The organism is Paenibacillus sp. DCT19 (genome assembly GCF_003268635.1).
Taxonomy (GTDB): Bacteria; Bacillota; Bacilli; order Paenibacillales; family Paenibacillaceae; genus Paenibacillus.
Genome location: NZ_CP029639.1, coordinates 817,501 through 875,171 on the forward strand (window position 1 = coordinate 817,501; position 57,671 = coordinate 875,171).

Annotated in this window: 37 protein-coding genes, 2 rRNA genes, 7 pseudogenes and 1 riboswitch (2 of these 47 only partly in view); of the genes and pseudogenes, 39 read left to right on the top strand and 7 right to left on the bottom strand. The window is 45.6% G+C overall.

The features are described 5' to 3' along the window. The 3 genes from DMB88_RS03750 to DMB88_RS03760 all read left to right on the top strand — a co-directional run. Positions 1–304: ribosomal RNA gene (locus DMB88_RS03750) — 23S ribosomal RNA — on the top strand (it extends 2,619 nt beyond the left edge of the window). A gap of 75 nt (positions 305–379) precedes the next feature. After that, positions 380–496: ribosomal RNA gene (gene rrf / locus DMB88_RS03755) — 5S ribosomal RNA — on the top strand. 361 nt (positions 497–857) lie between these two features. Next, positions 858–1,853, top strand: a complete 996-nt coding sequence (locus DMB88_RS03760; RefSeq protein ID WP_128100265.1) for a ketoacyl-ACP synthase III — start codon at positions 858–860, stop codon at positions 1,851–1,853. Between the two features lie 305 nt (positions 1,854–2,158). On the opposite strand, the gene DMB88_RS03765 is transcribed toward DMB88_RS03760, so the two are convergent. Beyond that, on the bottom strand, positions 2,159–4,096 hold the full coding sequence (locus DMB88_RS03765; RefSeq protein ID WP_128100266.1) for an amidase family protein: 1,938 nt from the start codon (positions 4,094–4,096) through the stop codon (positions 2,159–2,161). 441 nt (positions 4,097–4,537) lie between these two features. On the opposite strand from DMB88_RS03765, the pseudogene DMB88_RS03770 reads away from it, so the two are divergent. Beyond that, positions 4,538–6,665, top strand: a pseudogene (locus DMB88_RS03770) (DNA topoisomerase III). A 50-nt stretch (positions 6,666–6,715) separates the two neighbouring features. Here DMB88_RS03770 and DMB88_RS03775 read toward each other — a convergent pair. Further along, on the bottom strand, positions 6,716–7,915 hold the full coding sequence (locus DMB88_RS03775) for a helix-turn-helix domain-containing protein (RefSeq protein WP_164848603.1): 1,200 nt from the start codon (positions 7,913–7,915) through the stop codon (positions 6,716–6,718). 191 nt (positions 7,916–8,106) lie between these two features. Here DMB88_RS03775 and DMB88_RS03780 point away from each other — a divergent pair, with 191 nt between their 5' ends. From DMB88_RS03780 to DMB88_RS03875, 21 genes and pseudogenes are all read left to right on the top strand, one after another. Further along, entirely contained in the window at positions 8,107–9,024 is a 918-nt protein-coding gene (locus DMB88_RS03780; RefSeq protein ID WP_128100268.1) for an ROK family protein, read from the top strand. 61 nt (positions 9,025–9,085) lie between these two features. Beyond that, positions 9,086–9,223 carry a hypothetical protein gene (locus DMB88_RS30130; protein ID WP_164848604.1) on the top strand — a complete coding sequence of 46 codons (138 nt, stop codon included), beginning with the start codon at positions 9,086–9,088 and terminating at the stop codon, positions 9,221–9,223. A gap of 104 nt (positions 9,224–9,327) precedes the next feature. Continuing rightward, positions 9,328–9,591 (top strand): DUF1294 domain-containing protein, encoded by a 264-nt coding sequence (locus tag DMB88_RS03785; protein WP_056693006.1) that lies wholly within the window; start codon positions 9,328–9,330, stop codon positions 9,589–9,591. A gap of 239 nt (positions 9,592–9,830) precedes the next feature. Beyond that, entirely contained in the window at positions 9,831–10,265 is a 435-nt protein-coding gene (locus DMB88_RS03790; protein ID WP_128100269.1) for a universal stress protein, read from the top strand. Between the two features lie 293 nt (positions 10,266–10,558). Then, positions 10,559–10,660: riboswitch (purine riboswitch) on the top strand. A 205-nt stretch (positions 10,661–10,865) separates the two neighbouring features. Beyond that, positions 10,866–11,351: a 5-(carboxyamino)imidazole ribonucleotide mutase gene (gene purE / locus DMB88_RS03795; RefSeq protein WP_056693037.1), complete on the top strand. Its 486-nt coding sequence runs from the start codon at positions 10,866–10,868 to the stop codon at positions 11,349–11,351. 2 nt (positions 11,352–11,353) lie between these two features. Beyond that, positions 11,354–12,549 (top strand): annotated as a pseudogene (gene purK / locus DMB88_RS03800) (5-(carboxyamino)imidazole ribonucleotide synthase). After that, the gene (gene purB, locus DMB88_RS03805; protein WP_128100270.1) at positions 12,546–13,844 is read left to right on the top strand and encodes an adenylosuccinate lyase; all 1,299 of its coding nucleotides are present in this window, start codon (positions 12,546–12,548) and stop codon (positions 13,842–13,844) included. The pseudogene purK and the gene purB overlap by 4 nt, the downstream one beginning before the upstream one ends. Before the next feature lie 232 nt (positions 13,845–14,076). Continuing rightward, the gene (locus DMB88_RS03810) at positions 14,077–14,955 is read left to right on the top strand and encodes a phosphoribosylaminoimidazolesuccinocarboxamide synthase (protein WP_128100271.1); all 879 of its coding nucleotides are present in this window, start codon (positions 14,077–14,079) and stop codon (positions 14,953–14,955) included. Between the two features lie 743 nt (positions 14,956–15,698). Continuing rightward, the gene (gene purS, locus DMB88_RS03815) at positions 15,699–15,944 is read left to right on the top strand and encodes a phosphoribosylformylglycinamidine synthase subunit PurS (protein WP_090923368.1); all 246 of its coding nucleotides are present in this window, start codon (positions 15,699–15,701) and stop codon (positions 15,942–15,944) included. A 4-nt stretch (positions 15,945–15,948) separates the two neighbouring features. Then, positions 15,949–16,638: a phosphoribosylformylglycinamidine synthase subunit PurQ gene (gene purQ / locus DMB88_RS03820; RefSeq protein ID WP_128100272.1), complete on the top strand. Its 690-nt coding sequence runs from the start codon at positions 15,949–15,951 to the stop codon at positions 16,636–16,638. Next, positions 16,616–18,858 (top strand): annotated as a pseudogene (purL, locus tag DMB88_RS03825) (phosphoribosylformylglycinamidine synthase subunit PurL). Before purQ ends, purL begins: the two are co-directional and overlap by 23 nt. Then, a pseudogene (purF, locus tag DMB88_RS03830) lies at positions 18,843–20,320 on the top strand (amidophosphoribosyltransferase). Before purL ends, purF begins: the two co-directional pseudogenes overlap by 16 nt. A gap of 12 nt (positions 20,321–20,332) precedes the next feature. Continuing rightward, the gene (locus tag DMB88_RS03835; protein ID WP_128100273.1) at positions 20,333–20,770 is read left to right on the top strand and encodes an immunity 26/phosphotriesterase HocA family protein; all 438 of its coding nucleotides are present in this window, start codon (positions 20,333–20,335) and stop codon (positions 20,768–20,770) included. A gap of 243 nt (positions 20,771–21,013) precedes the next feature. Next, positions 21,014–22,054 carry a phosphoribosylformylglycinamidine cyclo-ligase gene (gene purM / locus DMB88_RS03840; RefSeq protein WP_128100274.1) on the top strand — a complete coding sequence of 347 codons (1,041 nt, stop codon included), beginning with the start codon at positions 21,014–21,016 and terminating at the stop codon, positions 22,052–22,054. Beyond that, complete coding sequence (purN, locus tag DMB88_RS03845) at positions 22,054–22,671, top strand: phosphoribosylglycinamide formyltransferase (protein ID WP_128100275.1); 618 nt, start codon at positions 22,054–22,056, stop codon at positions 22,669–22,671. Before purM ends, purN begins: the two co-directional genes overlap by 1 nt. Positions 22,672–23,006: 335 nt before the next feature. After that, positions 23,007–24,554 carry a bifunctional phosphoribosylaminoimidazolecarboxamide formyltransferase/IMP cyclohydrolase gene (gene purH / locus DMB88_RS03850; RefSeq protein ID WP_128100276.1) on the top strand — a complete coding sequence of 516 codons (1,548 nt, stop codon included), beginning with the start codon at positions 23,007–23,009 and terminating at the stop codon, positions 24,552–24,554. A 118-nt stretch (positions 24,555–24,672) separates the two neighbouring features. After that, positions 24,673–25,937 (top strand): annotated as a pseudogene (purD, locus tag DMB88_RS03855) (phosphoribosylamine--glycine ligase). Positions 25,938–26,647: 710 nt separating this feature from the next. Beyond that, positions 26,648–27,987 (top strand): annotated as a pseudogene (locus tag DMB88_RS03860) (hemolysin family protein). Between the two features lie 94 nt (positions 27,988–28,081). Next, positions 28,082–29,164: a hemolysin family protein gene (locus DMB88_RS03865; protein WP_128100277.1), complete on the top strand. Its 1,083-nt coding sequence runs from the start codon at positions 28,082–28,084 to the stop codon at positions 29,162–29,164. A gap of 316 nt (positions 29,165–29,480) precedes the next feature. Then, entirely contained in the window at positions 29,481–30,431 is a 951-nt protein-coding gene (locus DMB88_RS03870) for a ring-cleaving dioxygenase (protein ID WP_128100278.1), read from the top strand. Between the two features lie 8 nt (positions 30,432–30,439). Next, positions 30,440–31,045, top strand: a complete 606-nt coding sequence (locus DMB88_RS03875) for an alpha/beta hydrolase (RefSeq protein ID WP_128104296.1) — start codon at positions 30,440–30,442, stop codon at positions 31,043–31,045. Positions 31,046–31,175: 130 nt separating this feature from the next. On the opposite strand, the gene DMB88_RS03880 is transcribed toward DMB88_RS03875, so the two are convergent. Then, on the bottom strand, positions 31,176–31,859 hold the full coding sequence (locus DMB88_RS03880) for a stalk domain-containing protein (protein WP_128100279.1): 684 nt from the start codon (positions 31,857–31,859) through the stop codon (positions 31,176–31,178). A 244-nt stretch (positions 31,860–32,103) separates the two neighbouring features. Between DMB88_RS03880 and DMB88_RS03885 the strand changes: the two genes are divergently transcribed. From DMB88_RS03885 to DMB88_RS03900, 4 genes are all read left to right on the top strand, one after another. Then, the gene (locus DMB88_RS03885) at positions 32,104–34,395 is read left to right on the top strand and encodes a beta-glucosidase family protein (RefSeq protein WP_128100280.1); all 2,292 of its coding nucleotides are present in this window, start codon (positions 32,104–32,106) and stop codon (positions 34,393–34,395) included. A 234-nt stretch (positions 34,396–34,629) separates the two neighbouring features. After that, positions 34,630–35,478, top strand: coding sequence for an alpha/beta fold hydrolase (locus DMB88_RS03890; RefSeq protein WP_254438435.1), 849 nt, complete (start codon positions 34,630–34,632; stop codon positions 35,476–35,478). A 108-nt stretch (positions 35,479–35,586) separates the two neighbouring features. After that, on the top strand, positions 35,587–36,873 hold the full coding sequence (ilvA, locus tag DMB88_RS03895) for a threonine ammonia-lyase IlvA (RefSeq protein ID WP_174715267.1): 1,287 nt from the start codon (positions 35,587–35,589) through the stop codon (positions 36,871–36,873). Positions 36,874–36,917: 44 nt separating this feature from the next. After that, positions 36,918–37,472, top strand: a complete 555-nt coding sequence (locus DMB88_RS03900) for a GNAT family N-acetyltransferase (RefSeq protein ID WP_254438436.1) — start codon at positions 36,918–36,920, stop codon at positions 37,470–37,472. Positions 37,473–37,644: 172 nt separating this feature from the next. Here DMB88_RS03900 and DMB88_RS03905 read toward each other — a convergent pair whose 3' ends face one another. Further along, a complete protein-coding gene (locus DMB88_RS03905) occupies positions 37,645–38,613 on the bottom strand; it encodes a hypothetical protein (RefSeq protein ID WP_128100282.1) in 969 nt (322 codons plus the stop codon). 328 nt (positions 38,614–38,941) lie between these two features. Between DMB88_RS03905 and DMB88_RS03910 the strand changes: the two genes are divergently transcribed. Both DMB88_RS03910 and DMB88_RS03915 read left to right on the top strand, forming a co-directional pair. Then, entirely contained in the window at positions 38,942–42,118 is a 3,177-nt protein-coding gene (locus DMB88_RS03910) for a copper amine oxidase N-terminal domain-containing protein (RefSeq protein ID WP_164848605.1), read from the top strand. A gap of 258 nt (positions 42,119–42,376) precedes the next feature. Continuing rightward, positions 42,377–43,261, top strand: coding sequence for an AraC family transcriptional regulator (locus DMB88_RS03915; RefSeq protein WP_164848606.1), 885 nt, complete (start codon positions 42,377–42,379; stop codon positions 43,259–43,261). A 209-nt stretch (positions 43,262–43,470) separates the two neighbouring features. On the opposite strand, the gene DMB88_RS03920 is transcribed toward DMB88_RS03915, so the two are convergent. Then, entirely contained in the window at positions 43,471–44,223 is a 753-nt protein-coding gene (locus DMB88_RS03920) for a DUF1129 family protein (RefSeq protein WP_128100285.1), read from the bottom strand. Positions 44,224–44,649: 426 nt separating this feature from the next. Between DMB88_RS03920 and DMB88_RS03925 the strand changes: the two genes are divergently transcribed. From DMB88_RS03925 to DMB88_RS03935, 3 genes are all read left to right on the top strand, one after another. Then, on the top strand, positions 44,650–44,886 hold the full coding sequence (locus tag DMB88_RS03925) for a hypothetical protein (RefSeq protein WP_128100286.1): 237 nt from the start codon (positions 44,650–44,652) through the stop codon (positions 44,884–44,886). A gap of 392 nt (positions 44,887–45,278) precedes the next feature. Then, positions 45,279–46,109: an alpha/beta hydrolase gene (locus tag DMB88_RS03930; RefSeq protein ID WP_128100287.1), complete on the top strand. Its 831-nt coding sequence runs from the start codon at positions 45,279–45,281 to the stop codon at positions 46,107–46,109. 92 nt (positions 46,110–46,201) lie between these two features. Beyond that, entirely contained in the window at positions 46,202–46,987 is a 786-nt protein-coding gene (locus DMB88_RS03935) for a DODA-type extradiol aromatic ring-opening family dioxygenase (RefSeq protein ID WP_128100288.1), read from the top strand. Between the two features lie 159 nt (positions 46,988–47,146). Here the strand turns inward: DMB88_RS03935 and DMB88_RS03940 are convergent, their stop codons facing one another. Beyond that, positions 47,147–47,359 (bottom strand): hypothetical protein, encoded by a 213-nt coding sequence (locus tag DMB88_RS03940; protein ID WP_128100289.1) that lies wholly within the window; start codon positions 47,357–47,359, stop codon positions 47,147–47,149. Positions 47,360–47,793: 434 nt separating this feature from the next. Here DMB88_RS03940 and DMB88_RS30535 point away from each other — a divergent pair, with 434 nt between their 5' ends. Next, entirely contained in the window at positions 47,794–52,158 is a 4,365-nt protein-coding gene (locus tag DMB88_RS30535) for an InlB B-repeat-containing protein (protein ID WP_128100290.1), read from the top strand. A gap of 180 nt (positions 52,159–52,338) precedes the next feature. Here DMB88_RS30535 and DMB88_RS03950 read toward each other — a convergent pair whose 3' ends face one another. Beyond that, complete coding sequence (locus tag DMB88_RS03950; protein ID WP_128100291.1) at positions 52,339–52,872, bottom strand: DoxX family protein; 534 nt, start codon at positions 52,870–52,872, stop codon at positions 52,339–52,341. A gap of 339 nt (positions 52,873–53,211) precedes the next feature. Here DMB88_RS03950 and DMB88_RS03955 point away from each other — a divergent pair, with 339 nt between their 5' ends. From DMB88_RS03955 to corA, 4 genes and pseudogenes are all read left to right on the top strand, one after another. After that, positions 53,212–54,285 carry a DUF3048 domain-containing protein gene (locus DMB88_RS03955; RefSeq protein ID WP_128100292.1) on the top strand — a complete coding sequence of 358 codons (1,074 nt, stop codon included), beginning with the start codon at positions 53,212–53,214 and terminating at the stop codon, positions 54,283–54,285. A 370-nt stretch (positions 54,286–54,655) separates the two neighbouring features. Continuing rightward, complete coding sequence (locus tag DMB88_RS03960) at positions 54,656–55,273, top strand: DUF47 domain-containing protein (protein ID WP_056692927.1); 618 nt, start codon at positions 54,656–54,658, stop codon at positions 55,271–55,273. A gap of 14 nt (positions 55,274–55,287) precedes the next feature. Then, positions 55,288–56,276 (top strand): annotated as a pseudogene (locus DMB88_RS03965) (anion permease). Between the two features lie 542 nt (positions 56,277–56,818). Beyond that, positions 56,819–57,671 carry the 5' portion of a magnesium/cobalt transporter CorA gene (corA, locus tag DMB88_RS03970; protein WP_128100293.1) on the top strand. 107 nt of this gene lie beyond the right edge of the window, so 853 of the gene's 960 nt are visible here — the first part of the coding sequence; its start codon is at positions 56,819–56,821; its stop codon lies off the right edge, out of view.

Below are 57,671 nucleotides of genomic sequence, written 5' to 3' on the forward strand. Positions count from 1 at the left end.
AGAACGTCGTGAGACAGTTCGGTCCCTATCTGTCGTGGGCGTAGGAAATTTGAGAGGAGCTGTCCTTAGTACGAGAGGACCGGGATGGACGTACCGCTGGTGTACCAGTTGTTCCGCCAGGAGCACCGCTGGGTAGCTATGTACGGACGGGATAAGCGCTGAAAGCATCTAAGCGTGAAGCCCCCTCAAGATGAGATTTCCCAGTATGTAAGACCCCTTGAAGACGACGAGGTAGATAGGCTGGGGGTGGAAGTGCAGTAATGCATGGAGCTGACCAGTACTAATCGGTCGAGGGCTTATCCAATTGCAAGTTCTAATCGCAGACTTTCGTTTCGAATCTAGTTTTCAGAGAACAACACTCTGAAATGTAAGCTACGCGTTTGGTGGCGATGGCGGAGGGGTTCCACACGTACCCATCCCGAACACGACCGTTAAGCCCTCTAGCGCCGATGGTACTTGGACCGCAGGGTCCTGGGAGAGTAGGACGCCGCCAAGCAAAGAACCACTGCCGATGTTATTCGGTGGTGGTTTTTATTTATGTTTAGAAACAGCCTGATCTTGGATTGGGCTGTTTTTTTGTGTTTATATAGTTAACCATGTCGATTCAGAAGACTGTGTTTGTACCCGACACACAAGATTAAATTCAAATTCCCCCCAAACGGGTTATGAATGCTTAAGAGCTTTTTGAGAGATATTAACAAAATGATTGAATCACAGTTCACTATGATCGTTCTCATTTAAGATGAATAGCTCTTGTTATATTCCATTTTGGAATGGTTGCTGTAATTTATTATTTTTTAGTACCAGATACTAATAGTAGGTGCTATAATAATAAAAACACTAACGGAGGTACTAGTATGAATCAATCAAAAGCGATAATCACCGCATTCGGGACGTATGTGCCAGAGCGAATCCTAAGTAATGCTGATCTGGAGAAAATGGTTGATACAAGTGATGAATGGATTGTACAGCGTACTGGCATGAGAGAACGCCGGATCGCAGATGAAAATCAATATGTATCGGATTTGGCTACCAAAGCTGTAGAAGATATGATTGGTCGTTACGAGGTTAACGTAAACGATGTTGATATGATTCTTTTTGCAACGAGCACACCTGAGTATGCTTTCCCAAGTTCGGCTTCCAGAGTCCAGGCTAATCTTGGCATTCCACATACAGGTGTACTTGATCTAAATGCTGCTTGTGCAGGCTTCACATATGGTATGCAAATGGCAGATAGCTTGGTAACGAGTGGAATGTATCGCAAGGTATTGGTGATTGGGGCAGAGACTTTATCCAAAATTACGGATTATACGGACCGCACAACCTGTGTGCTATTTGGGGATGGAGCCGGTGCTTTTCTGGTGGAACGATCTGCTGAGGAAGGCGACTTTATGGCAGCAATCTCAGGAACGCACGGAGAAGGTGGGGTTCATTTATATAAGAGTGGTTTATCATCAGAGATGAATGGTTCACCTTTGAAGGTAGAGGGGAGCCTTGTTCAAAATGGTAGAGAAATCTACAAATGGGCTGTACGCATGATTCCTGAACAATTAAGCCATCTCATCGCAAAAGCAGAATTAGAGCCTGAACAGATTGACTGGTTTGTCCCACATAGTGCCAATATGAGAATGATCGAGGCAGTCTGTGAGCGTGGCCCGATTCCTCTGGAACGAACATTAACCAGTATGGAATACCGAGGGAATACGTCTGCGGCATCCATCCCGCTTGCGTTGCAGCTTGCAGTGGATGAAGGAAAGTTGAAACATGGCCAACGAGTAGCGTTGTTTGGCTTCGGAGGTGGCTTGACGTACTCGGGTCTCGTCCTTAAATGGGGCGTGCCAGATAAAGCCTAGTCTCAAGCAGTAACCATTACATTATAACGAAGAAGCTGGGGTATCACTCAATGTAGAGCGGTACCCCAGCTTTCTATTTTCCGTAATACTTTTTTCGTAATATCCTTTAACTTAACTTGAAAATAATGTGCTGTTGATCAGGCATAGAGATACATAGTGGGTTAATCGCGTGCTTTTATTATTATCTCTTCTTTACCATGAGCCATAATTCTAGATGTGAATTTTTAACATGATAAAGCCGGTCAGTCACATATGACTAAATATAATGATAGCAGTTTACGTGTGTGAGCCAACTCCCCAAATAATTACGGTGTCAGTTTAGGCGCTTGACGGTGGTGAGTACCTTGCTCGTAGCTATATGCTAGTTTGATCAGAGTACCTTCGTCGAACGCACGCCCCAGAAACTCGATGCCTACTGGCAAGCCGTCGGTTGTGAAACCTGCTGGAACAGTGATTGCTGGGAAACCAGAGAACGGACTGAGTCGGTTGTTACCACCGGAGGTTTGTCCTTCACCAATAATGCCAGCAGCCTGCGTGGATGTAGGATAGATAATGGCATCCAAATTATTGTCTGCCATGACTTTCAGCAGGGATTCACGTGTAACCTGGGTACGTTTCAGAACGATGTCCTTATATTCTGTTGTTTCTAACGTTTCACGGGCATCCCGTGCCTTCATGGATTGCTCCTGCGCTTTATCGAATTCTCCGGAAGCGATGATCTCAGACAGACTATGGTAAGGAGCCTCTTCGCCTAAAGAATCAAGGTAGTCATTCAACTGGAATTTGAATTCGTACCCACTGAGACTTGGGTATTTATTGATCTCTGTCAGATTCGGGATGGAGATCGGAACTGCCGTAGCACCGAGTGATTTAAGTTCTTCTACTGCATTATGGATGACGTCAGCGACAGCCTTTTCTTCTGCTTTGGTGCTTGGAATCAGTTCTGCAGCGACACCAATACGTGCACCTTTAAGCCCGTCAACATCCAGGAAATCTGTGTAACTGGAAGGGATTTTGCCTACAGCGTAAGCAGTAGCTACATCCTTTTTGTCATAGCCTACAGTAGCATCCAACATAATCGCGGCATCACTCACTGTACGAGCCATAGGGCCACCAACATCTTGTGTCAACGCCAGAGGAATAATACCTTCACGACTGGACAGTCCGATGGTTGGGCGAATGCCTACAAGACTATTGAAGCTGGACGGAATACGGATCGAGCCACCTGTATCTGTACCCAAGCCTGCAGCAGCGAAGTTTGCGGCAATGGATGCTCCAGTTCCGCCGCTAGAACCACCTGGATAGTGATCCAGTGCGTATGGGTTAAGTGTTTGTCCTCCCAGTGAGCTGGATGTCGTAATGCCAAACGCGAACTCGTGCAGGTTGGTTTTGCCCAAAATAATAGCACCTGCTGCCTTGAGTTTCTTCACTTGTTCAGCATCATGAGCTGGGATGGAGTCTTTCAGACAGATACAGCCGGCAGTGGTCGGCATATCATTGGTATCGAAGTTGTCCTTCACAAGGACTGGAATGCCATGCAGAGGACCGCGAGCACCCTGCGCTGCCCGTTCTTCGTCCAATTGCTCTGCGATTTTCAGTGCATCCGGGTTTATTGTCAGGACAGCATTAATGCTGACGCCCTGATCATCGTACTTTTCGATACGATCCAGGTATTGTTGTACGAGCTCTTTGGATGTCAGTTTTCCTTGTGTCATCGCCGCTTGGAGATCCATAATTGTGGCTTCCTCCAAAACGAACGGTTTTATGTAGTTAAATACGCGGTCTTTTAATACGGCGACATCATTCTCAGTAAGGATAGCGTTGGGTAGGAAGAGAGAATCAGTATAGCCCTTCATCAGTCCAGCAGCGTTCAAAGATGCTACAGCATCAGCATAATCAGCTTGCTCGGGTACATCCTTGAAGGAGATTGTGGCAGAGTCAAGTTTAAGCCATTGTTGTAAGGCTAAGGCAGCATCTTTGCGCTTAATGGTTGTGCCGGAGAGCTTGTCCATCGTAAAAGGCACGCCTGCAAGCGTAGCCGCTTCCTCCATGGCTCCTACGAATGTTGAAGCACTAGCCGGTGCTTTGGCTGGGGATATCGTGGCAGTAGAAGTTTTACTCGCTGGCGTTGCTGTTGCGGCAAATGCTGAAGGTACCGCAGCTCCTCCCCAAGTTGCAGCGACGACAACACTCGCCATTAACAATGCCCCACTTTTTCTAAATACAGATCCATGATAAGTCATGCATCCACGCTCCCTTCCTGTGTCTCAGATGATGTGTGTAAGTTATCTGTGTGAATATGCTTTTGCACATTCTATATGCATGTCAGGTAATCTTACAATGTTAATATTTATCCAAAAAAACGTATACATAATAAACTTTATTGAGTATTACTCTTTATTTCTCTTATTTTCTTGTGCTATTAAAACATATAAATCTATAATTTGTTGCAAAATATAACTTATATATAACATGAATATAACAGTAATATAAGGTAAGTAGTCGCGAACGATGTTATATGAAGCATATAATAGAAGAAGTATTGAGCAGAGTTGGAAGGGACAGCATACCTCCACCTTGAAATGATATAATAAAAAATAGAAGCAACCGAACGTTAAGTTCATGTTCAAAAGGTCAGTTTGAAACAACCCCTTAACGTTTTATCAGAAAGGAAGAGATATGAAGTGAAGACATTGGTACTCGCAGAAAAACCGTCTGTCGCACGCGAAATAGCCAGGGTCATGGGTGCGCGTGATAAACATAAAAGCTATATTGAAGGACCAAAATACATCGTGACCTGGGCACTTGGGCATCTAGTAGGTCTTGCAGAACCAGAGGATTACGACAAAAAGTATGCAACATGGAACCTGGAGGATCTACCGATTCTGCCGGAGCGTACGAAGCTTAAAGTGCTTCGGGAAACGAATCATCAATACAAAGCGGTACAGCAATTAATGAAACGTCAAGATGTCGGAGAACTGGTCATTGCTACGGATGCAGCCCGTGAGGGAGAACTGCTCGCTCGGTGGATTATGCAGATGGCGCAATGGAAGAAGCCTTTTAAACGCTTGTGGATTTCTTCTCAGACAGATAAGGCGATTAAGGATGGATTTGCATCACTGAAGCCAGGCAGTCAATTCGATCGTCTCTATGAATCTGCACGCTGTCGTGCGGAAGCAGACTGGATGATTGGACTTAATGTAACGCGTGCTCTAACCGTTCGTTTCAATGCACAGTTGTCGGCTGGTCGTGTTCAGACCCAACCTTGGGCATGATTATGGATCGAGAAAATGAAATTAACGGGTTTCGCTCACAAGAGTATGAGACATTGACGGCAGATCTGGGTGGTTTTCAGGCCGTTTGGCGTGCGAGTGGCGGGATTCTCGGATCTTTGACCCACAAGAAATGCAACAATTGAAGCAACGGATTGAAGGCCGTAAAGGCACGAACGCTCAAGTGAAAAAAAGTGAAAAGGTAGAGCCGCATCCACTAGCGTATGACCTGACAGAGCTACAACGAGATGCCAACCGAAAATACGGCTTCTCTGCCAAACAAACATCGAATGTTCTACAACGTCTATACGAACAGCACAAACTGGTTACGTATCCGCGTACAGACAGCCGTTATTTGACCTCTGACATGGTTAGTACGCTTAAAGAGCGTCTGGAGAGTGTGGCTATTGGTCCTTATGCCTCTATCGCACGTCCCTTGCTGCGCAAAAACTTAAATATCACTAAACGCATCGTGGACGATAGTAAAGTAACAGACCACCATGCCATCATTCCGACGGAGCAGACCGTGCTACTGAATCAGCTTAGCCCAGAGGAACGTAAACTGTATGACCTCATTGTGCGTCGTTTCATCAGCTTGTTCTATCCGGCAGCTAGGTACGATTCTGTAGCGATTACCGTTCAGATCGGCAACGATTCATTCCATGCCAAAGGCACAACCGTGAAAGACAGTGGATGGCGTGAAGTATATGGCGGAGATTATAGCGATGATGACGATGACCGTACGGATAATGATGCTAACCAAGAACGTGTGCTTCTGCCAGATGTGCAGCAAGGACAGTCTGTAACCGTTCAGCGTTGTCATGTGAAGAGTGGACGGACGATGCCGCCTAAACGGTACACCGAAGCTGCATTGCTCTCTCAGATGGAAAAACATGGACTTGGTACGCCAGCTACGCGAGCAGATATCATTGAGAAACTGGTTAGCTCCGACACGATTGATCGCCAAGGCAATAGCATGCATCCAACAGGCAAAGGAAAGCAGTTATTTGAGCTTGCCGCTCCGCAGCTTCGCACTCCGGAACTAACGGCTCGCTGGGAGGCTGAACTGGAACGAATTGCTCGTGGACAAGGTAAGCCAGGCCCTTTCCTGGACAGTATTCGTTCAATGGCGAAAGAACTGGTGTCAACGGTCAAAGGAAGCAAAGCCGAATACAAGCCTCATAATGTATCCAATAGTCACTGTCCAGACTGTAATGCACGATTGTTAGAGAAAAAAGGAAAGCGCGGTAAATTCTTAGTTTGTCCTACAGAGGACTGTGGTTATCGCCGCTCGGCAGAGAAGAGATTGTCGAACCGCCGCTGCGCACAGTGTCACAAAAAGATGGAGATCAAAGAGGGCAAAGCAGGATTATACGTGCAGTGCTTGCCTTGTGGAATTACGGAGACATTGGATAAGGACAAAAAGCATGTGAACAAACGTGAACAGCAAAAGCTGGTGAAGCAATATGCCAAACAGGAATCGATCGGTTCCAATCTCGGAGATTTGCTGAAAGCGGCTATGGAGAAGAAAGGGAACTAAAAGTATAGACGCATTCTTTTATTTGAGAATACCTATTACAACATTGAATTCTATTGCGAGGGTTTGACTACAAAACGGTTGCGATACTGTTTGGGTGTGAGACCCGTATGTTTTCGGAATACTTTAATGAAATAGCTCTGATCGTAAAAATTCAATAATGGGTAAATCTCACTGAGTTGATAGTCCGAGAAAACAATGAGATTCTTCGCTTCTTCAATGCGCTGCTTCTGGATAAAAATCTTCAGAGCCTCTCCAGTCTCTTCCTTAAATTTACGGGAGAGGTAGGAGGGGCTTATTTGAAGATGATTGGAAAGTACATCTAGGTCAAGGTCATCATACAGGTGATTGAAAATGTATTCTTGACATAGCAAGATATCCTTGGAAAAGTGAGCGCGATGAACCTTCTCCACCCTTTCGGTAAAATCAACAAGGATGTCTTCGAGCAGAGGATGGATGGAATCAATCTGAGTTACACCTTCGATCTGCTGAATATATGTATCGCTTAGTGTAAGAGCAACCTCCGAGTATAACCCACCGTCGATGGCGGCTCGAGTTCCTATAGCAATAGCCGAAATGATGAGATTCTTTTTGCTTCGGAGGCTGTCATTCTTGGATAATCTGCCGTAAACCCCGTTCATCTCCGTGAATTGTTTCAGATAGAGTAGCATCTTCATCTTGTTTCCTAAACGAACCTGTTCAAAAAACTTCCGCTCCGCTAAATATGACTTGTGATACAAGTTATTCTCTCTCTGTTCTAGTAATGAAAGATCAAGGACATTCTCCGTTTTGTTATTCACCACACTCTGATTATCTTCAATGACTTGCTCCAGATTCAATGCCTCATTATGCATTAGATAGTGAGCCAGAATGGCTGCACTGATTAACTGCCTGTGATCTACCGGATGTGAGTCTGCTGTATCAAGTTGTTGATCAATCATATTATTGTCCATAAATCTTTGTGAATTAGGCCATAAAATAAGACGACCGTGTCCCTCCTTTGTGGAGATCGGCATGAGGATCAATGTATCTGCTTGCTTATTCATATAGACAAGTTGGATTTTTTGGTGGAGCGGGATAGAGAGAAGGTGACCCACTAGCTCCCTAGAGGGCTTTGTTTGATTGGACATAGAGGGTTGAACACTGGTGAAGGAATGTAGCCGTTCAGAGCCATCCGCAATATAAAAAACGGGAATGCGGGTAGAGTCATAGATTAAATGAAAGATCCATTGAAGCTGTTGGTTAGGTAACATGGATGAATCCTCCCTCATTAGTTGTACGCTTAATACCATTTATCACAAATTAATACCATAAATATATAGAGAATTATTTTATATTTCAATTAGTAAAATAGAGCGCTTTCTATCAATGAACACATAAGTGTAAATGGATTTCAATCAATGCTTTTTTTTCAAATTAACTATTTTGACAAGGGGTAGGTACGATGTATTTAGTGATGGATCTTGGTGGGACATTTGTGAAATACGCTCTGATGAGCTCTGGTGGGGATATCGTATTCAAAGATAAGCGACCGACTAGAAGAACCAATCTTCAAGAATTAGAGGAAGTCCTCTATTCCATCATTGATGCTCAAGAACGATCTTCCCTTCAAGGAATCGCAATTAGCTGCCCAGGAACGATCGATGTGGAAACGGGGATGGTTTATCACGGCGGCTTTTTCCCATTTTTACATGAGATCAATCTGGCGAAACTTCTTGCAGATCGTTATGACATAGATGTGTCGATTGAAAATGATGGTAAGTGTGCTGCACTTGCAGAATTATGGCTTGGAAGTGTAAAACACGCGAAAGACTCCATTGTGCTTGTGCTTGGTAGTGGAATCGGTGCAGGCATTATTGTAGAAGGCAAGCTTCAACGAGGGGCGAGTTTGTCTGCTGGGGAAGTTAGTTACATCATGAGTAAGATTGATCCTGTGACAAAAGAAGCTACGTATTTTGGGCTGGATTGTTCCGCAGTAGGAATGGTTCAGCAGATCGGTGAGAAGAAGGGATTGCAAGATCCTACCGATGGAGCAGCGGTATTTGAGTTTATCAACCAGCAGGACCCTGAAGCTACGGAAATATTCAATAATTATTGCCTGAATGTGGCGGTGCAGATTATGAATTTGCAATATATTTTAGATCCAGAACTGTTTGCAATTGGGGGAGGAATCAGTGCACAGCCTGTTCTGTTGGAGCGTCTGGAGTGGGCGATTGATGAGCTGAAACGATTGAATCCATTTCATAAGGCGAGTCCTAAGATTACGGCTTGTACGTTCAGGAACGATGCTAATCTGTATGGGGCACTTTATCATTTTTTGGACAGTCAGGATAAACGAATGCATACCGCTTCCCAGGTGTAGGCACATCTTCGTATAAGATCCTCCGTTTTCAGGCAACGTAAGCCAAGGAGGTGATACCCATATGCCGCACAACAAACCAGAGAAACGCCATAATCAGCAAAATAAAGACAGTATCCGCGAAGAGAGTATCGCTGTGCGTCCGGAGAAAGAAGCCAAACGAGCGCCAAGTCTAAACGGGATACCCAAACAGGAGTCTTAGAATAAGTAGTGTAATGCAGTTCCCCTTTCCGCGTTGAACATGTACCAGTCTTGGGATTATAATGGAGGCAGGGAGATGTCCCGGGATAGGGGACTACTTAATACATGCAAACCGGACTTATTTTGTGGTTTATATTTATTAATGTAGTAGGATATCTGGTGATGTCCGATGACAAGAGGCGTGCCCAGCAACGTCGAGATCGTACACCTGAACGCACATTGTTTTTGCTCGCTTTCATTGGTGGAGCGCTTGGAGTCTGGATCGCCATGTATCGCAAAAGGCACAAAACGAAGCATCCGAGCTTCACGATCGGTATTCCTCTGCTTTTGTTTCTGAATGCAGTAATGTATGGTTACTTTCTCCAGTAATTGGCGTGAGGTGAGCTGAATGGGATCAAACGTTTCTGGATCATTCTTTTTAGAACGTAGTGTACGTGTTCGATCCATCTCACATAAGTTGATATGTAAATTCATTTTTATGAATGGTTCATCTTGGCTCTGGAACGTTTAAAGAATGTCATGGAGTACAAGGTTTTAAAGTGCGTTAGGATATTACCCCGAGGCTTGCTTCGAATGTTCTACATATATAAGGAAGGGACGGGATTCACATGTTATTTTCCAAAATTTTAGTAGCTTACGATGGTTCTAAAGCTTCAAATAAAGCACTTGATCGCGCGATTGAACTCGCCAAAGTATCACCAGATGCAGTACTGGATGTTATTCATGCTTTTGATTTCCCGCGTGTATTCATCGGTGAGGGATTGGCTCCACTGCCGCCTTCTCTCAACAATGACTATTACAATCTTGCAGTACAAACGACGGATGAAGCCAAAGAGCGAATCCAGGCTGCTGGAGTAACGGCTAATGTGGATCTGATCCAAGGAGCTGCTGCGGAAGTATTGCTTGATTTTGCAAAAGAAAACGGCTCGGACATCATTATTATTGGCAGCCGCGGGCTGGGTGGAATTCGGGAGTTTGTTCTGGGCAGTGTCAGCCATAATGTAGTACAACATGCTCAGATTCCAGTACTTATCGTTAAATAGTGTAGAAGTGTCTAACACTTCAATGGGAAAAGCCGGTAGTCTTCGAGAGATTGAAGAGGAGCCGGCTTTCTTTTATGGAATGAAATGGTTAGTGGAATGCCGTGAAATGAGTAATTCCCGAACATTATATTTGTCAATATGTTAAATGTTCGTCTTTAAGTTGACATTCGCTGTAGGGGATTGTTAAAATGTTAGATGTGTCGATCAAGTAAGAATAAGGTCGAGTAGGAACGAATGTTGTTGAAGATTTTATTAGATTATAAACGAAGTTTGCAAGAGACTGAACCTAGAATTTTGCAATATAGAGATTTGCTCGTATAACGCCGGGAATAGGGCCCGGAAGTATCTACCCGGGAACCGTAAATTTCCGGACTACGAGGAGATACGGCTGAGAGTCGCATGGAATCAACATGCGGACAGCAAGCCCCTTTTGGCATGCCCAAATGCGGGATACGTATTTCTTGGAGTCCGGTGTCCGGAGAAAATGTATGTTTTCGCGGGTAGCGGATTTTTTTGTTCCATGAGCATGAGGGTGGACACAAAAAGGAATGCTGGAACGTGACATTATCCAAAAAGCTCAGACGGGAGTTGAATGTATTCATGTCAGTGCAAGTTGCTGTAATTATGGGCAGTAAGTCAGATTGGGAAACGATGAAGCATGCGTGTGAGGTGCTTGATGAGTTAGAAATCGGTTATGAGAAAAAAGTAGTATCCGCTCATCGCACACCAGATTTGATGTTTGAGTATGCTGAGCAAGCCATTGATCGAGGATTCAAGGTCATTATTGCGGGTGCAGGCGGGGCGGCACATTTACCTGGCATGGTTGCAGCCAAAACGATGTTGCCCGTGATCGGCGTGCCTGTGCAGTCCAAAGCATTAAACGGTCTCGATTCCCTCTTGTCCATTGTTCAGATGCCTGGCGGAATACCTGTTGCTACCGTGGCCATTGGTAAAGCTGGAGCGACGAATGCAGGTTTACTCGCTGCTCAGTTCATCGGTGCTTTTGATGAGGAAGTTCGGAACCGTGCGGAAGCTCGTAGAGAACGAATTAAACGTGAAGTGTTAGAAAGCAGTGATGAGCTATGATGATGCCTAATAAGCAGTCAGAAGCGACTAGCGAAGCCAAACGTGTACTGCTTCCTGGACGGACCACGATAGGTATTCTGGGGGCGGTCAGCTCGGACGTATGCTAACGTTGTCTGGAACGGCGATGGGGTATCGATTTGTAACGCTTGATCCTGTTGCAGATGCACCTTGTGGACAAGTTGCCCGTCAGATTGAAGCGGGTTATGACGACGAAGCTGCTGCTAGGAAATTGGCGGAGCAATGCGACGTAATTACGTACGAGTTTGAAAATGTGGATGCTGGTGTTGCCGCTCTTCTGGAGCGTGAATCGTACGTACCACAGGGAAGTACACTACTGTATACCACGCAGCATCGTTTACGTGAGAAGCGGGCTATTGAGGCGGCAGGTGTGCGCGTTGCACCTTATCGTGAGATTACCAATTTGGATACAATGCAAGCGGCTGTTCGAGAACTAGGTGTCCCGTGTGTACTGAAGACGGTAACCGGTGGGTATGATGGCAAAGGCCAGCGAGTTATTCGCGAGGTTAGTCAAGCGGTTGAAGCTTATGAAGAGCTTGCCTCCACAGGTGCGGAATTGGTGCTGGAGCAGTTCATTAAGTTTGATTGCGAGATCTCGGTTGTGGTTGCACGTAGTACACAGGGGGAGATCAAAACGTTCCCGGTAGCCGAGAACATTCATGTGAACAACATTCTGCATACGTCCATTGTACCTGCAAGGGTACCAACGGAGATCCAGTTAGAGGCACAGAGACTGGCGGCAGCTGTTGCAGAATCGATGCAGGCGGTCGGCTTGCTCGCAGTTGAGTTATTTGTAGCAGCGGATGGAAGACTTTATGTGAATGAGCTAGCTCCAAGACCACATAATTCGGGGCATTATACTATGGAAGCTTGTGCAACTTCACAGTTTGAACAGCATATTCGTGCCATTTGTGGATTGCCGCTTGGAGATACAACACTGTTAAGTCCTGTGGTTATGGTCAATGTGCTTGGCGAGCACCTGGAAGGGGTCATCGATCGGATGGGTCAATCAGACGCAGAAGCGATGGAACTCGGGGTTATTCCCAAGCTTCATATATATGGTAAAACTGAAGCGAAAACAGGCAGAAAGATGGGGCATGTCAATCTGCTCTGTCAGGATGTCGAAGAAGGATTGCAATGGATTGAACAAACTAATCTCTGGAGGAATATAAATTCATGATCGAACGTTATAGCAGACCCGAAATGAGAGCCATCTGGACGGAAGAGAACAAATTCAAGTCATGGCTGGAAGTTGAAATTTGTGCATGTGAAGCATGGGCAGAGCTTGGTGTTATCCCAAAAGAAGAAGCAGCATTGCTTCGTCAGAACGCATCTTTTGACATCGATCGCATCTATGAGATTGAACAAGAAACACGGCATGATGTTATCGCATTTACACGTACTGTATCGGAAAGTCTTGGCGCGGAGCGGAAATGGGTACACTACGGACTGACTTCTACAGATGTAGTAGATACGGCGCTGGGATATGTCCTTCGTCAAGCCAATGAGATTCTGGAACGCGATATTGTGAACTTCATTGAAATTCTGCGTGAGAAAGCACTGGCATATCAGCACACACCAATGATGGGACGTACACACGGGGTGCATGCGGAGCCAACAACGTTTGGTTTGAAAATGGCATTGTGGCATGAAGAGATGAAGCGTAACCTGGAGCGTTTCCGCCATGCGGCAGACGGCGTACAGTTCGGTAAAATCTCCGGTGCAGTTGGAACGTATGCAAACATCGATCCATTCGTTGAGGAGTTTGTCTGCGAGAAGCTGGGAACAAAGCCTGCGCCAATCTCTACACAAACATTGCAACGTGACCGTCATGCGGAATACATGGCAACACTGGCATTGGTCGCAACTTCCCTGGACAAGTTTGCTACAGAAGTGCGTGCACTGCAAAAGAGTGAGTTCCGTGAAGTGGAAGAGGCATTCGCTAAAGGTCAAAAAGGATCCTCTGCAATGCCGCATAAACGCAATCCAATTGGTAGTGAAAACATCTCAGGTCTGTCCCGCGTCATTCGCGGACATATGGTATCAGCTTATGAGAACGTAACGCTCTGGCATGAGCGTGATATCTCGCATTCTTCCGTAGAGCGCGTGATCCTGCCTGATGCAACGATGTTGCTGAACTACATGCTGAACCGCTTCGGTAACATCGTGAAAAACTTGACGGTATTCCCAGAGAACATGAAACGCAACATGGAGCGCACCTTTGGCGTACCGTTCTCGGGTCGCGTGATGACGAAGCTGATCGACAAAGGCTTCAGCCGTGAGCAAGCGTACGATACGGTGCAACCACGTGCGATGCAAGCATGGGAAGAGCAAAGACAGTTCCAGGACATCGTGAAGTCTACACCTGAAATTACAGAAGTGCTGAGCGAGGAAGAAATCGCAGATGCATTCAACCCATCATGGCACCTGAAGCATGTAGATACCATCTTCAAAAAGCTTGGTTTAAACGACTAATACTCATCCTAAAAATAAGTTGAATATGTGTTCACGCTGAAACGGAGAAGGCAGAATAAAACCTGGAGAAGCGAAGCGGTCGCCTTTATTCCCGGATTTTCACTTTGGAAAAGTGATTATAAAAAAATCTGGGAATAACAGCGATCGTAAGGTTGTTCTGCATTCGAAGTGTCCACGCGTGATATGGGGAATTCAACTTATTTTTATATCTCCTGAAAGAAGGTGAGCCAACATGGCGTTGTCCACTGCGGCGGATCTCGTTAAAGCTCCTTTGTTATATAAAGGAAAAGTACGTGAATTGTACGATCTGGGTGAACATTTTTTGATCGTAGTTACAGACCGAATTTCTGCCTTTGACTATGTGTTAGAACCTGCGGTTCCTGAAAAGGGCAATGTGCTCAATAAGCTTAGTAGTTACTGGTTTGAGCTGACGGGCGATATGATGGAAAATCACGTTGTTCATACGGATGTGAACCGGTTGGGAGACATTGTAACTGATCCTGAACTGCTCAAAGACCGCATCATGGTTACCCGCAAAGCGGAGCGTATTGATATCGAATGCGTCGTACGTGGATATATCACCGGGGGCGGCTGGAGACAATATGAGAATAGCGGTGAGGTCAACGGTATTACATTGCCAGAAGGACTTCGCAAAAACGCCAAGCTAGATTGTCCGATCTTCACACCAGCAGCCAAAAACGACGTTGGACATGACGAAGACATTCCAATGGATCGCATGAAGGAACTGGTTGGAGACGCGCTCGCCATCGAGCTTCAGGAAAAAAGCCTGCGCTTGTACGAATTCGCTCGTGATTACTGTGATCAGCGAGGTATCATCTTAGCAGATTGCAAGTTTGAATTCGGTATGGTGGATGGCAAAGTCATTCTGATTGACGAAATTTTTACGCCAGACGCTTCCCGCTTCTGGGCTAAAGAAAACTATGCGCTTGATATTGAAATCGACAGCATGGACAAAGAACCGGTTCGTACGTATCTTGCTGGTACGGATTGGGACAAAAACAGCCAGCCAGATCCATTGCCTGAGCAGGTTGTGGAGGCAACAACTGCAAGATACGTCGATATCTATAATCGTTTAACAAGTAGTGTTTGAGGCAAGCTCCTGGAAAGTTTGGGTAAGGTGACGTTTGGTGCGAGCTACGGGAAAGTTTGGCTTTCGATCGCTGTTGCCCCCGGAATGCTTGGATTGGAATCCTTTTTTCAAAAGGAAGCATTCCGGTTGCAAAGGCGAACGCTTTCGCTTCTCCAGCTCAAATCTTTCCCTCCGCCAGTCTCAAACTGGTGAAGGATGACGTTTGGTGCAAGCTATGGGAAAGTTTGGCTTTCGATCGCTGTTGCCCCCGGAATGCTTGGATTGGAATCCTTTTTTCAAAAGGAAGCATTCCGGTTGCAAAGGCGAACGCTTTCGCTTCTCCAGCTCAAATCTTTCCTTCCGCCAGTCCCAAACTGGGGGGAGGTAGTATTAAATAGGTTTCCTCAGATATGGAAACCTATAAAGGTGAAGACATTCAATTTATGTTACACATGTATCCTTGTTAACCAAAGCCAACGTAGTGGTTAAGATCTCAACCACTACTAACCGTGCAACGTAAAAGGTTTAGGCCTTTAAAAAAGCGCCGTAGGATCAGGCGGAGGGGCGGAATTGTTCGTAAAGGAGCGAAGCGTTCGCCTTTGTCCCCGGGTTTTGACCGCAGAGCGGGCTAAACAAATCAGAAAACCTGGGGACAACAGCGACCTGCAGAACAATCCGCCCCGGAGCCACCACCTAAGGCTAACTATTTTTTTAACAGCATAAAGCATTTATCCCGTTCATTACTGAGGAGGAACATAAGGATCATGATTAAAGCAACCGTATATGTCACTATTAAGCAAAGCGTACTCGACCCGCAAGGCGTAGCAGTTCAAGGAGCCCTACATTCGATGGGATTCAATGAAGTTGAAAGTGTACGGATCGGTAAAGTCATGGAACTGAACCTGGATACGACAGATCGTGTAGAAGCGGAGAAACGATTGAAAGTGATGTGTGAGAAGCTGCTCGCGAACACCGTTGTTGAAGATTACCGCTACGAATTGGAGGGTTAATCTCATGAAATTTGCAGTTCTTGTGTTCCCTGGCTCCAACTGCGACATCGACTGTTACAAGGCAGTAGAAGACGCGATTGGACAAGAGGTTGATTATGTATGGCACACGGCTACAGATCTATCGGCTTATGATTGCATTCTGGTTCCAGGTGGTTTCTCGTATGGTGACTACCTGCGTTGCGGCGCCATTTCCCGTTTCGCACCTGTAATGAACGAGGTAGCCAAAGCTGCTGAACAAGGTAAATATGTTCTGGGCATTTGTAACGGATTCCAGATCCTGACTGAAGCTGGTTTGCTTCCAGGTGCGTTGATCCGTAACACATCCCTGAAATTCCGTTGTCATGATACCGTATTGAAAGTAGTCAATGCAGATACACCATTTACACGTGACTATACGCAAGATGAAGAGATTATTATTCCGATTGCACACGGTGAAGGAAACTATTATTGCGATGATGCAACACTTGCAAGCTTGCAAGCGAACAACCAAATCGTATTTACGTATGGTAGCAATCCGAATGGTTCCCTTGGTGATATCGCGGGAATCAGCAATATCGGTGGAAACGTGGTCGGCATGATGCCGCATCCAGAGCGCGCAGTAGATTCATTGCTCGGCTCAGAAGACGGCAAACGTATGTTTACATCTATTTTGAAAGCATGGAGGGATAAGCATGACGCAGCAGCTATCCGCTAAGGAACCGACAGCAGAACAGGTCGCAGAACATAAACTTTACGCCCAAATGGGTGTGTCGGACAGTGAATATGAGCTGATCTGTGAATTCATGGGACGCCAGCCAAACTACACAGAGATTGGTGTCTTCAGTGTAATGTGGTCTGAACACTGTGCATACAAAAATTCCAAACCACTCTTGCGTCGCTTCCCAACAAGTGGCCCGCGTGTCCTGATGGGACCGGGTGAAGGTGCGGGTATCGTCGATATCGGTGATAACCAAGCCGTTGTTTTCAAAATTGAAAGCCATAACCACCCTTCCGCAGTTGAGCCTTACCAAGGCGCGGCGACAGGTGTAGGCGGCATTATCCGTGATATTTTCTCCATGGGTGCTAGACCTGTTGCATTGCTGAACTCTCTACGTTTCGGCAAGCTGGAGAGCGATCGCGTTAAATATCTGTTCGAGCATGTTGTAGCAGGTATTGCTGGATATGGTAACTGTATCGGTATTCCTACCGTTGCGGGTGAAGTGATGTTTGACGAGAGCTACGAAGGTAACCCACTGGTTAACGCCATGTGTGTGGGTCTGATTGATCATGATAAAATTCAGCGCGGTGTAGCTAAAGGTGTAGGTAACCCGGTGTATTATGTTGGGCCGCCAACAGGCCGTGATGGTATTCACGGTGCAACCTTTGCTTCGGTTGAATTGACAGAAGAGTCTGAATCTCAACGGACAGCCGTTCAAGTCGGTGATCCATTCATGGAGAAGCTGGTTATGGAATCCTGTCTGGAATTGATCGACACAGGCATCGTGCTGGGTATTCAGGATATGGGTGCAGCAGGTCTGACGTGCTCCAGTGCGGAGATGGCAAGTAAAGCAGGTAACGGTCTAGAGCTGTATCTGGATCAGGTGCCACAGCGTGAAGAAGGCATGACCCTTACGAAATGATGCTTTCTGAGTCTCAGGAGCGGATGCTGTTCGTGGTTGAGCCGAAGGATGAAGCACAGGCGCTGGAAATCTTTGAACGCTGGGGCGTAATTTGTGCCAAGGTTGGTAAAGTTACGGATGATGGTCGTCTGAAACTGATCCACCATGGCGAAGTGGTTGGCGATATGCCAGTAACGGCACTGGTTGACGAATGTCCTGTATATGACAAGCCATCTTCTGTACCTGCGTACTATGAAGCGAGTGCTTCCATCGACACGCTTCGTTACGACGAAGTGTCGGATCTTGGTGGCGCATTGAAACAAGTACTGGCTTCACCAACGGTGGCTAGTAAGAAGTGGGTATACGATCAATACGATTACATGGTGCGTACAAGCACAGCCGTTCGTCCAGGTTCGGATGCAGCGGTGGTGACAATTCGCGGAACGCGCAAAGGTCTGGCGATGACAACGGATTGTAACGGACGTTATGTATATCTTGATCCAGAAGTGGGCGGAAGAATTGCGGTGAGTGAAGCTGCGCGTAACATTGTATGTTCTGGTGCAGAGCCACTTGCAATTACGGACAACCTGAACTTCGGTAACCCGGAGAAACCAGATATTTTCTGGCAGATGGAAAAAGCAGTCGACGGTATGGCGGAAGCTTGTCGCGTATTGGATACACCAGTCATCGGCGGTAACGTAAGTTTGTACAATGAAAACGCCAAAGGCTCCATCTATCCAACGCCAGTTGTCGGTATGGTAGGTCTCGTTCATGATACGGATCATATTACGACACAAGCCTTCAAATCCGAAGGAGATGTCATCATCCTTCTCGGTGACACGAAAGCTGAACTGGGCGGCAGCGAGCTGCAATACGCCGTTCATGGTCAGACAGAAGGCCGTCCGCCAGAGTTGAACTTGCAGACGGAAAAAGCGTTGCTTAGCACCGTGCTCGAAGCGATTCAATCTGGACTTGTTCGTTCAGCACATGACTTGTCTGAGGGTGGTCTAGCGGTTGCTTTGGCTGAGTCTTGCATCAGCGGTAACGTAGGTGCACAAGTGAACGTGGAAACTACACTTCGCGGTGATCATGCACTCTTCAGTGAAAGCCAATCCCGTATTTTGCTATCGGCTTCGCCGGAGCAAGCAGGTAAGCTTGAAGCGTTTGTTCGTGAACGCGGTGTGCCTGTAGCTGTGATTGGACGTGTAGAAGGAAGTAATCTTACGATTGAATTGAACGGAAGATCAGCTGTGAACGAACCCGTAGGAGGTTTGACTCAGGTCTGGGAGGATGCGATTCCATGTCTCATGAACTGATGACAGGGCCGTTGTGGACAGGTGATTACTATAATGAAGGGTCCGGTAAGGAAGGACTCGACAAATTAAAGGAAGAATGCGGCGTTTTCGGGTGTTCAGACACCCTGAAGCCGCTTCGTTATCCTATTATGGTCTGCATGCTTTGCAGCATCGGGGCGAAGAAAGTGCGGGAATGTGTGTAAGTGATGGTAATCAGTTTAACTACCATCGCGGGATGGGACTCGTGAAGGAAGTATTCACGAAGGATCTGATGCAGACACTAACTGGTGATATTTCTATCGGGCACGTTCGGTATTCAACGAGCGGCGACAGCAAGCTGACTAATGCACAGCCATTGGTATTCAAATACCGTGACGGTGATCTGGCTGTTGCGACCAATGGTAATATCGTTAATGCACCGACGATCCGCCGTGAATTGGAACAGAGCGGTTCAATCTTCCAGACGACAAGTGATACAGAAGTCATTGCCCATCTGATTGCCCGTTCTTCCAAAGGTCTGGTGGAAGCGGCGAAGGATGCATTTCAGCGGATCGTGGGTGGCTATGCGTTCTTGATTATGACGAACGACAAGTTGCTCGTTGCTTCTGATCCTCATGGTCTGCGTCCATTGACAATGGGTAAGCTCGGGGACGCATATCTATTTGCTTCTGAGACATGTGCGCTCGAAACAATCGGTGCTGAACTGATTCGTGATATTGAACCAGGTGAACTGCTTGTCCTGGATGCCGATGGACTGCATGAAGATCGGTTTGATCATCATAAACACCGCAAAGCGTTGTGTGCGATGGAATATATTTATTTTGCTCGTCCGGACAGTGACATGAATGGTGCGAACCAACATGCTGCCCGTAAACGGATGGGAAGCCGTATGGCGATTGAGGCATTTGTAGATGCGGACTTGGTTACGGGGGTACCAGATTCCAGTATCTCGGCAGCGATTGGATACGCTGAACAGACGGGGATTCCGTATGAGATGGGTATGATCAAAAATAAATATACAGGTCGCACATTTATCCAACCGAGCCAAGAGCTACGGGAGCAAGGTGTGAAGATGAAACTGAGCGCCGTGCGCCGTGTAGTTGAAGGCAAACGTGTAGTTATGATCGACGACTCTATCGTGCGTGGTACGACATCCCGCCGGATCGTGAATATGCTGCGTGACGCGGGAGCTACGGAAGTACATGTGCGGATTACATCGCCGCCGTTCAAAAATCCTTGCTTCTATGGGATCGATACACCGGATAGCCGCGAACTGATCGCTTCATCATTGTCTGTGGAAGAGATATGCCGTGAGATCAATGCGGACTCTCTGGCGTTCCTTAGCCCGGATGGGTTGATTACATCCATTCAAGGAGATAATCAGGATGACTACAAGGGCGGGCTATGCCTTGCATGCTTCGATAATGATTATCCAACTCGTCTCGACTTTAATGGCGAAGAAAAATTCGGATGTAGTTGTTAGGAGATTAGGCTTATGGGAAGAAAAAGCTATAATGAGGGCGATATTTTTCTGATTCCGATGCATGATGGGCGTTTGGCTGTATGTCAGGTCGTAAATGCATTGAGAGGACGCTTCAAAAAGGCATTTTCATTCGGCGTGATGAGCATTCAGCATGACGAAACCGTAAGCTTCGAGGATCGCGAATTCCTTGTCTATCCTTACATGCAGCGAAAGAACAGCGTGGTCTTCACATCACCGGCACATCTCAAAGATGGAACATGGAGAATCATCGATAACATCCCATTAACGCCAGAGAAGAAAGAACTGCAAGTATTTCAATGTGCGGGGCATTTGTACGCTGGAGATGAGTATATCCGCAATCTCTCGCCCACAGAATACAGTCAGTATATTACGCTCGGCGTGGCAGGGTTTGAGTTGGTACAGAACCATTTATTAGAGATGAAACAGTAATATATTAGTTCAACTAAACTTTTTACACGAGAACGGAGAGGACAGAAATAACCTGAAGAAGCGAAGCGTTCGCCTTTATCTCCGGATTTTCCCTTTGAAGAAGGGAATCAAAAAAATCTGGAGATAACAGCGATCGGAGGTTATTCTGTCATCGAAGTGGCAAGTGTAAATATTCATTAGTTGAACTTATATAAATACGATACTTGGAATGAAATATAGAACCAGATGAAGGGTGCGATGGTAGTGTCAGAAGCATACAAAAACGCCGGCGTCGATATCGCGGCAGGCAACGAAGCGGTAGAACGGATGAAAAAGCATGTAAAACGTACCTTCCGTCCGGAAGTCATGACAGACCTGGGTGGATTCGGTGCCCTGTTCGGCTTGAACAAGGATAAATACGATGAGCCGGTACTTGTTTCCGGTACAGACGGTGTAGGAACGAAGCTGAAAATCGCGTTTGCTATGGATCGCCACGATACGATTGGAATTGACGCGGTAGCCATGTGTGTGAATGATATTGTCGTACAGGGCGCAGAGCCATTGTTTTTCCTCGACTATCTGGCATGCGACAAAGTCATTCCGGAGAAGATTGAAGCCATTGTTGCGGGAATCGCAGAAGGTTGTCATCAGTCCGGTTGTGCGCTGATTGGTGGCGAAACAGCTGAAATGCCAGGTATGTATAGTGAAGGTGAGTACGATATTGCCGGATTTACCGTTGGTATTGTAGATAAAGCCAAAATCATTAACGGTACAACCATCGCTCCTGGCGATACGGTAATTGGACTTGCATCCAGTGGTGTACACAGCAACGGCTTCTCCTTGGTACGTAAGCTGCTGTTGGAGCAAGCCGGACTGAGTCTGCAGGACGAAGTGCAGGAACTCGGTGGTAAACTGGGCGATGCGCTGTTAGAGCCTACGAAGATTTATGTGAAGCCATTGTTGTCCTTGCTGGAGAACGTAAAGGTAAAAGGTATGGCTCATATCACGGGTGGTGGATTCATTGAGAATATTCCTCGGATGTTGCCTAGCAACGTAAATGTGGATATTGACCACGGCTCATGGCCAATCCTGCCGATCTTCAACCTGTTACAAGAGAAAGGCAATGTCTCTAACCGTGATATGTTCACAACATTTAACATGGGGATCGGTCTTGTGCTGGTTGTTAATGAAGCTGATGCCGCGGAAGCTCTGCAACAACTGAAATCATCTGGTGAAGAAGCGTACATCATTGGCCGTGTTACCGAAGGAGATGCGCGAGTAACCTTCACAGGAGCGGATGTTTAATGACGAATTACCGGATTGCTGTATTTGCCTCGGGTGAAGGGAGTAACTTTCAGTCATTGGTTGATGCAGTGCGGAACGGGGGGCTGAATGCATCCGTTGAGTTGTTGGTATGTGACAAACCTGCTGCACGTGTCGTGCAGCGGGCACAGGATGCTGGCGTGGATTGCCATCTCTTCACTCCGAAGAATTACGAGTCACGAGAAGCCTACGAGAAAGAGATCGTTGAATTGTTAGAAGCGAAAAATATAGATCTGGTTGTTCTTGCCGGATATATGCGTTTGCTCACTTCAGTCGTGGTGGAACGATATGCAGGACGATTAATTAATATCCATCCCTCACTTCTTCCAGCGTTCCCTGGCAAAGATGCTGTCGGACAGGCATTAGAGTATGGTGTGAAGATTACAGGTGTGACCGTTCATTTTGTGGATGGAGGTATGGATACAGGGCCTATTATTGCCCAGCATCCAGTACCGGTTTTGCTCGGGGATACAGCGGAAACTATCAGCAAATCCATTCATGCTGCTGAACAGCAGTTATACCCTGAAGTGGTATCCTGGTTCGCTCAAGGTCTGATCCAATTAAACGGACGCCATGTCACCGTTAACAAACCGGTTTGATATAAGTTGCTTCTTTTTACACGTTAACGGAAAGGACAGAAAAAAACCTGGAAAAGCGAAGCGCTCGCCTAAAAGCTTTCTGCAATAAAGCTACATCGGAAGCATACGCTTATCACCGGATTTTTTCCTTGAGAAAAGGGAATCAAAAAAATCTGGGGATAACCGCTACTCTCCAGGTTGTTCTGTCATCGGAGTGTTCCGTGTAAACACCATGGTTCAACATATATAACAGAAGTCGAATATTGGTACGCATTTTGTGATATTTCTCGGGAAATAAATCGGCTGTGTTTCGTCATGAAACGCGAAGCTATGGGACATTAAAGGAGGAGCATATTGTGAGTATCAAAAGAGCGCTGGTCAGCGTATCAGATAAAACAGGCATCGTGGACTTTTGCCGCGAGCTGTCGCAAATGGGTGTAGAGATTATTTCGACAGGGGGCACAAGCAGCCTATTGTCGAAGGAAGGCGTACCTGTTATCGGAATCTCGGATGTAACTGGATTCCCGGAAATTATGGACGGACGTGTCAAAACATTGCATCCTGCAGTTCATAGTGGATTGCTTGCTGTTCGTGACAACGAAGAGCATACACGTCAGATGGAAGAACTCGGCTTAGGCTACATCGATTTGGTTGTTGTTAATCTGTATCCATTCCAGGAGACGATTGCAAAACCGGATGTGGCGTATGAAGATGCCATCGAGAACATCGACATTGGTGGTCCAACCATGCTCCGCTCGGCAGCTAAAAACCATGCTTTTGTCAGTGTTGTTGTAGATGCTGCTGACTACAGCCAAGTGCTGGAGGAAGTACGTAACAGTGGTGATACTACGCTGGAAACACGCAAACGGCTTGCGGCAAAAGTTTTCCGTCATACGGCGGCTTATGATGCACTTATCTCTGATTACTTGTCTAATGTGAATGGTGATCCACTGCCAGAGCGTTTGACTGTTACTTACGAAAAGCTCCAGGATTTGCGTTATGGCGAAAATCCACATCAACAGGCGGCATTCTACCGCAAACCGCTCGCTGCTCAGGATACATTAACGACAGCGGAGCAATTGCATGGTAAAGAATTGTCCTACAACAACATCAATGATGCCAACGCAGCATTGCAGATCGTAAAAGAATTCGAAGAGCCTGCTGTAGTGGCAGTAAAACATATGAATCCTTGCGGTGTAGGTGTCGGCGAGAGCATCTATGAAGCTTATAGCAAAGCATATGCAGCAGATCCAACCTCGATTTTTGGCGGAATTGTTGCAGCTAACCGCATTATCGATAGTGATACCGCGGCTAAATTGAGTGAGATTTTCCTTGAGATCGTCCTGGCTCCTGATTTCACACAAGAGGCGCTTGAGATCTTGACGAAGAAGAAAAACATTCGTTTGCTCAAAACGGGTGAATTGAGTGCAGCTCGCAATCGTGAGAGCCAATTCGTGGTGACATCCATCGATGGCGGTATGATTGTACAACAATCGGATGTACACTCCATTGAAGCTAGTGAATTGAACGTGGTGACAGATCGTGCACCTTCCGAAGAAGAGCTGAAACAACTGCTGTTTGGCTGGAAAGTGGTTAAACATGTGAAGTCCAACGCGATTGTACTCGCAGCAAATGACATGACTGTAGGTGTTGGCGCTGGACAGATGAATCGTGTTGGTGCAGCCAAAATTGCGATTGAGCAGGCTGGAGAGCAAGCTAAGGGAGCAATCTTGGCATCCGATGCTTTCTTCCCAATGGGAGATACGCTTGAATTGGCTGCCAAAGCAGGCATTACGGCCGTGATTCAACCTGGTGGTTCGATTAAGGACGAAGAGTCGATCAAAGTAGCAAACGAGTATGGCATTGCTATGGTATTCACAGGCGTTCGTCACTTCAAACACTAAGATTAAACGGTAATACCAACAACGATGAACAAGCGAATCCGCTTGTTCATCCTCGTTTTGGGAGAAGAATTGAATTATTTATATTAACGAACATCATTCATGAGGGGGAAACGAAGTGATGGATATTCTGGTAGTTGGCGGCGGCGGCCGTGAGCATGCGATCATCTGGGCATTGGCGAAGAGCCCAAAGGTAGATAAAATTCACTGTGCTCCGGGAAATGCAGGTATTGCACAGCTAGCCGAATGTCACCCAATCGGGGTGCATGAATTCGATAAACTAACCGCGCTGGCTGTCGAGCTAAAGGTTGGTCTGGTTGTCATTGGACCAGATGACCCACTGGCAGATGGTATTGTTGATGCATTTGATGACACACGTATTCCAGTGTTTGGCCCACGTCGGAATGCTGCCGAGATTGAGGGTAGCAAAACATTTATGAAGGATCTGCTTCATAAATACAACATTCCAACTGCAGCCTACGAGAAGTTCGATAATTATGAACAAGCACAAGCTTATCTGAATGCACAATCCATTCCTGTGGTGATCAAAGCGGATGGACTTGCGGCAGGTAAAGGGGTAACTGTAGCTTATTCACGGGAAGAAGCAGATCAGGCTCTGCGCAGCATTATGGTGGACAAGGTATTTGGAGAAGCTGGTGCCAAGGTCATTATTGAAGAATTCCTTGCCGGCCAGGAAATGTCCATCCTCGCCTTTGTTGATGGTGAGACGGTTCGTCCAATGGCTGCTGCTCAGGATCATAAGCCTGTATTCGATAACGATCAGGGTCCAAATACGGGGGCATGGGTACATACTCACCATTGCCACACATTGATCCTTCTATTATTGAAGAAGCGGTCGAGACCATTATCAAACCAACCGCGAAAGCGATGGTATCTGAAGGACGTCCATTCCAAGGTGTTCTGTTTGCTGGGCTGATGATCTCTCCTGACGGTAAACCTAAAACGATTGAGTTCAATGCTCGTTTTGGTGATCCAGAGACACAGGTTGTGTTGCCTCGTCTGAAATCAGATTTGTTCGACATTTTCTGGGCAACGGTTCATGGCAAGCTTGCTGAAATCGAGATTGATTGGAGCGATGAAGCCGCTGTATGTGTCGTTCTCGCTTCAGGTGGTTATCCAGGTCCATATGCCAAAGGTGTACGCATTGAAGGACTGGACGAAGCCAAGGATGCTATTGTGTTCCATGCGGGCACAGCACGTAATGAATCAGGTGAATGGGTAACGAATGGTGGACGAATCTTGGGTGTTGTTGGTCTGGGTGAAGACATTAGCGAAGCGAGAGAACAAGCATACGCGCAAGCGGAGCTTATTCGTTTTGAGGGTAAACATCAACGGTCGGATATAGCAGCCAAAGCATTAGTCTAATAGAACCTAATAGAACAAGGAATATTAAAGGCTCGTGGGAAATACGCTGATAGCAAAGTGTATGCATCCTGCGAGCCTTTTGTTGCGTATACTGATTATATGAATTCGCAGAGAAGTTTTAGTTATATCCCAGAAGTGCACGAATGAATATTCATTCACGCGACTTAATTAGTACAAATAGATGGTGTTTAGGGAATAAATACGTAGGGTAGTAATTGTATAAATAAACAATTAGATGGATGGATCTTCATACATATAGACTATTCTGTGAACAATACATATGGCTAAGTACTCCAAACCATAACGTGCAACTGGATGGTTGGGAGCGGAACGTGGTATACTTTTCTGAAACAGGAATGAACAAGAAGGGAGGTGGATATCTATTGGGAAGGCGATATTGTAAACTGTCCAAATGGAGAATTAAGGTGGAGTAAATCGGGGAAACAGTTAACAGCATGAGGGGTAACCCTGTTTGGATTGAGAAGGTTTCTAGCATGATTGCTGCATCCTTAGTTCCTGTTTTAACAACTTACAAAGCCAAGGTTGACCTATGTAAGTTCATCATTTATCGATTTTATATACGTTTTACGCTTCAAGTTGAGTTGGAAGTAAACAATGTTCACAACGATCAGCCGTTATGGAATTAACAAGGTTAATGGATAACGCTGTAACTATTTCTGGAGGTGAATCCCTGAGAATCGGGGAAATCATTGGACATAATTACCATTATTAATTTAGCATTACTAGTTATCTTGATTGTATTAACCGCATTCTTCGTTGCATCCGAGTTCGCAGTTGTTAAGATTCGTACGTCACGAGTAGATCAACTGATCTTGGAAGGAAATAAGAAGGCTGTTCTTGCGAAAAAAGTCGTATCCGATTTGGATTATTATCTATCGGCCTGTCAGCTTGGTATTACCGTTACGGCTCTGGGACTTGGTGCCTTGGGTAAACCTACTGTGGAGAGACTATTATATCCGGTATTCGAATATCTGAGCGTATCGCCTGCCGTATCGTCGGTTGCCTCATATGCAATCGCCTTTATTTTAGTCACATTCCTTCACGTCGTGGTTGGTGAAATGGCACCCAAAACACTCGCAATTCAATTTTCGGAAAGATTGACGTTGCTGCTCTCACCACCGCTGTATTGGTTCGGTAAGATTATGTATCCTTTCATCTGGGCGCTAAACGGTACATCTCGTGTGATCCTTCGCGGATTCGGCGTGAAGCCAGCGGGTCACGAACAGGCTTATTCGGAAGATGAGATCAAGATAATTATGAGTCAGAGCTATGAGGGCGACGAGACGAATCGAACTAAGCTTTCTTATATGGAAAATGTCTTTGTGTTCGATGAGCGCGTAGCTAAAGATATTATGGTACCGAGAACAGAATTGGTTACACTGGATCAGGAGATGGTCTACGATGAGATCATTCCGATTCTAGATGAACACAACTACTCGCGTTATCCTGTCGTCGAAGAGGGCGATAAAGACCGTATTGTTGGTATGGTCAACGTGAAGAAGATTTTGCCTGACATGGTTACTCGCAGGGAATATCAACTCTCGCATTTTGTTCGTGAAATTCCTTTCGTTTCGGAAATTACCCGTATTCAGGATGCGATGATCAAGATGCAGCAAGAACGAGTGCATATGGCTGTAGTCGTGGATGAATATGGGGGACATCGGGAATCCTGACGATGGAGGATATTCTAGAGGAGCTCGTTGGTGAAATTCGTGACGAATTCGATGCCGATGAAGTCGCAGATATCCAAGAGACGGGTGAGAACCAGTACCTCATTAACGGTCGTGTCCTATTAGACGAACTGGAGAGACAGTTTGGCTTGAATTTTGATGGTAATGAAGAGATGGATACCGTTGCAGGCTGGATTCAGTTCCAAAAGGGAGTTCGCGTTGACAACGGAGATACCGTTGAGCACGGTGACTATGTCTGGACGGTCGTTGAAACCGATAATTATCAGATCAAGCAGGTACTACTGGAGCGTACTAACGGGGCAGAAGTTGAGGTTCCGACCAGCAGTGTATCTGATTAAGGCCATTTTAAAGTGAAGTGAATGCTTGAATGATGGAGTTCAACACATGAAATATAATTTACTTGGAGGTGAATCCCTCATCTGAGGGAAATCATTGGACGGAATAATAGCCTTGAATTTATTTTTGGTCGCGGTATTTATCGGACTAACTGCATTCTTCGTAGGAGCCGAATTTGCAATTCTTAAAGTCCGAATGTCTCGAATAGATCAATTGATCTCTGAGGGAAATAAGAAAGCAGTACTTGCTAAGAAGGTTGCACACGATCTGGATTACTACCTCTCTGCCTGTCAGTTGGGGATTACGATTACAGCTCTCGTGTTAGGGGCATTAGGTGAACCTACCGTAGAGAAAATGTTGCATCCGTTGTTTGACCGCTTAGAAGTACCAGCGGCTTTATCTACTGTGTTATCTTATGGTATTGCGCTTGCCATCATTACGTTCTTGCACGTAGTTATTGGTGAGTTGGCACCTAAGACGCTTGCGATTCAATTTGCTGAGCGCATGACTCTGTTGTTAGCACCACCTTTGTACTGGTTCGGTAAGATCATGAACCCGTTCATCTACGCACTTAATGGTGCTGCTCGTCTTCTGCTTGGTATCTTTGGAGTTAAACCAGCAGGGCACGATACTGTTCACTCCGAGGAGGAGTTGAAGCTCATCGTGGCTCAGAGTTATGAGAGCGGAGAGATTAATCAGACTGAGCTCGACTATCTGAAAAATATCTTTGCTTTTGATGAACGTCTCCTACAAGAGATTATGATTCGTAGAGAAAAAATCGTTACGCTGGAAAAGGAAATGCCTATTGATCGCATGATTGAAGTTCTGAACCAGCATGAATATACACGTTATCCTGTTGTCGCAGGTGGAGATCAATCTCATTTTATCGGATTCATTAATACCAAAGAGATGCTGACAAGTGTGGCAGCAGGGCGAGAGTTCAACATGAACACCTTTGTTCATGACATGCCTAAATTCTCTGAGAAATCCCCGATTAAGGATGTTCTTATTCAGATGCAACAGAGTCGCGTTCATATTGCTGCCGTGCATAATGAGCAAGGCGAAACGGTCGGTATGGTCACGATGGAGGACATTCTGGAAGAAATCGTTGGCGATATCAAAGACGAATATGAACACAAGGATCTCGTGAATCCACCGAAAAGACTGAAATTGGTATAACCGAAATTCAAGATTTAACTTTTTAGAACGGGTTATCCCGTAATGAAGAAATAGGGTAAGCTAAGGCAGATTTCCGATTGAATCGGGAATCTGTCTTTTTATTTTGGATAAATTATATTGAAGAAGATGGACAACTAGCCCGAAGGATAGATATATAAAGCAATAAATCTTAAATTTAAAATAAATGCTTGCAATTTGAATGGGGATGAATTAATATAAATTTAAAGAATCTTAAATTAAAGATAAAAAACAACGAGAATAAATAACAACTTCAAAATTAAATGCTCAACCAACTAAAATTAAGGGAGTGGATGTTATGTTCAGAACTTCAGGAATTCACCATGTTACCGCTTTTGTAGACGATGCACAGAAAAATGTTGATTTTTACGCCGGTGTACTGGCTTTGAGATTGGTGAAAAAAACAATTAACTTCGATGCACCAGATGTGTATCATCTGTATTACGGGAATGAAGGCGGAGCGCCTGGAACAATTATCACGTTCTTCCCACAGCAAAATGCAAGAAGAGGCGTGATCGGTTCAGGTCAAACGGGGGTAACGGTCTACGCAATTCCGGTAGGCAGCTTGCCTTTCTGGAAAGAACGCCTTGCTTCATTTGATATTCCTTTTGAAAATAAAACACGGTTTGGCGAGCAGTACATTCGTTTCTTCGATAAAGGTGGTCTGCTGCTTGAACTGGTTGAACGTGAAGAAGGTCAGCCTAGCCAGTGGACATTTAATGGTGTTACACCAGAGCACGCGATCAAAGGGTTTGGGGGCGCTGTATTATTCAGCCATGTACCTGAAAAAACGATTCATGTGCTGGAAACGATGCTTGGTCTGGAGCAAGTAGGAGAAGAGGATGGAATCATCCGTCTACGTGCCACAGGGGACATTGGTCAACTCATTGACATTCAATCGACAGGCATCCAGCGGGGCATTGGTGGAGCCGGAACGGTACATCATATTGCTTGGCGTGCCAAAGACTACACCGAGCATGAACAAGTACAGAAAGATCTGGAGCAAGCAGGCTATTATCCAACACCGATCATTGACCGTCAATATTTCAACGCCGTGTATTTCAGAGAGCCGGGAGGTATACTGTTGGAGCTTGCTACTGATCCTCCAGGATTTGCACGGGACGAACCACAGGAGAGCATGGGCGAGAAATTAATGTTGCCTGAATGGTACGAACCACAACGTGAACAGATTGAACAGATGTTGCCACCAATTCAAGTACGGGAATGGAAAGGAGATGCAAAATCATGACACATACAATGAAACATATCTATAAAGCAGGCTCACAGCCTGATGCACCGACATTGCTCTTGCTTCACGGTACAGGAGGCACGGAAAATGATCTGATTGGTCTGGCTGAGATGATCGCACCTGGAGCTGGTATTCTGGGAGTACGTGGAAATGTATCTGAAAACGGTATGCCTCGCTTCTTCCGCCGTTTAGCAGAAGGTGTATTTGATGAACCAGATCTGATCGCACGGACGGCAGAGCTTGGCGCGTTTATTGATGCAGCTGCTGTGGAGTATGGCTTTGACCGCTCTAATGTCATTGCCCTTGGTTACTCGAATGGAGCCAATATTGCTGCAAGCCTAATCTTCCATCAGGCAGATGTGTTCAAAGGAGCCATTCTACATCATCCTATGGTGCCACTACGTGGACTTGAGCTGCCTACTCTGAAAGGCTTGCCTGTATACATTGGAGCAGGAGAGAATGATCCCATCGTGCCTAAACGGGAAACCGAAGAGCTGGCGAGCTTGCTAAGCGAAGCTGGGGCTACCGTGCACATGCACTGGGAGCGTCAGGGACATCAGCTTACACGTACCGAGGCAGAAGCTGCGGCAGCATGGTTTGCGTCTCAGGTATGAGCCTGAACGTAATTTCGGCAAAATCTGCTCCTTTCGGAGTTGTAAGGCACAACCTAGAAGAAATACGAAAAAACAACGTTACTTATCGTGACGTTGTTTTTTCGTATTAGAACTTTATTATATTTTGTAATTAATTTAAATTTCCGGTAACAAAAATGGAACTATCCGTACCAGTGACTTTTAACGTATCCGCTTCTACAGTTAGCTTTTTGGCTGCTCCAATATCAAAAGAAGCTGTTTGGAGTTTATCTGAGGTACCAATAATAATTTCCTTGAGTAGTACATCTCCATCTAAAATTCTAACACTGATATCTGCTTTTACATCTACGGGAAATACGGAAACTTCAAGTGTTTGATATTTTCCTTCAGTATAGATCGTGAAGTCTTTATCAGCAGTATTAATCTCTTTCAAAACTACTCCTGAAATATAATCTTTGCCTTGTTGAACTGTAAATTGTTTATCTTTTGTGATATAAGAGGTGATACCTGGCTCAATCTTCTCGGAGGTAATTGGCGTCGAATCTAATTTCTCACCAAGCATGAGAGTCTGACTAGTTCCGTTATAATCTACAGCCACCCCAAGAGCTTCGCCTACGGATCGAACAGGCAGATATGTCGTATTGTTATATGTAATTGCAGCTAATTTCTTACCATTCTGATCTACTGGGCTCCATGATTTACCTGAAATGGTATAGTTGATACCCCAATTCAGATTGGCTGTAATTTTCTCCAAGATTGGTGCGGCCCCAGCCCCAATAGCCATTCCTCCTAGAAGGGTAAAGCTTGATAGAGCAATAATTAATTTCTTCTTCACATTTTTTTCCTCCTAAAGTAAATATATGATCTGATAGTAATTATATTACTTCAGATATGGTGTGACAACATTTTTTATAGTCTTAAAGTAATGTGTTTATAGTTATATAGTTATAAAGACCTAAATAATTAAATTAGAGATAACCGTTATGTAAACGTTGCGAATGGGGTAAACATTTGAAAGTGCATAACGAAAGGATGTATCCTTTATCTAATAGAACAGATCATGAACTGGAGGGGTTATTGTGGAACGAAACATCAAAGAATTGGTTCAGCGGATGACTTTGGAAGAAAAAGCGGGCATGTGCTCAGGTCTCGATTTCTGGCATCTAAAAGGGGTGGAGCGTCTCGGTATCCCGTCCATCATGGTAACGGACGGTCCCCACGGGTTACGTAAGCAGGATTCCAGTGCTGATCATCTGGGTCTGTTGGCGAGTGTACCTGCAACGTGTTTTCCATCTGCTGCAGGGCTGGCAAGTTCATGGGACACCGAGCTAGCGCGTCAGGTCGGGGTTGCGCTTGGGGAAGAGTGTCAGGCGGAGGACGTAGCGGTGCTGCTTGGCCCAGGTGTTAACATTAAACGTTCACCGTTGGGTGGGCGTAACTTCGAATATTTTTCCGAGGATCCCTTGTTGTCCACACGTATGGCCGCGGGTCATATTAAAGGAGTACAGAGTCAGGGTGTAGGTACATCGTTGAAACATTTTGCTGTGAACAATCAGGAAGAGCGACGTATGTCGATTAATGCTGTTGTTGATGAACGAACGTTACGTGAGATTTATCTTGCGAGCTTCGAGGGTGCGGTGAAGGATGCTCAGCCGTGGACGGTGATGAACTCTTATAACAAGGTCAATGGAACCTATGCGGGTGAGAACGAATGGCTGCTTACGGATATTCTCAAAGACGAATGGGGTCATGAAGGCATTGTTGTGTCAGACTGGGGTGCTGTGAATGAACGTGCGGATGCATTGGCGGCAGGAATGGAACTGGAGATGCCAGCAAGCGGCGGAATTGGCGAACGCAAGGTCATTGATGCTGTAGAGAAAGGTGAACTGTCTCTGGAGAAACTGGATCGAGCCGTGGAGCGATTGCTCACATTGATCTTCAAAGCGGTTGATCATAAGAAGGAAAATGCAACATATGACAAAGATGAACACCATCAGCTTGCGCGCAAGGTAGCTTCGGAGAGTATGGTTTTACTCAAAAATGAGGAGAGCATCTTACCACTCCAACGTGAAGGTTCTGTTGCGCTTATCGGTGCCTTTGCACGTAAACCACGCTTTCAGGGCGGTGGCAGCTCTCATATTAATCCAACCCAAGTGGATGATATTGTGGATGAGATGACCCGTGTGGCGGGTGAAGAAGTGAGGCTCACCTACGCACCAGGGTACCGAATTGAAGCAGATGATGTGGATGAGTCATTGATGGCTGATGCGATCCAGACAGCTCAGGCGGCGGATACAGCAATTGTGTTCGTAGGACTGCCAGACCGCTATGAATCAGAAGGATATGATCGTTCACATCTGCGCTTGCCTGACAACCATATCCGTCTAATCGAAGAGGTGGCTAAGGTACAACCACGTGTCATTGTCGTTCTAAGCAACGGGTCGCCTGTGGAAATGCCGTGGTTGCCGAAGGTGCAAGCTGTGCTTGAAGCATATCTGGGTGGTCAAGCTGTTGGTGGTGCCATTGCTGATCTATTGTACGGTGAGGTGAACCCATCGGGTAAACTGGCAGAGACCTTCCCTGCGCAGCTCAGTCATAATCCGTCTTATCTTAATTTTCCGGGTGAAGGTGATCGGGTCGATTACCGCGAAGGGATTTTTGTGGGATATCGATATTATGACACGAAACAGATTGATCCCTTATTCCCATTCGGATACGGTCTGAGTTATACAACGTTTGAATATGCTGATCTCACGGTAAATCGCACAGAACTGACGGATCAGGATGAGGTTCAGGTAAGTGTTCGTGTAACCAACACGGGGGACAGAGCTGGTAAAGAAATCGTACAGCTCTACATCCATGATGTAGAGAGCACGGTTATTCGTCCAGCTAAGGAGTTGAAGGCATTCACTAAAATCCATCTGGAACCAGGTCAATCGGAGGTCATTGGCTTCACCTTGGATAAGCGTTCGTTTGCTTATTATAATGTGGATATGAAGGATTGGCATGTAGAGACGGGAGAATTCGAGATTCAGGTGGGAAGTTCTTCACGGGACATTCATTTACAAACACGAGTGACTGTAGAATCCACGGCGACCTTTATCCCAACGTATACACGTAATAGTACACTTGGTGATATTCAGCGCGACCCTGCCAATAAGAAGCTGCTGGAGCAGGCGTTGAAGCAATTCCAGGAAGTAAGTGGCTTTGGTGGCGATGATGCTGGAGACCATGCAGATATGATGGATGCCATGATGAAATATATGCCGCTACGTGCTCTCGTTGCCTTTAGTGGCGGGGCTATGAGCGAAGAGAACATGAACGAGTTGTTGGAGAAGCTGAACAACAAGGATCATGGCATTCGCGCATAATCGTTGTTGTGGCAGCATAATACCCACGGATGAGTGGATATATTATAAGTTCGAACCCGATCCAATGATGGATCGGGTTTTCTTTCTTTTTATAGTAGAGAGCTAGATCATGTAGATAGGCGAAGAGAGATGTACTATGCTTGTCGTAAAGTGAAGAATATTTTATAATTAACTGATAATCATTTTCAATTAGATTCGGTACAGATAGACTACGAAGATAAACAGGAGGGAAATATGGATCAACGTCCTAGCTTACATACATTTGGTTCAAGTGCTTATATTCAGACCCGTGATGGACGGAAGCTGCATTATATGTCCAAGGGATCAGGCGAACTGACAGTGGTATTTGAATCCGGTATGGGGCTCTCCAGATCTACCTGGGGCTTGGTTGTACCAGCAATTGCCGAGCATGCACGCACAGTCGTATATGACAGAGCAGGGGCGGGACGAAGTGAAGTCGATTCTGCTTCGCGCAGTCTGAACCGAATGGCAGAAGATCTGGGAGATCTGCTGTCTGCACTGGGGTCAGGCCCGTTCATTCTTGTTGGACATAGCTGGGGAGGCCCGATTGTACGGACTGCGGCGGCTACTAATATATCCCAACTAGGAGGGATTGTACTCGTTGACCCATCAGATGAACATTGCGAGTTGTACTTCTCCAGCCTAGCTAAAAAAGGCTTTGCCTTGAATGGCTTCCTCATTCCCATCATGGCACATACGGGCTTATATCGCTTGCTCGGAAGTAAGGCTGGAAAAGTTCAGCCTGATGATGTTGTGGCGGATCATCTCCAAGAAGATTTTACTGTGCAGGCAGCCAAAACGATGCTTGCTGAAGGCAAACCGTTTCTGGATGATATGACAGCATTGCTGAAGCAACCCCCAGTTCTGGGTGATCTTGAGGTTAGCGTGATCTCAGGTACTAAAGCAGGCAAGGGAGAGGGAAAGATTAGACCTGCCCTCATTGCGGCGCATCGTCAGACTGTGAGTAAACTAACCAATGCAAGATGGATTGGCGCAGATCAATCCGGTCATCTGGTTATGTATACAGACCCCAGGTCATTATTGATGAAATTGTACGAATGATAAATAATGTGAGCTCAGGCGCAACAATAGAGCAAAAGTGATACAATAATAAAAAAAGAGAGCAGTGCCAGAGCATTGCAGCCAATATAAGTGGAGTGTGGAGATCAGATGAAACCAGTTGAACCAACGGGTACCATGAGTCCCGGACATGTCGGTGTTGGCATGGAAGATATCGTACGCGCACATCATGTGCTGCGTGAAGTCATTGTACGGACACCTCTACAGCGGGATGCTGTATTGTCGGCCAAATATAATTGTAATGTGTATTTAAAAAGAGAAGACCTTCAAGTCGTACGTTCCTTTAAAATTCGGGGCGCTTATAATATGATTCGCAGCCTTACTCCGGCAGAGATGGAGAAAGGTATTGTCTGTGCAAGTGCAGGAAACCATGCGCAAGGTGTGGCTTTCTCATGTAATGCACTTGGAATCCACGGCAAAATCTTCATGCCGAGCACGACACCGAATCAAAAGGTAAAGCAGGTACGTCGTTTTGGAGGCAGCAATGTTGAAGTGGTGCTGATTGGAGACACGTATGACGATGCATATGCTGAAGCGATGCGTGCATGTGATGAACAAGGGATGACGTTCATTCATCCGTTCGACCAGCCGAAGATTATTGCAGGCAATGGAACAGTGGCGATGGAAATTATGGAGAGCCTTGATGAAAATGCCGATTATGTATTCGTAACGATTGGCGGAGGCGGCCTGGCTGCTGGCGTTGGAACATATATGAAGACAGTAAGTCCAGAAACGCGCATTATCGGTGTTGAACCGCTTGGTGCAGCTTCGATGAGTGAAGCGATGTTCCGCAAACAAGTGGTTACACTGGATGACATTGATAAATTTGTGGATGGTGCAGCCGTTAAACGGGTCGGTGATCTGACCTACAATATCTGTAGTGGAACGCTCGACGATATTGTGAAGGTTCCGGAAGGTAAGGCTTGTACAACCATCCTGGAGCTATACAATGAAAATGCAATTGTTGTTGAACCTGCCGGCTCACTGGCGGTTGCTGCACTGGATCAGTACCGTGAGCAGATCGCAGGAAAGACTGTAGTTTGTGTCATTAGCGGCGGCAATAACGATATTGACCGCATGCAAGAGATCAAAGAGCGTTCCCTGATCTATGAAGGACTGAAGTATTACTTCATGGTTAATTTTCCGCAACGTGCAGGAGCTCTGCGTGAATTCTTGGAAGAAGTTCTTGGTCCGGATGATGATATCACGCGGTTTGAATATACGAAGAAGCATGACAAAGAAAATGGGCCAGCACTGGTGGGAATCGAACTGTTACACAAGGAAGATTACCAGCCATTGATTGAACGGATGAATCGCAAAGGCATTGCCTACACGGAACTAAACAAAAATCTTAATCTGTTCAACATGTTGATCTGATGAATGATTCCAACATGTCGATAAATACTGGAGAGTCCCGTTCTGTGATCCGACCAGCACGTAAAGAGGATGTGGATCAGGTCATTCCGTTACTGTACCAAGCCATTGGTGACATTGCTTATGCCTTGGCAGGTGAAGGCGAGCATGAAGAAGCAATGCTTATTCTGCAACAGTTCTTCGTGCAAGAGGATAATCGGATCAGCTATCGTAACGTGACGGTCATGGAGCAAAATGAAGTCGTGGCAGGGATTCTAGTGGCATATGACGGCAGCGAAGCAGACCTGCTGGATGAGCCGATTCAGAATCGACCTGGACGTAGCCAGGATGAGAAGTTTGCTTTAGTCAAAGAGACACGTCCGGGTGAGTATTATCTGGATACATTGTCCGTAAGTGAGGCCTATCAGGGGCAGGGGATCGGGCGAGCGCTGATGGCTGCTTTTGAAGAGAAGGGTCGCTCCCTTGGTCATAAGCAAGTATCCCTAATCGTCGAGCGAGATAATGGTCGTGCCTTGATGCTGTATGAACGACAGGGTTACGTCAAGGATGATGTGCTTGTTATTGCAGGTCATGAGTACAGCCATATGGTTAAGCCAGTATAGTAGTCAGATGAATTGAAGAGCGAATGACAATGAAACAGAAATTTAATCTAGTTATCATTAAACTAGACTGGATTAAACCCTAATTAATTCAAATGGATTAAAACCGCGATAGGTCAAAGCCTGTCGCGGTTTCTTTGTGTTTTTATTAAGTTTTTCTCAAATGGAGCAGCATTTAGCGACTAGAGTCGTCTGTTAGTGGAACATTGATGTCCAGCCAGGCTTCAACAGCCGTCGTTTTTTCGTATTTTGCTTCGCTCACCACATCCATGAAGGAGGCGAGCTTATCGAGAAAAGGACTATCTACAGTCGCCAGTCGCTGGATGACAGCGGTGTACCCTTTCTGTGCGTTCGGCATCATTTTATTCGTCTCGTAATCAAATAACGGTGTATTATTCAACCCGTAGAAGGTGTACATCGTGTAGCTATCAAGCAGGTTTTGCACTTGCTTCACCCGATTTGATGTTGGATATAGCTCCAGAAATCGCTCTTGATTGATTGCTCGAAGCAATATTTCCTGATACCCGATGAGCAGTCCACCGTCTTCTGCTGGGATCTTCTTGGTTTCTGTAGCCATTATATTCATATAGCTCGAAATGTCAGGCTTTAGATTGGTGTTATATTTCTGGAAAGCAGAATAGTTCATGATGGGATAAAGAGAACCCTCAATCATGACGAGTTTGTAGCCACTATCGCGTGCTTCTTTTAACAGGCTCTGTAGACTGCTATCCTGAGTACGCTTCATTAATCCCGTGAAAGTATCATTCCATTGATAAATCTTCATTATCTTGGCCTGCACATTCGGAACCAGCATGCGGTCTGTCATGGCAGTTAATGATTTTAACCGAGCATTCTCTAATTGCAACACCATCAAGGTTAGATGATGAGATGTGACTTGTGTGATTCGGTTCGATAGATAGGCGTCCGCAGCGATTAAGCCGTTCTTTTGTTTGAGCTTGGATTGAAATGTTGTATAGATTGCCTTAGAACTATTGGTGGTTACCTTGCTTTCGGTATTGGATGCAGTGGCGGTTGCGACTCCTGCTGTGCCTGCCACTCCAGATTGAAGCAGTAGTGCAAGTGCAGTTGCTGTCATGATGATGCGGAGTCTGTTACGTTTGGCTGATGGGTACGAAGGTGTCATCTGTGTAAACCTCCCGTAGATTAGAAAAGTGTGAGTAGATCGTAATCCTATAATTCCTTTGTTCTTACAGTAAACGATTTGAATCGAGATGTTGTTTCGGAATAGTGACAAAAAGTTCTGTTATTTTTAACCTTTGACAGGTAGAAGGTGGAAGGGCATTTCTGTAAAAATATATTTTGGATGGATGGAAACATTTTCACATGTCCAAACGTCATAGATGTACACAGGAAATTACAGGAATTCATTGTGATGAAATGAATACATTTAGCAGTTCACTATATGAAAAGAATGGGGATATTGGAAGATGAGGAAAGCGGGAGGAAATCAAGTGAAAAAGGTGATGTCAGCCTTAGCGGTATCAGCGATGTTGATGTCAGCACTACCAACGTCAGTTATGGATGCTGCTGCGAGAATTAGCATTTATATCAATGATGCAGAGATATCTTCAGCTCAGGCACCTGTAATGAAGGGCGGGCGTGTACTGGTTCCACTAAGATCGATCTTTGAAGGATTGGATGCCAAAGTACAGTATACGAACAAAACCAAAACAATTAAGGCAACGCGTGGCGATCAGGAAGTCTCATTGACGCTGGGGTCCAAAGTTGCTTACATCAACGGAGAAGCTGTAGCGCTGGATGTACCTGCCAATACGATTAAAGGAAATACGATGGTTCCGATTCGATTTGTGAGCGAAGCTTTTGGGGAAAAAGTGTTCTGGAACTCCCGTATGCAGCGGGTAGATATTAAGAAAACGGAAGCACCTCCTGTGGATGATACTCAATATTCAGCATGGAATATTTACGGCTCTGTGTCAGGAAGTAATGGAGATGGGCGCGATCTGACGGTAAGCTTCACACGTCCAACCTCGGAAAGAGCGGTATCAGCCTATCGTGTCATGCTGGTCAAAACCCGTGATGTGAATGGTTTCAATGAGACTTCGGCAACAGCCGTACCATCTGCAAACTATACATCCATTACACCAAATGGCAATAACCCTAAGCTGACACTCAACGCACAGACGCGAGATGTGAATGGAGATCTGTTGAACTCCAATGAAACCTATCGCTTGTATGTACTTACAGTGGGCAATAACAACAACAACTATAAAAATACACTCAGCTGGTCTTCTCAAACGTTGAAATTATCCGCAGTGAAGACAGCAGTTCAATCTGTGACTAGCTTGCGTGCAGCAGATATTAGTGATTACGGCGATGGACGGGACCTGGAGATTAACTTCACACAACCGAGCAATACGTCCAACATTACGTATTATCGTGCGTTCGTGGTGAAAGCGAAGGATGCTTCTTCATTCAACCTAGCTGCAGCGAACAAAGTAAGTAACGCCAACTCTACGATTATCTATAAGGCTAATACACAGACGATGAAGAGCCAGTTCAGCTCATCCACGCGTGATACATCTGGAGAAATCATCAAAAATGGCACAGCCTACGTTGTCTACATTCTGTCCGTGAGCACCAATGCGGCAACAACAGATAACAAACTGTCTGCTGCGTCTGCATCATTAACACTGGGAGTTAATGCTACAACAGCTCCTGTCATTACACAGGTTAAAGATAACTCGGATTATGGAGATGGACGCGATATTCAAGTGAGCTTCAACCGCTCATCGGATGAATCCAAGGTATCGAGCTACCGTATCTTTGTGGTGCGTAACGCTGTATCCAGTAGCTTCAACTTGACTACAGCCAATAACTTATCATCTAACTTCTATTATACGGTGAACAAAACAGGCAATAACATTACGACAACGCTGCCTTCTTCGATGAAGGACACGAGCGGTTATAATGTGACGAACCTGCAGGATTATCGGATCTATGTACTGGCTGTAGGTAACAATGGTGCAGCAAATATATTGTCTTCTTCCTCAGCTGTGCTGAGATTGACGAACAACGGAAACGCAGGCGCGGTAAGTAACCTGACAGTTGCCGATGTAAGTGACATTGGAGATAGCCGGGATCTACGGGTTTCATTTACCAAAGCTACAGACGAATCAAGAGTATCATCGTACCGCGTGTTCGTTGTTCCTTCTGGTAATGTAGGCAGCTTCACACTGAATGCAGCGAATGCTTCATCTTACTACCAACAAGTTAACAAAACAGGAGGTAATCAGACCTTCACACTTTCTTCTGGTCTACGGGATACCACGGGTACAACCATTAGAGAAGGTGTAAGCTACCGTGTGTTTGTTCTATCGGTAAGCAGCAGTGGGAACTCTAGCCAGAACTCATTGTCCGGTTATTCTCTGCCGATTACACTTACCAAAAATACTGCGCTGACTGCGCCATCCAATGTTCAGCCTAAAGATATTGGGGATAATGGTGACGGCAGAGATTTGCAAGTCACGTTTAATAGATCGACGGATGAGACGAATGTAAGCCAATATCGCGTTTTTGTAGTAAGAGCGAATAGTAATTTCAATCTGGGAAATGCCAATGCACTGGGTAGTTCTTATTATAGAGCTGTTGGTAAAACAGGATCAAACCTAACCGTTAACTTCTTAAGAGATTCTAAGACAGTCGATGGTGACGCAATAGTTAATGGTGTGGACTATAAAGTCTACGTACTGGCAGTGAGTAGTAACAACTCCATTGCTAATGTGCTGTCTTCTCCATCAGGAACCATTAGATTGACAGCCAATACTGCGGTTGCTCAAGTGACTGGTGTTAAGGTAGAGGTGAAAACGCAAGGTCAAGCAGGGGACGCTTCAGATGTTTCTATAACCTTTAACAAGCCAAATGATGATGGAATTGCTGGATATAGAGCATTTATCGTACCTGCAAATCAAGTGGGATCATTTGATATCAGTTCTGCGCAGGGAATTGGGAGTTATGTTACAATCCAAAAAAATGCTGCGGGTAGCGTAATCGGGTTGAACACTGGACATAGGGATATTAATGATAAACCACTTACTCCTGGTCAGAAATATGCAGTGTTCATTTTGTCCGTATCAGAAGATAATAATAAACGTGCTTCTAATCTGTCTGCTGCTTCCAGTAGCTTTGAAATTTTAGCTCAAGCTCCTCAAATTGTAGATGTCAATAAAGCTGCGATAAGTGATTTTAAAAATACCAGTACAGAATCCGATGCAAGTTATGAAGTATCATTTAGTACACCAACAGATACAACTGGGATTTCTGGATATCAAGTATTCATTGCTTTAGCTACAGACAATCTCAATGACTCATCAGCAATTTCAAATTCTAATGGTAAACTTATTGATGCTAATCAGCTTGCGACAGGCAAAATTTATATAAATTTACCTACAAACGATATCGCTGGCAATGCGCTTGCGGTTGGGAATTCATACAAAGTGTATATTTTGTCCCTTACTAACGATACAACGAAATATAAAAGTGTTCTTTCTGGGGCATCTAATTCAGTTGAGTTGAAATTAGCTCAGCCAACACAAGAAACACCTGCATCGAATACTTCACCAGCTGGAGATACATCGGGAACAGAAACTAATCCTGGCCCCACACTATAAGCTCCGAGTAAATAGTATGAAATAGTATAACCATAAGCCATAAGTAACGCTTCCTTTCAATCCGAAAGGGGGCGTTATTTTTTTATTTGAGTACTTCCAATTTTACAGTATACAAATACAATTCTAATAATTTTAAGGGAACGTAATCAAATGCATTAACTCTTAAATTTAAAATTTATGTCGCCAAATAGGTTCCTTAGGCTGGTTGTCGAGTCAGACAAACAAAGGGATAATAGGAGGAATAAGCAGGAGAAGGACATGTACGAAAGGAATGATGGAATGCTCGCATTTCGCTTGACTGGCTTGCCGGATTCGCGGTTGCCTCTGTATTTGTATTGCGTTGGAACACATGAAGAGAAGCCGCAGATCAGACCTGATGGGTTTCCGGTGTATCAACTGTTTTTGTCACGCACGGGCATGGGGAAATTGAAGATACTCGGTAAGGGAGATTGGTCAGTGAATGCTGGGCAAATGTTTGTGATCGAACCTGAGGTGGCTTATGAGCACATGCCTCATTCCAAATCGGGTTGGGAACTCGGGTATATTGGCATCGGAGGAGAGTCCGCAGGCTCAGTGCTTCATGCCGCTGGGTTGTCACGTTCTGAACCTCGGAATCTGAAGGATATGGAGCAGTTTTGGTTACGAATGACCGATATTTGGAATGCACTGGATCAAGGATGCACAGATGGATGGAACAACTCTGCCTTGATATATCAGCTTATTCTCGATATCGCACGTTGCAGGGTATCTCATGAAGAAGCATCTTCATTAAATGGTAGTTCATCCCCCGTAAATGCTGTAGCGCGGGAGAATGATCCGGGAAGTGAGGCATTTGCTCGTGCCATTGAGTTGATGCATGTACACTATCAGGAGGATCTCTTGTTGAAGCATGTTGCGGAAGCGGTAGGTTACTCTGTACAGCATCTGAATCGTTTATTTCATCAGAAGCATGGGGTAACCGGACATCAGTACATGCAGCGTCTGAGATTGCAAAAAGCGTCCAAATGGCTGCAAGATCACCCTCAATCTAGTGTTAAAGAAGCTGCGGAGATGATCGGCATGGAAGTGAATTATTTTATCCGCATGTTTAAGCGTGAATTCGGGGAGACCCCGGTAAAGAAATCAAACAGCGCAATCAGTTGAAGGCTAATCAAGACATTCACCACTAAAGGCGTGGGATAAACCTCGTAAACAATTTAGCCTGTTAAGGTTAAAAAGGCAGCATTCATCCTTTTATCTCATAACTGGTGACGATCTAAAATAGATAAACCAAAAAGGAGCCATAACGGGCTCCTTTTCCTATCTGAACTACCATTACAATAACCATCCGGTATCCGGTTTACATTCGTGGCTCATCTCTTCTTTTGTCCAAAGAGGGGACGCAACAACGCCAAGCCTACAATACCAATCACTAGACTAACCCAAGGTGCGAGGTTAAACACAGGCAAGCTGTCACGCAATGGGTATCCCACAAACAAGACAAGCACAACGACAGCAAGGTAGATAACAATCCCGCGTAAATTAATTTTCGGTACAGCATTTCTGTCCGCACCTTGATCATCTGGCCGTTCAGCTAGACGGCGTAGCATCTCGACAAGAGCAATACCTCCTACGGCTGCCACGATGATTGAGAAAAGGCTAATATGACTAAACGGCTCTATATCGCCATCTGTCCAACCGATAATTAATCCCGCTCCGCCCTGAATCAGCAGGATGAAGGACACGGATGCCCAGGCAATCATCGCATACCATTTCGGTGTGCGTGGTTGTTTCTGTTGCTGTGTCTGTGTGCGATTCGGTTCCAGAGCCTTTGGTTGTTCGGAGGCTTCGCTATCTTCTTCCTCATCCAGATCAAGTCCAGAGCGTACAGCCGCCTCTAGGTCCCTTCCATATAACTCCTGAGCAGAACGCCCATCCTTTTGCGCCTGAACGATCTCTTTTCCCGCAGATAAAATCCACTCTTCTTGTGTTCTCTCATCCGCAGCTGTGTTTCTCGCAATGGAGCTAATCTGATTAAATAATTTCACATTATCAGGTGTCATTTGACTCAATTCGGTCATTTGTCGATTCTGTATTTCTCTTAGCTTCTTATAGGAAATTCCCACTGCTTGCTCCCCCTGTCTAAACCCATTTCCGTCCCCACTGAAGTGGAAACCCTAACGGTAATTTAGTATACGGGAAGGGCTGTCTTTTCGCAAAGTCATTCCTTATAAAATAGCTGCTCATGGTTCTTCCATATCCAGATGCAGGCCAGAATAACACAGGTGCATAACAACACCAGTTTGCCGTGAGCACGGATCCATTCAATACACTGTTCCATAGATTCAATCCTTTCGCCAGAAGGCACGAGGGAGGTGTGGGCTTTAGCCATTTTTGTTATTTTTCCCATGGTTCATTATTGCTATGCGTATGCATGTCTGATCTCTCGGCTCATAATATTGCGATTGTGTGAATTGTGAATAAAGGAAGCCTGAATCCACCACAATAGTAGCATTTCCAAACGAAAATCTATGGATGGGAGTGCGACTACGATGAATCAGTCCAACAATGATCTAACGCGAAAGCTACTGATGAACAGTAATTCTCGCGGTGTGATGGAGGAGGTTGTTCCTTTGGAGCAACAAACGGAGGATACAGAGGTGTCAGATGAACTCATAGAGGGAAATGAGCATGAGGGAAGCTTCTGGGAGAGCTCTAATTTTGCGCGTGAGCACAAGTGGCAGGGACAGACGGAGACACATGCCATGTTCCGGGCAAGTTACGAATAAACGCAGTATAGATGAATGAGCTTCATTTATATCCGTGTGAATACAGGAGGTTCCATCTCAGGCGAATGAGTTGCTTGGTTGGAGCCTCTTTGGTATGTAAATGACGATCTTACATTCATTTCAGCAGCGTATTTGTCGATAAAATAACAATAAAGAGCCGCGAAAAGAGGGATGTGCTCACGTTGACGTGGAGGTTCTGAGATGATAATATACTATTACAACTTTAATACACATTAAACTTATCGGATTTATATAATTAAAATGAACGATAAAAAGGAATCGAGAAATCTGGGGATAACAGCGATCGGAAGGTTGTTCTGTCCTTGGAGGGACTAATGTAAGTATTTATTATATGAACATATATAGTCAGGGAATGGAAAGGGGAAATCGACATGGAGCGTCAGATCAGCATTCGCCATGGAGAAGAAGAATTAACAGCCACGATACATTATCCAGTGGTTAAGGACATTAAGGAACCGAACCACCAACAGCGGGTTCCTCTGGCTGTCATCTGCCATGGGTTCGTGGGTAGTCGGATTGGGGTAGATCGTCTTTTTGTGAAAACCGCGCGTGAGCTGGCTGAGGATGGATATCTGGTGCTGCGCTTCGATTATGTCGGCTGTGGGGAGAGCAGTGGCGAGTATGGAGCTGAGGGTCTGGAGTCTATGATTGCTCAAACCCGCTCTGTACTGGACTATGCTGTGAATTGCAGTGATGTAGACCCGACCCGAGTGACGTTGATTGGTCATAGTTTAGGTGGCGCAGTGGCGCTGCTAACAGCTGTTCGTGATAAACGCGTTAAGAATCTCGTGATGTGGTCATCGGTAGGTTATCCGTTCAATGATATTGTGAAAATCACTGGACGGGAAGTATACGATGAAGGCGTGAAGCTCGGTGCGGCTGACTACCTGGGATATAAATTCACACCGAAGTTCTTCGATTCACTGGCAGAACATCAACCTTTTCAAGAAGCTGTCAAATTTGGCGGCGATGTGCTAGTTGTTCATGGAACGTCAGATGAGATCATTCCAGTCGATTACGCATTTCTGTATCAAAAGGTATTCTGGATGCGTCAGGAAGGGCGTTGCGATAAGGAGATTATCTTCCAGGGAGACCACACCTTCTCTTCAGGCAAAGAGCGGGAACAACTGATTAGCCGGACAAGAGAGTGGCTGGGTGAGCGTCAGAAGATTGAACAGGATTGGCAACACTGGATGATCTAAGTCAAAAGTCACGGGGAGTAACTTGGAAAAGCGCCTCCTTCGGGGTAAAATAGAGAGGTAAGCATCCTATCCGTGTCTGGAGGTTGGCAGCAATGACATTACCCGCACTATTCATTGCGCATGGTTCTCCCACTCTGGCGTTGGAGAGCAGTGACTACACTCAATTTTTGAACGAGCTTGGAGACAGGCTGCCGGCTCCAAAGGCCATCGTTGTATTTACCGCACACTGGGATTGTCCCGAACCTTCGGTGACGATGGATGAATCCCATCAGACCCTGCATGATTTTTACGGATACGCTTCAGCGATGTATAACATACAGTACCCTGCAGCTGGGCAGACCGATGTTGCGAGCGAGATTTGTGCGTTATTCTCACGTAGCAATTTGCCACATCGACCTGTTCAAGGACGCGGGCTGGATCATGGTGTATGGGTGCCACTGCTGCATATGTACCCTGAAGCCAACATTCCGGTTATTGCCGTATCGGTAGACTCGCTGCGTTCCCCACAAGAGCAGTATGATATTGGGCGTATGCTGGAACAGCTCAGGCATGATAACGTGCTCATCATCGGTAGTGGTGGAACGGTTCACAATCTGAGAATGCTGGCACAGGATGATGAGCCACAAGACTGGGCCGTAGAGTTCGATGACTGGCTTGGGGAGCGTCTGCAGCAATGGAATACCAGAGAATTGTTTCTGTATGAAAAAAAAGCTCCTCATGCGCGGACGGCAGTTCCGTCCTATGGCATGGAACATCTGGCACCATTGTTCTACGCGATGGGCACAGCGGATATGTCTCGCACAGCGAAGCGATTATTTCAATCGTATGCCAGCGGCACGTTAAGTTTGAATTGCTGGCAGTTTGGAGACGGCATATAACTTGGAGCAGATAAGAACAGACTAGATCGATAATTATAAATAAACAAAAAAGGTTCCTGCGGTCAGTTGGTTGACTGCGTGGAACCTTTTTTTATTTTCAGGGGATATCATCATAACGTTGTTATATGTGAAGTACCACCTGTAATCTAACTTATAGGACTACTTGCGAATTTCGAACAACTCACATTCGGTACGTGAGTGATAGGCCAGTTCACTAACACTGGACTGAACAACAACGGTTTTCTCATCAAATCGGATGATAATACCTCCAGAGTCAATCTGGTGGTTATCTTTGAATACCCGGATTTTATGTTTTAAGGTCATGGCTTCCTCATAATCGGCGTCAGTTTCGAGACGGCGCTGCGTAGGCATAGAGATACTCCTTTTTTATATGGACTTTATAACCATCATAATATGGGATTCTACTGGTGAGCAAGTGTGTGTATCTGGATATGAAAAACTTGCTTTGTAACGTATTGGAAAACAAGATGTGTAATTGTGATTAATATCATTGCAATGTAAAAATGTGCAAAAAAATAAAGTGCGAATGGCGTTCGATTTGCTATATTATTTTCCCAATCTATAAAGTAAACTAAGCATAATCATGTTATATGCTACAAAAAAAATCGCATGCTGACGGGGATGGTAGGCTGTTCTGAAAATGCAAGCTCATCAGAACCATGCAACAGAGGAGCGAGAAGTTTTTGCTTCAGGTCGCTAGGCATCAGAGTACATACATCATTTTACTGCTTGGCGGAGCTACATTTAGCATGAGGAACAAATGAGAATAAAGGGGAGATATTGGCGTGATTTATTATACCGGTCGTGCCTTTTGGAAGATCGCACTGGTCTTTGTGTTAGTGTTTACTGCATTATCGGCAGGGTGGGGAACAACGAAGTCAGCGCACGCGCAGGAGTGGTATGAAAAGTATGTAGGGGAGATACAGCTATTTCCTTATGAATTTGTGCCGAGTGGTTGGAAGTTCGCGGCTGGACAAAAGATGAGTATTCAGAACAATGTTGCTTTGTTTTCTTTGCTTGGTACGAATTATGGTGGCGATGGTCGATCCGACTTTGCGTTGCCGGATCTCACATCACTTCCTACACCTGACGGTATGGGGTATTACATAGCTACTAATGGGGTATTTCCTGCACGCGAAAATGGCGGGACTGCCATGGGGCATGCAGGTGAAGTGCGCATCTTCCCGTATACTTATTCGCCTGATGGCTGGCTCAAGCTGGATGGGAGTACATATGATGCGCAGAGTTATCCGCAGCTGTACTCCGTTATTAGTGATGTGTTTGGATCTCAGGATGGTCAAAAATTCACTTTACCCAGTATCAGTGCACCGCTGCCAAACCAACCATTATACTTTGCTGTTGCGGCAAGACCGATGGGTGGTCAGAATGGAACGGATATCAGGAATCAAAATAGTGCAGTTTTACTAGGACAGACCATACCATTCCTTGTTCCGATGGAAACCAACTGGAGTGCTAGCGATGGAAGATTACTTAATTTGTGGAGTTACACAGCTCTGTTTTCACTCTTGGGAGAGAAGTTTGGTGGTAATGGGATCAATAATTTTGCTATACCGGATTTAAGAAATAATCCTTACAATTTTCAATACTATACTGTGGATGATATAGGACTATACCCTTCTCGTGGTGATGGAGGCGGGGTACCGTCCGCAGTGGCAGGAACAAGTACGATTTATACCGTAGCCACTGGACAGTCGTTACGTATTTACAGTTCGGATTTGATGGGTAATGTGCCTGGTAGTGCGAATGCCAAGGGAGTTTCCTTGCGAACTCAACCGCAGCGTGGAACGGTTACACAAGACAGTAACGGTTTTATTTATCAGGCTCCAAACGTCTATTTCGGTAATGATAGCTTCACAGTGAGGACATACAACGATAATGGATTTGCTACGGGCTATTCGACAGTTCAAATCAAGGTAGAGCAACCTCTGCCACCTGTAGTAACCGGTGTTAGCGATGGGGGAATTTACAATCGTACGGTCAATCCCGTATTTACCTCTGGCACGGCGACCCTGAATGGTCATCCGTTTACGAGCGGAACAGCGGTTACTGCGGAAGGTAGCTATACGTTAGTTGCAATGAACAGATACGGTTCGACGCAGGTTCAATTTAGGATTGATCTTACGCCGCCAACCGTAATTGGAGTAACGAATAGTGGGCGTTATACTGTGCCGCCGACGATTACGTTTAGTGATGGAACAGCTACGCTGAATGGTGCACCATTTGCGTACGGAGGTCAGGTCAGTCAGGAAGGCAGTTATACGCTAATCGTCACTGACGCTGCTAATAATAGTTCAACGATCACATTCAGCTACTATGCACCACGTCAGCTTCTGTTCGATAGCGGCGGGGGAACGAGCGTAGCCGCACAAAATCTGTATTACGGCGATCATGGCGTTGAGCCAACCGCTCCGACACGAACCGGTTATACGTTTACCGGCTGGTATAGCGATGAGTTGCGCACGCAGCCATTTAATTTTACGAATACGGCGATTACAACGAATACACAGCTGTATGCAGGCTGGAGCATTAGCCAGTATACGGTTAGCTTTGATAGTAGTGGCGGAACAGCTGTAGCGAATGTCCCAGTGAATCATGGTTTGACCATTAGCGAACCGACAGCGCCAACACGAACAGGCTATACGTTTAACGGCTGGTTCACGGATGTGGGTCGCACGCAGCCATTTAATTTTGGGAATACGGCGGTAACGCAGAATACGCAGCTATATGCTGAGTGGAATATCAATCAGTACACGGTCAGCTTTGATAGTAACGGAGGTACAGCGGTATCGGATCTTCAGATCGAGTATGGTACGCTCATGAGTGAGCCAACTGCTCCAACACGATTGGGTTATACTTTTGAAGGTTGGTATATAGATGAGGCTCATACACAGCGCTTTGAGTTTGCGACTACGCCAGTAGTGGTGGATACACAACTCTATGCCAATTGGACGCTCCAATCATATACGGTCACGTTCGATGTATATCAGGGAGCCAATGTGCCTGATCAGACGATACCGTACGGTGCACTGATTGTTCGTCCTACAGATCCGGTACGGACTGGCTATACGTTTACCAATTGGTATGCAGATGTAGCACATACGCTGCCATTTGACTTCGAGACGATCATTACTGACTCGGTTACCTTGTATGCAGGTTGGAGTACCGATCAATATACAGCCAGCTTTGATAGTAATGGTGGTACTGTGGTGAGCGAGCAGTTGCTCGACTATGGTAATCCGGTGCAGGAGCCACAGCAGCCGAGCCGAACGGGGTATACCTTTACCGGTTGGTATAGTGATGCGGGCTTACAGCAACGTTTCAATTTTGCGACATCGTCTATTCAGGATCATGTTCAGCTATATGCTGGCTGGGAACGTATCCTCTATACGGTTAGCTTTGATACGACCGGAGGTTCGGATATACCGGATATGAGTATCGGATATGGTGATCAATTAATTTTAATGAATGAGCCAACTTCGGATACGGAAGGTCAAGTTTTTGCCGGGTGGTTTGCAGATTCACAGCTCACGGTTAAATTTGATTTTAGTCAGCCGATCCAGTCGGATGTCACTTTGTATGCTAAATGGGCAGTTCAAGTACAGCAGATTACATTTGATACGGATGAAGGCACTACAATTGCTCCACAGACAGTTGCTTATGGCGACCTTTTGTCTCGTCCAACCGATCCAGAGCGCACAGGTTATACGTTTGCTGGCTGGTTTACCGATTCAGGGCAGCCATTCGATTTTGCAACAACGACAGTAATGGCAGATATGACGCTGTATGCAAAATGGAATATAGCCGTGCGAACCGTAACCTTTCATACGGATGGTGGAACGACAATACAGGCTATTGAAATAAATAACGGAGAGATGTTATCTCGTCCAAACGATCCGGTGCGAACGGGGTATACGTTCACGGGATGGTACTCGGATATCGCACGCAGTCAGCCGTTTGATTTTGCAACAGCGACCGTAAATGCAGACATGACGTTATATGCGGGTTGGATGCTCATACCATCACCAGGCGGTGGTAACTCCGGAAACAATGGAAATACAGGGAACAGTGGCGGTAGTGGAGATAGTGGAAGCAACGAAAGTGGGGGAGGCTCTAACTCCAATTCCAGTCCGATCTCAAGCGGTAATCCTTCTAATGATTCCAGTTCTACACAGGCAACCGTGTCCATTCCTGCAGGGCAGGCTGGCGAGCTTCGGCTAGGCACAGGAGTGCTGCTTGAGGTTCCTGCCGGCGCTTCGGATCAGCCGTTAGAAATTAAAGCCATCATGGTAGACACACCGGTGACTGGTTTAGCCAGCAATGAGCGCGTTGTAAGTCAGGTGGTGGAATTCACCAAAAACACGCAGGGCAATTTCAAAATTCCAGTGAAATTAACGCTAACCTTTGACCCGACTTCAATCCAAAGCAATGAGAAGCTTGCGGTCTTTTACCAGCAACAGCCGAATACCCCATGGACAATGCTTGAAGACGGCAAAGTGGACGGGAATAACATCAGCGTAGCTGTGAATCACTTTACACGTTTTGCTGTGATGGCAGTTCCGGCAACAATAGCTGCGCCTACAGCAGCTAATTTTAGCGATATTGAAGGGCACTGGGCATCCGCTAGTATCCTAGAAGCAGCGGCTCTTGGTATCGTCAAAGGTTACTCGGATGGAAGCTTCCATCCAGGGGCACATGTTACACGAGCAGAATTTACAGCAATGCTTGTACGGATGCTGAAGCCAGTGTGGGATAATGAAGAAGCTATTCCAACAATGCCTGCTTTCGGGGATGCAACGCAGATTGGGGCATGGGGACTTGAGGAGATTGCACAGGCAAGCGCGCTAGGTTGGATTCAAGGCCACGCGGACGGAAACTTCCGTCCGAACGCTTCAATTACACGGGCGGAGATGGCCGTTATGGTCAGCCGTGCGTTGACACTGACTGACGTTGCAACCGAAACTTCCTTTACTGATGCAACCAGCATCCCTGCTTGGGCAAGCCAGGCAGCAGCTCACATGCAGCAATTGGGTCTGATGAAAGGTCGAGTCAATGGAGCATTTGATTCTTCGGCACTGACAACCCGTGCGGAAGCAGCACAGGTATTGATGAATGCACTCCGACATAAATGAACCCGATTCGGGAATAGAACTCTCTTGCCGTTTTACGATGTCGTATCGTAAAACGGCTTTTTGTCATTTTTGTATCGGATTTATACTCGCACTGAGTGTGGATCATGGAATTATTGGACATAGAAAAGCCCCGCTCCCAGGGGGGACGGGGAGCGGGGCTGCAGTGTTATTGATTATTCGTTAAGCTGTTTTGGCACTAACGGTTGGTGTGTCTTTGGGGTTGTTACCTTTGTTACGGCTGAACAATCCGCGAAGGTAAGGCAGTACCCAGTGATCCAGACCGATTTTACCAGCATTTGCACCAGCGACTACAAGGAAGATCTGCATCAGTACCAGTTGAGCATTCGTGCTCACTGTACCCGAGAAGAGGAACGCGAAGTTCATGACCAATGCCATCAGTGCAGCGAGTGTTGTGAAGCATCCAAGGATGAGACCCAGACCTACAAGGAATTCACCAAGTGGGATGATGAAGTCGAACAATCCAGCGTTTGGTACAGCGAATTTCTCTAAGAACGTTCCCCACCAAGCTTGAACGGTAGGATTCTCACCAGTAGCTTTGCCAACTGCGCCTGCAAGGAACCCGCCAGCTTGGAATCCGCCAGTCAATTTGCTCCATCCGTGAGTCATCCAATCGTAACCGATGTACACCCGAAGTACTGTCAAAATCCACATTGCCACTTTGTTTTCTCTAAGCCATTGGTTGAAGCTGAACATATAAACCACTCCTTCATGGAATCTAGTGTGTGTTGTTTTTGTTTTTCTAAGTGATCACCTTTGATGTCTTTATTGTATAGTCCGGAGGCTGTTTTGTTTGTGATAAAAATCACAATCTAGTTCAAATTTTAAGTAAGCTTTGAGAAGTTCACAGTTAGGACACATTTGATTTCTTGTGCATCGTTTCAAATGCAGGTTTTGGGGTAAGCAATTGCTCTCAAATCAAAGACAAACCCCTGTTCATGTGATTAAATGGAAAGAAAACGTGAAATGGTGTTCTACATGAGATATTCGTCCACATCTTAGATCCCAGCCATATCGTTCAGGAGGTACATTGAATTGAAGCTCTTCCCATGGAAACGAACTGCATCCGCTACGTCCCTACTTATCCTTGCCATTAGTCTTGCTGCGTGTCAGAACAAAGAGTTAGCACAGATGCCAGAGCAGCCGAATAATGTTCCAGCACCCGTACAGGAGGAACAAGTCGTCGAAGAACCAGCGAAAGCTCTTTTTACTGCACCACTTACCGGTTTGCCTTCTAATGAAGCAATCACGAACAGACCCTTGGCTGTAATGATTAATAACGCTCCTGCCGCGAGACCCCAATCGGGTTTGAGTTCCGCAGATATTATTTTAGAGGTGCTTGCAGAGGGTGGTATTACCCGGTTCATCGCCATCTTCCAGAGTGAAGGCGGTGCTGAAACGGTAGGACCTGTGCGTAGCATCAGGCCATATCTGATTCAGCTTGGCGAGAGCTATGATGGGGTGCTTGTTCATGCAGGCGGGAGCCCAGAGGCGTATTCTATTTTGCAACGACAACAAAAACAACATATGGATGAAATATCAAACGGTGGGCCGTATTTCTGGCGTTCCTCCGATCGTAAAGCTCCGCATAATCTATACACCTCTGTGGACAAGCTCAGAGAAGGAGCCGATATCAAGGGTTACAGTCACGACAGTGTATCGCCTGTCTATACCTATAATGAAGAAGGTTCTACTTCTGACGGAGAGACAGCGAAGCAATTCGAAATTCATTATTTATTGAATAGTTACCTTGTGACGTATGATTATGACGAAGTTAGCGGACGATATATGAGATTGGTAAACGGCAAAGCCGATCAAGATATGGATAATGGTGAACAACTTGGAGCTGCCAACATTATTGTTGCGGGTGCGGATCATAAGGTGCTTGACGATGTAGGTCGATTGTCCGTCAATCTGGAGCAAGGTGGGGAAGCGATGTTATTCCAGAAGGGCAAAATGATCCGTGGACAGTGGGAGAAGAAACAAGGGGATATCATTCGGTTTGTTCAGAATGGCAGTGAAGTAGCGCTTGTGCCGGGTAAGACGTTTATCAGCATTGTGCCGAATCAGCCGAGTTTTACCGACCATGTGAAATTGAATGAGCAATAAATGAAGGCAGTGCGGATCGTGTAACAGCAACAGATGACAATGAATGGAATAATGGATGAGAAACGACATGGATCGACGAATTTAGATTCCAAATAGATGATGATGTAGGTAGTGGAATGTAGCTCTTGTGTGAAAATGAGTTTGCTGTCACATCTGATTTTTGTGCCCGTTTGTAAACGCAGTGTAAAATTAAGCCTTGAATTTGCCAGTCATACCAAATAATTAAGATTCATTTCAGATTAATGTGATAAGAATATAAAAAAGGATCACACCTTTTGTACAAACCATGAAACAAATATGATAAGATATCAAAGGTTGTCATTTCATGTTTCATCGGTTATCGGCAATTTCTCGTAAAGGGGATAGAGCTATGAAGCTTAAGAAGAAGAAGGATATATTTTTTGAAACACTGGAGAACATGGCAGATACGGTTGTTCAAGCGGCAGATTATTTCTCCCAGCATGTTTCCAACCTTCAGGATGTGACTCTTTTTGCCAATGAAATGAAGAAGTACGAGTCGAAATGTGATGATTACGTGCATACGATCATTACAGAACTCAACAAAACATTTATCACGCCGATCGAACGCGATGATATTATGGAGCTGACAACAACGCTTGATGACGTATTGGACGGAATCGAAGCAACGGCTTCCCGTTTCTATATGTACCAATTGACGGATCCAGACGAGTATATTGTTCAATTCGCTGACATTTTGCGACAATCGGCTTACGAAATTCAGAAGGCGATTCATTTGCTGTCACAGAAAAAATTGCTCGCTATCCGTGAGTACACCATTCGTTTGAATGATCTGGAAAACCAGGGCGACGAAGTACTACGCATGTGTATCAAAAATCTCTTCGCTACCGTGTCAGATCCAATTGAACTGATCAAGCGCAAAGAAATTTATGAGCGTCTTGAGACGACGACGGATGCTTGTGAACATGTAGCGAACGTGCTTGAGTCCATCATCATGCGTAATTCTTAAGGAGCCAGAGAATAATGGAAACAACGATTTGGGTATTAGGTATAGTCGTCTTCCTTGCACTGGCGTTTGACTTCATCAACGGTTTTCATGACACGGCTAATGCCATTGCCACATCGGTATCAACACGGGCACTGACGCCGCGACGTGCGATTCTGCTCGCAGCCGTGATGAACTTTGTCGGTGCAATGATGTTTACGGGTGTTGCGAAGACGATTGGGGGAGTGTGACCGACCCCACCAAGCTAGATAACGGGATTGAGGTCGTCATCGTCACCTTAATCTCGGCGATTATCTGGAATCTTGTAACCTGGTGGTTCGGCATTCCTTCTTCATCCTCTCATGCACTGATTGGAGCGTTGGCAGGAGCTGTGTTCGTTGGTGCAGGATCGGACAAAGTGAAGTGGAGTGGATTTATTGATATCGTCGGAGGTTTGTTGTTATCACCTCTGATTGCATTTGCCATAGGTTATGTGGTCATGATTATTCTCAAATACATTTTCGCCAAACGCAGTCCGCATAACGTGAACAAAGGATTCCGTACGGTACAGATCTTCACAGCGGCACTACAGGCGTTCACGCATGGTACGAATGATGCACAAAAAGCGATGGGGATTATCACCTTTGCTCTCGTTGCAGCCAAAGTACAAGACCATTTGGAGGTTCCGCTGTGGGTTAAAATCTCTGCAGCAACAGCCATGGCACTTGGTACTTCCATTGGTGGTTGGAAAATCATCAAAACGATGGGAACCAAAATCTTCAAAATCGAACCGATTAATGGTTTTGCTGCCGACTTGTCAGCAGCTTCCGTTATTTTCACTGCGACGTTACTACATCTTCCGGTAAGTACAACGCATGCAATCACATCCGCGATTCTGGGTGTTGGTTCTGCTAAACGTTTCTCTGCCGTAAAATGGGGACTAGCTGGACGGATCATTATTACATGGTTCATTACGATTCCAATTACTGCTGCATTAGCAGGTTTGCTGTACTGGATCATTTTCTAATAGAGGTTGTTCAAAAAGTCCGCTTTTGATTACGAAGGATGCGCAAGTGGCATCTCAGCTTCGAATATGGGATTCAGCCGAAATGTCCGTTGCTCACGTAGCTTAATCTACGCTCCGCTACTCCATTTCTATCTTCATCCCATCTTCTTGGTACTGAAAACCGACCTTTTTGAACACGTACTAATAAGAAAAATGTTCCTAATCATGACGAACAAGCTAATCACAGTTGTTCATAACATTGTGAATATCGGGATATGTGGATAATTATACAACCAAAAAGAAGAGACGCCTGTGCATGAACGTGTGGACAGGCTGGATATGTGGATAGCCATCCGTGGAATGATAAACCAAAAGATATTTATCCTGTGGATACAGGAAACTGTGGATAGGGAATGAGAGAAGCCAACAGGGTTGGCTTTTTTTGTTGTCGTGTTCGCTGTAGCTTCTATACGTAGCAAGGATGATCGGCGATTGCAGGAGACGACATGATGATTAAATTGTACAATAACGTAAAGGATACTAAACAAGGACGTGGCTAATTTATGATTCGTACACTCGCGATTACACGAGATCATCAAGTCTCCGTAAATGTACCACTTGAAGAGCTAGATTTGAACGATTACGCCTGGGTATGGGCAGATTTTAACCAGCCTACGGAAGAAGAAAGCCGTATGCTGGATACATATTTTCATTTTCACCCACTAGCGATAGAAGATTGTCTGCATGTATTGCAGCGTCCAAAGCTCGATTATTATGATAATTTACAGTTTCTCGTGTTACATGCCTTGAATCCAGTCACGCTGGAAGCGGAAGAGGTAGACTTGTTCCTAGGAAGTAACTTCTTAGTTTCATTCCATCATGGTGTACTTGAAGAGGTCGATGAGGCTTGGGAGCGGTTATTGCATCACGCACATGAACGAACGATCTGGGCTCGCGGCCCGGTAGCTGCAGCTTATACCGTGATGGACAAATTAGTCGATCATTATTTTCCGTCCTTGTTTGCCATTGAAGATGAGCTGGCAGATCTGGAGAACCGGGGTGGTAGGGAGTCAGTGGAGGAGCTGATGAACCAGGTGTTCGACTTGCGTAGCCGGCTGCTTAAGCTCAGACGGACGGTAGTTCCTATGAGGGATCTGCTCTACCGGGTGATTAATTCCCAACATGTGCAGCGGACAGGAGAGCATACAGCGTATTTTACGGATATCTATGACCATTTGCTCAAGCTGACGGATATGATCGAGGCTGATCGAGAGATGACGGCAGATCTGCGTGATAGCTACATCTCGCTCAACTCCAATCGAATGAATCAGATTATGAAAACACTCACGGTGATTACAACGGTGTTTATGCCACTTACGCTGATCGCGGGAATCTATGGGATGAATTTTGCTTATA

Coding starts and splice junctions, on each gene's coding strand:
- DMB88_RS03940 (WP_128100289.1), bottom strand. CDS start 47,359: ATGCCTACGCAGCGCCGTCTCGAAACTGACGCCGATTATGAGGAAGCC.
- purB (WP_128100270.1), top strand. CDS start 12,546: ATGATCGAACGTTATAGCAGACCCGAAATGAGAGCCATCTGGACGGAA.
- DMB88_RS03930 (WP_128100287.1), top strand. CDS start 45,279: ATGGAGCGTCAGATCAGCATTCGCCATGGAGAAGAAGAATTAACAGCC.
- DMB88_RS03780 (WP_128100268.1), top strand. CDS start 8,107: ATGTATTTAGTGATGGATCTTGGTGGGACATTTGTGAAATACGCTCTG.
- DMB88_RS03950 (WP_128100291.1), bottom strand. CDS start 52,872: ATGTTCAGCTTCAACCAATGGCTTAGAGAAAACAAAGTGGCAATGTGG.
- purQ (WP_128100272.1), top strand. CDS start 15,949: ATGAAATTTGCAGTTCTTGTGTTCCCTGGCTCCAACTGCGACATCGAC.
- DMB88_RS03810 (WP_128100271.1), top strand. CDS start 14,077: ATGGCGTTGTCCACTGCGGCGGATCTCGTTAAAGCTCCTTTGTTATAT.
- DMB88_RS03890 (WP_254438435.1), top strand. CDS start 34,630: ATGGATCAACGTCCTAGCTTACATACATTTGGTTCAAGTGCTTATATT.
- DMB88_RS03960 (WP_056692927.1), top strand. CDS start 54,656: ATGAAGCTTAAGAAGAAGAAGGATATATTTTTTGAAACACTGGAGAAC.
- purN (WP_128100275.1), top strand. CDS start 22,054: ATGACGAATTACCGGATTGCTGTATTTGCCTCGGGTGAAGGGAGTAAC.
- purS (WP_090923368.1), top strand. CDS start 15,699: ATGATTAAAGCAACCGTATATGTCACTATTAAGCAAAGCGTACTCGAC.
- DMB88_RS30130 (WP_164848604.1), top strand. CDS start 9,086: ATGCCGCACAACAAACCAGAGAAACGCCATAATCAGCAAAATAAAGAC.
- DMB88_RS03765 (WP_128100266.1), bottom strand. CDS start 4,096: ATGACTTATCATGGATCTGTATTTAGAAAAAGTGGGGCATTGTTAATG.
- DMB88_RS03935 (WP_128100288.1), top strand. CDS start 46,202: ATGACATTACCCGCACTATTCATTGCGCATGGTTCTCCCACTCTGGCG.
- DMB88_RS03775 (WP_164848603.1), bottom strand. CDS start 7,915: ATGTTACCTAACCAACAGCTTCAATGGATCTTTCATTTAATCTATGAC.
- DMB88_RS03785 (WP_056693006.1), top strand. CDS start 9,328: ATGCAAACCGGACTTATTTTGTGGTTTATATTTATTAATGTAGTAGGA.
- purE (WP_056693037.1), top strand. CDS start 10,866: ATGTCAGTGCAAGTTGCTGTAATTATGGGCAGTAAGTCAGATTGGGAA.
- DMB88_RS03905 (WP_128100282.1), bottom strand. CDS start 38,613: ATGACACCTTCGTACCCATCAGCCAAACGTAACAGACTCCGCATCATC.
- DMB88_RS03875 (WP_128104296.1), top strand. CDS start 30,440: ATGAAACATATCTATAAAGCAGGCTCACAGCCTGATGCACCGACATTG.
- DMB88_RS03925 (WP_128100286.1), top strand. CDS start 44,650: ATGAATCAGTCCAACAATGATCTAACGCGAAAGCTACTGATGAACAGT.
- DMB88_RS03790 (WP_128100269.1), top strand. CDS start 9,831: ATGTTATTTTCCAAAATTTTAGTAGCTTACGATGGTTCTAAAGCTTCA.
- DMB88_RS03835 (WP_128100273.1), top strand. CDS start 20,333: ATGGGAAGAAAAAGCTATAATGAGGGCGATATTTTTCTGATTCCGATG.
- DMB88_RS03915 (WP_164848606.1), top strand. CDS start 42,377: ATGTACGAAAGGAATGATGGAATGCTCGCATTTCGCTTGACTGGCTTG.
- DMB88_RS03760 (WP_128100265.1), top strand. CDS start 858: ATGAATCAATCAAAAGCGATAATCACCGCATTCGGGACGTATGTGCCA.
- ilvA (WP_174715267.1), top strand. CDS start 35,587: ATGAAACCAGTTGAACCAACGGGTACCATGAGTCCCGGACATGTCGGT.
- DMB88_RS03870 (WP_128100278.1), top strand. CDS start 29,481: ATGTTCAGAACTTCAGGAATTCACCATGTTACCGCTTTTGTAGACGAT.